Source organism: Aeromonas sp. 604282 (assembly GCF_049170575.1).
Taxonomy (GTDB): Bacteria; Pseudomonadota; Gammaproteobacteria; order Enterobacterales; family Aeromonadaceae; genus Aeromonas; species Aeromonas veronii_A.
In genome coordinates this window covers 1-57671 of sequence record NZ_JAAKMV010000020.1, presented here as the reverse complement: position 1 = coordinate 57671, position 57671 = coordinate 1, and the positions used below count along the sequence as shown (strand labels likewise).

Here is a 57671-nt window from a genome sequence, read left to right as displayed (position 1 = left end):
AGTGGTACTCGCTCAACCCAGCCTGCTGAGCCAGCTCTGCCAGCGTGACCGAGTCGGCCAGATGGGCCTGCAGATACTCCTGCACCCGTTTGATAACCACGGGCGCCAGCCCGCCGCGTAGAGGCGGCAAACCGGGAGCCTCCTCGGTGTGGTGGCGGTAGGCGTGGAGGATCAACATCCAGGCGCCGTGGGAGAGTGCCAGCCGATCGACCCCGTGCTGCCACTCCAGTTGCATCAACTGGCGCTGCACCAGTCTGGCCGCCTGCGGATCGTCGATAAAGGTCTTGTCCACCAGTTGCAGGTGGCGCCCCTCCTTGTCACACGCCTCCTCGGCAATACGGGTGAGGTGAGCCGGGGTGAAGTAGAGATGAAAGAAGCGAAACTCTTCGCGCACCAGCCACTCGGATCTGTGGTGATCCGGCATGATGCACACCTTGCCGGTGCCGCCGTGGCCACCCGGCCCATCGAGTCGCTCGGTCTGCTCGCCTCCTTGCAGATACACGCTCAGGGTGTGGTGGCCCGGCTTGTGATAGCGGGTCTGGTCATAGCAGTTGCGCCAACTGGCGACGCCAAGCCCGGGTTCAAGCCAGCAGGCGTCCTCCAGCCGGGCGCCGGTGCTGACCAGTGCGTCAAATACCCCTGCTGTTTTCATTCGCCCCTGCCAACTGTTCTGGAAATGTGTACGGGTTATCCCGCAGCCATCCATCTTACCGACCACGCCCGCAGATGACAGCGTGTGACGATGAAAAACCGCAAGATGGTGCAATCCAGCCATCAGGACCCGCCCCATAGTGGGTCATACCTCTCACTGACTCACCGGAACTGTGATGAACCTGATGCTCTATCTCGCCACCGTGCTTATCTGGGGCAGCACCTGGATTGCCATCGCCTGGCAACTTGGCCCCATCCCCATCGAGGTGTCGGTGCTCTACCGCTTCCTGCTGGCAGCGGTGGCACTGTTTGCCCTGCTCACCGCCAGCGGCCGCTTTCCACGCCTCCCCTTGCACGGCCAGCGTTACGCCGCGTTGCTCGGAGCCCTGCTCTTTTCCACCAACTTTCTCTGCTTCTACCACGCCACCCGTTACATCCCGAGCGGCATGTCGGCGGTGATCTTCGCCAGTGCCAGCATCTTCAACGGTCTCAACCTCTGGCTGTTCGAGCGCAAGCGCCCCACCCTGCGCTGGCTGCAAGGCTCCTTGCTGGGGCTCTTTGGCACCCTGTTACTGTTCTGGCCGGTGCTGGCAAATGCGCAACTGGGTACAAACGGCTGGAAGGGGCTGCTGCTCGCCTGTTGCGGCACCCTCTGCTTTTCGCTGGGCAATCTGGTCTCGGCCCGGGGCCAGCGCCACGGCTACCACGTACTGCAACTGGTGCCCTGGGGCATGGTTTACGGCGTGGTGCTGTTGCTGGGCTGGGTCACATTGCTCGGGCAGCAACTGATGGTGCCAACCGATGGCCACTATCTGGCGGCCATGGTCTACCTCGCCCTGTTTGGCTCGGTGATCGCCTTTACCGCCTATCTGACGCTGGTGGGGCGCATCGGTGCCAGCAAGGCCTCCTACGCCACCGTGCTCTTTCCGCTGGTGGCGCTTACCCTCTCCACCTTCTATGAAGGCTTTGTCTGGCAGCCGGTCTCGGTGGCTGGAGTAGTGATCAGCCTCATCGGCAATCTGGTGATCTTCGCGCCGCCCTTGAGCGAGTGGCGCATTCGACCGGCCAAGGCAGCAAACGACCCTTGCTCCTGAGCCAGTCAGCCCCTAAGGTAGCGCTGATCAATCTGTGACGATCCTGATGGCGATAAACAAGGGGGCGAGATGTTACTGGAAGGGCTGGAGACGCTGAGCCTGCTGGCGAGTGAAGGGACCATGGCCAAGGTGGCCAGTCGCCTCTATATCAGCCAGTCGGCGGTGAGCAAGCGGATTGCCCAGCTGGAGCTGCGCCTTGGCAAGAAGCTGATCGAGCCGGAGGGGCGCCAGATCCGCCTCACCCCGCAGGCAAAGGAGCTGCTGGAACGAGTGGCCCCGAGTCTGGCCGAGATGAAAGGAGTGCTGGCCGATAGCCAGGATCTGGCGGATCAGAGCCCCCTCCCCATCGCCTGCTCCGAAACCCTGCTGGCAGGCTACCTCGCCCACTTTATGCGCGACTATCTGGAGCGCGATCCCCACCTTGCCCTCTCCACCCACCATACGCCGGTCATTCTGGCGCGGGTGCGCAGCGGTGATGCCCTGCTCGGCATCTGCGCCGGTCGGCTCCCTCCCGGCCATGGCCTCGGCGCAGATCTGCTACTGGAAGAGCCCTTCTATCTGGTTGGCGAGGAGCAGCAGAGCCTGCCGCCAGCCAGCGCAGAAAGCAGGTGCAAGATCCTCACTATGGATCTGGAGAACCCCTCCAACCGCTACCTGCGCGAACCGCTGGCTGATTTGGGGCTGGAACCCGCCATGGAGCTCGACTCCTATCTGGCGCTCATCGAACTCGCCAAGGCAGGTATTGGCCCTGTGCTGCTCCCCGCTGGCCTGCTGGGACTGGTGGGAAAACAGGGGGAGATGGCACGCCAACTGCTCGGGCTGGGCCGTCCCCTGCATCTGGTCTACCGGCCAAACAGCCTAAAGCGCGAGCGGATCGCCAGGCTGGTTAGCGCCCTGCACCAACACTTTCGCCACCGCAGCGACTTACCACGTTAGCTCTGTAAAACACCAGATATGACAACGGGGCCCGAGGGCCCCGTAAACATCTGATTTGTCACACAGTCGCCACAACTCAGATCCAGGCAAACAGCTCGGGATACTGGCTCCACACCAGCTTGGCGGACATCAGCAGGGAGACGGTCACCAGCAGCGGCTTGATCAGCTTCACACCTTTTTTCAGCACCATTTTGGAGCCGAAGCGGGCGCCGATAAACTGCCCCAGCGCCATGCAGAAGCCGACACTCCACACCACCTTGCCACCGAGCGCAAAGAACAGCAGGGAGGCGATATTCGAGGTGAAGTTGAGCAGCTTGGTATGGGCGGTGGCGCGCGCCATGCCAAAGCCCGCCAGCGCCACGAAACCAATGGCAAAAAACGAACCTGTGCCGGGCCCGAAGAAGCCGTCATAAAAGCCGACACCGCCCCCTACCAGCAGCGCAAACAGCATGGGGGTGAGACGACGGGAGCTCTCGGCATCGCTTACCCGCGGCGAGAAGTAGAAGTAGCAGGCAAAGGCCATCAGCAGGAAAGGGAGCAGACGCTCGAGAATGGCAGCGTCTATGGTCTGCACCGCCAGCGTGCCGATAGCCGCACCGATAAAGGTGCAGATCACCGCAGGCCAGATCATGGCCCACTCCAGCAACCCCTTGCGGGCATAGAACCAGGTGGCGGAGAAGGAGCCAAAACTGCTCTGCAGCTTGTTGGTGCCGAGCACCAGCGCGGGGGGCATGCCGGTGGCCAGCAGAGCAGGCACCGTCAGCAGACCACCGCCACCGGCGATGGCATCGATAAAGCCGGCAACAAGCGCCACACCGAACAGGGCAAACAGGGTAACCAGTTCCAATTCCATCCATAGACCTCTCGAGAGTGGGTTGCCCGAAGGATCGAGCAACCGGAGCTAACCAAAGCGACGTTGTGCGGGGGGCTGCACAGGCTGTTCGCTATCCTAGCGGGCCACTGACCATGAATCTAACGAAACAGTGGCAGACAATTGATTCCTGATTTTCATTAATTAGAACGGGCACGCCCCTGGCCCAACCCTCAAAGTGTCCGTTAGCAAGCCGGTGAAGCGACGTTCGCTTCCTTGATGGCCGACAGCGCTTCACAGAGATGATCCTCATCGGCACCGGGGAAACGGCTGACCCGACCGGCCATGTAGCGGCTGCTGAACAAGTTGAACCAGTGCTGCAAGGCCTGCCCCGCCTTGAGCTCTCCCGCCACTTCCAGCACACAGGCCGCCACTTCGGCGGTGCAGAGGTGCTCGTCGCAGTTGGCGACCCGCATGCCGTAGGTGGAGAGCGCATCGGGTTTGATGGCGAGCACCGGAAAACCGTCCAGATAGGGGCTCTTGTTGAACATCTTGCGCGCCTCCGGCCAGGTGCCGTCGAGCAGGATAAAGAGCGGCTTTTTGCCGGGTGCCAGCGTCACCTCGCCGGTCAGGCGGGCAGGCTCCTTCTCGCAAGCGGGAAAGACTACATAGGGCTGCCAGACAGGATCGGCCAGCAGTGCCAGCAGCTCGGAATGGGGCTGGGTACGTGACCAGAGAAACGCCCAGGTAGTGTCCGGCAACACATCGGCAATGAGGCGACCGGTGTTGGAGGGTTTCATCGGCTCACTGTCATACATCAGCAGGCAGAAACCTGCCTCTGCTTTGAGTTCGGGGCGCCACTCGCAGGCACACCAATCCTCGCGCAGCTGACAGGCCGGACAGCGGGCCAGAGTGCCGCCACGGGCAAGAAACGGTCGGGTAGAGATACTCTTGCGCCAGGCCCGCAGGCGGTTGACGGCGTGATCAGGAACAGGCTTCATCTAGGTTCACAACTGGAGTCAAAACAGGAACGGCAGCGGTGCCAACATGTCACGGCGCCACAGGGCGCGATAACAGGGGGACTGCCGGAAAAGCGCAAGATTGTACCGAGTTACGCGCTGGCGGAACAGCAATCCCTGCCCTTTTCGCCAGACACTGCGCCAACTCCTCTTGTCTTACGACTCCTGACAGCTGCGCAGCAGCTCCAGCAACAGGCTGCCATCGCGCAGCGCCTTGTGCACCTGCACCGAGGTGGGCTTGGTGGGATCTTCGTAGAAGTGGGTGGATTCAATCTGCAGCCGCACCAGATATTCGGCGGGCAACTGGCTCGCCAGCGACTGGTGCAGCATGGGGAACAGCAGCCGATCGGCACGGGTGATCTCGCCCCCCAGCAGCAGCTTGCCCGGATTAAGCAGGCAGATGAGGTTGGATAGCACCTTGGAGAGGCGGCCCGCCGCCTGATGGAGAATATCCTGACAGAGGCTGTTGCCCGCCAGCGCCAGCTCGCACAGCTCGCGGATGGTAACGCTCTCGGGCAAGTCTTGCTCCTGCATCCGCTCGCGCAGATCCCGGTATTGCGCCTCCAGCGCCTGATTGGTCACCAGGGTACAGGCGCAGCCAAAGCCGCCGCAGTAGCAGCGCTGGCCATAGGGCTCGAGCTGCAGGTGGCTAAGATCACCGAGCAGCGCATTCTCGCTCTCGATAAGCTGGCCATTGACCACCATGCCAACCCCGATGTCGTTGTGGACAAACACCAGCACCGCATCGGCGCAATTTTTGGCGGCCCCCCACTCCCGCTCTGCCTGGATCCAGGTGCGTACATCACCACTCACCAGCACAGGTACCGAGAACACCTCCTGCAAGGTCGGCCCCAACGGCCAGTTGCGCAGATCATAGAAGGGGAAATGTTTGACCATACCGGAGTGACGCTCTACCTGTCCGGGTAGACAGAGAGCGATACAGGCCAGACTGAGGGACTTTCTCGGCAAAAATACCTTGATGGCGTGTACCAGACTGCCCAGCAGATCGGCGCGCTCCTCCTCGGTAAAGAGGTGGCGATGGCGAGCCAGCGAGCGACCGGAGAAGTCAAAAAGCGCCATATCCACGTAGCCACGGCCAAGACGCATGGAGAGAAACTGGAAGCGGCGCTCGTTAATACGCAGCAGGGTCTGACGACGGCCGCGCCCCACCGAACTTTCACCACAGGTGACCACCAGACCCCCATCGAGCAGTTCCCTGGTGATCTTGGTGATACTGGCAGGCGAGAGGCCGGTCAGGCGGGAGAGATCGGTGCGCGACAGCTCCTTGTGCTCTTCCAGGCTGGCATAGACCAGGCCGTAGTTGAGCTGCCGGATCAAATCGATACTACCTTTCACGATCTCATTCATAGGGTATGGGGCAAAGGCTGAAAAAAAGAGGCTGGCAATTTTCACACATTATTGGTCAATCCCCAAATAAAGTGCGGCCTGAACAAGGGGTCAGGCCGCATCTTGTGGTTACCGTCACGGACCATTGCAAGATCAATATCGGAATTGCGAGACCAGTTTGCGCAATTTGTCGCCGGTATTGGCCAGATCGCGGGTGGTGCTGTTGGACTCCTCCGCCGCGCTGGTCAACTCGCTGACAATCTGCTGAATGGCCACCAGATTCTTGTTGATCTCCTCCGACACCGCGTGCTGCTCTTCGGCAGCAGTAGCGATCTGAATATTCATGTCGTTGATGGTACTGACCGCCATCACCATGCTGTCGAGGGAGCTGGCAATATGGCTCGCCTCCTGCACTGTCTCCTGACTGCGATCCTCGCTCGCCTGCATCACATCCACCGCCTGCTTCACCCCCCCTTGCAAGCGCTGGAGCATCTCATTGATCTCCTTGGTGCTCTGCTGGGTACGACCGGCCAGCGAACGCACCTCGTCCGCCACCACCGCAAAACCGCGGCCCTGCTCACCGGCGCGGGCAGCCTCGATCGCCGCATTCAGCGCCAACAGGTTGGTCTGTTCGGCAATGCCGCGAATAACCTCGACCACAGAACCAATCTTGGCGGTCTCTTGGGCCAACTGTGCGATGACGCCAGCCGCGGTATGCACCTCCCCCACCAGTCGGTTGATGCTGTTGATAGCCGTGCTGACCACACCACGAGCGGCGTCCGATTCACGGGCTGCATCACTGGTTGCCGTCGCCGCGTTGGAGGCACTGGCAGCCACCTCTTGGGCGGTGGAGCTCATCTCGGTCACCGCAGTCACCACCTGATCGGTCTCCCGGCTATGACTATGCATCTGCTTGTCGTAGTGCTCACTCAGATGGTGCAGCTTGTCAACGGCGGTGAAGAGATGGTTACTGGTCTCGCCAACCTGACTCACTACCGACTGGATCCGCTCGACAAAGCGGTTGAAGGCGCTAGCCAGTTGCCCGATCTCATCGTCACTCTGCACCTTGAGCCGCTGGGTCAGATCCCCGTCTCCATTGGCAATATCGTTCAATGCCAACACGGCATCTGCCAGCGGCTTGGTGACTCGATTTCCCACGATCACAGTCGCCGCCAGTGTAATACCGAGGATCAGCAAGATCACCAGCACACTGCTCTGCAGCGACGCGTGCATATTGCTCTCGCGCTCTGCCCGCAGGGCGGCCAGATCGTTGTCGATATCATCGATATAGAAACCGGTACCGATGACCCACTGATACTTGTCCAGCACCATGTTGAAGGCCAGCTTGGGGGCATCGCGACCGATAGAGGGTTTGGCCGTCCAGTACTCGGAGAAGCCATCCCCCTGACGGGCCACCTTGATGATGTCCTGGATCAGCAACTTGCCCTTGGCATCCTTGTCGTTCCAGCGGTTTTTCCCTTCCAGCTCGGCACGCACCGGAAGCAATACAGTGTTCCCCTCAAAGTCATAGACAAAGAAGTAGCCATCGCTGCTGTAACGCAGTGGCCTGAGCAACTCTTTGACCTTCTGCCGATTCTCCGGTGAATCCGGCAGTGCATAAACGGCATCAATGGCGGTTTTGGCCATCATGATGTAACTGCTGAGCAGCGCCTTGCGCTCCTTGATGGCATCTTCCCTCGCCACCACCAGCTCAGACTCCAGAGCGCTTTTGGAGACCATGTAGTTACTTAGGTTGACCACCAGGGCCATCAGCAGTACGGGGACTGCACCCAGTAACAGGATTTTCTGTTTTAGCGTCATCTTTCACATCCTTGCAGCTGTTTTTATTGGAATTCCTAGCCTACTCATCAGTATAGGTGCTGGTAGGGCTAGCCCAGCTTTCGTTACAATTCCCTTAAACAAATCGGCCAGAACATGAAAATCATGAATCTTTGTCCTTGCGGCTCAACCCTTTCTCTCGAACTGTGCTGCGGTTCACTTCACCGCGGCGCGCCCGCCCAAACTCCCGAGCAGCTGATGCGCTCGCGCTACAGCGCTTTTGTGCTCGGTCTGGGGGAGTATCTGGTCCATAGCTGGCACCCGGCCCACCTTGGCGGCCTCACCGGCGAAGAGCTCTCTCGCATCGACACCCGCTGGGACGGTCTCGAGATCATCGCCAGCCAGGGCGACCCGGAGGATGAATCCGGAATGGTGGAGTTCAAAGCCTGGTTTCTGGAGGGGAATGAGCGCCACTGCCTCCATGAGCGCTCCCGCTTCGTGCGTTATCAGGGGCGCTGGGTCTACACCGAAGGGGAGATCGATCCCCTTCCGCCCAAAACCGGCCGCAACGATCCCTGCCCCTGTGGCAGCGGCAAAAAGCACAAGAAGTGCTGCGGCTGACCCATAACACACCCACCAGACTCGTCAAACAGTGACAAGGGGCATCCGATGCCCCTTTTTTGTGCCTGTTATTCGCCAGCTGCCCATAAACCGATGCGATAACAAGCGTGACAAATGTCACACAATGCTCATTAACGCGCGGGGAAATGAGCGTTTGCGAACGCAAACTTGGCCCATATCAAACATTTCCACTCAGAAGTAGGCCACACTGGCCTCATCTGGAAGAGATGAGACGGGCAACAATGAAAAGAATAACTACACAAGTCGTCATCATAGGCGGCGGTGCCACAGGGGCCGGCATCATGCGCGATTGCGCACTGCGCGGTATCGACTGCATCCTGCTCGAGCGCGATGATATCGCCGCCGGCACCACCGGCCGCAACCACGGCCTGCTCCACTCCGGTGCCCGCTACGCGGTGACGGATCAGGAGTCAGCTCGCGAATGCATCCAGGAAAACCGCATCCTCAAGCGGATTGCCAGCCACTGTGTCGAAGACACCGGCGGCCTCTTCCTCACCCTGCCGGAAGATGACATCAATTTCCAAACCACCTTTATGGATGCCTGCGCCCTGGCCGGGATCGAAACCCGTCAGCTCGATCCCCGCGAAGCCTTGTGTATGGAGCCCAACGCCAACCCGGCAATGATCGGCGCCATCCACGTCCCGGATGGCACGGTCGATCCATTCCGCCTCGCCGCGGCCAACGTGCTGGACGCCAAAGAGCACGGCGCGCGCATCTTTACCCACTGCAAGGTGCTGGGGCTGTTGCGCACGCAAGATCGGGTGCACGGGGTCAAGGCGATCAATACCCGCACCGGCGAAGCGTTCGAGGTGGAGTGTCAGGAGGTGATCAACGCCGCCGGCATCTGGGGCCAGCAAATTTGCGAATACGCCGATCTCGGCATCCGCATGTTCCCGGCCAAGGGCTCCCTGCTCATCATGGATTACCGCATCAACCAGCTGGTGCTCAACCGTGCTCGCAAACCGGCGGATGCGGACATTCTGGTGCCGGGCGACACCATCTCCCTCATCGGCACCACCTCGAGTCGCATCGATTACAACAAGATTGACCAGCTCACCGTCGAACCCGAAGAGGTCGAAGTGTTGCTGCGCGAAGGTATCAAGCTTGCTCCCATCATGGCCCGCACCCGTCTGCTGCGCGCCTACGCCGGGGTACGCCCGCTGGTGGCGGTGGACGGTGACGACACCGGCCGCAACATCAGCCGCGGTATCGTGCTGCTGGATCACGCCGAGCGTGACGGCCTCAAGGGCTTCAACACCATCACCGGCGGCAAGCTGATGACCTACCGCCTGATGGCCGAATGGGCCACCGATCTGCTGGCCAAGAAGCTCGGTAACAGCAAACCCTGCCAGACCGCCGAGCTGAGCCTGCCCGGCTCGCGGGATCCGGAAAAGGTCTCCGCTCCCGGTCTCTCGGTGCCGGTCGAAGGCTCCGCCCAGTACCGCCACGGCGAGCGGGTCATCGCCTTCTTCCGTGACAATCCCAAGGCCAACGCCCTGATCTGCGAGTGCGAAATGGTCACCGCGGGCGAAATCGAATACGCCCTGCGCGAGCTGGATGTGGACAACCTCATCGATCTGCGCCGCCGCACCCGTCTGGGGATGGGGCCCTGTCAGGGCGAGCTCTGTGCCTATCGCGCCGCCGGCCTGATGCAGGAGTATGGCAAGGCGGACGGTCGTCAGGCCTGCGTCATGCTGCGCCAGTTCCTCGAGGAGCGTTACAAGGGAACCCGCCCCGTCCTGTGGGGTGATGCCCTGCGCGAGGCCGAGTTCACCTACTGGATCTACGAAGGGCTGTTTGGCCTGGGGGAATGGACGGCGCCACAGCTGGTCGCCGATACCCCACGCGACCCAACCAGCGAGACCACTCACAAGGAGAGCCGTCATGAAGTTTGACAATATCGTTATCGGCGGTGGCATGGCGGGACTCTCAGCTGCCCTGCGGCTGGTGGAGGCAGGACAGAAGACCCTGCTGATGGCCTCAGGCCAGAGTGCCCTGCACTTCTCCTCTGGCTCGGTCGACCTGCTGGAGAGCGAGGGGGATCCCCGCGCCGCCCTGCCCGCCTTTATGGCGGCCCATCCGGATCACCCCTACTGCAAAGTCGGAATGCAGAATATCGAAGCGAGCCTGGCCGATCTGCAGCGCCACTGCGCCGAGCAGGGATTGCCGCTGGTTCGCCACGACACCAATCACCAGCGCCTGACCCCCATCGGTACCCTCAAACGTACCTGGCTCTCCCCCGATACTTGTGCCTGTGTCACCGATGCGCCGATCCCGGACATGCTGCTGCTGGCCACCCTCGAGGGCTTTCGCGACTTTCATCCGGCACTGGCGGCCGCCAATCTGGCGACCCATCCCCGCTTTGCCCACTGCCGCATTCTGACCGGCGAAATCCGCCTGCCCCAGCTGGCGGAATTCAGCCGCAATCCCCACGAGTTTCGCTCCGCCGATATCGCGCGCCTCTGTGACAAACACCATCTGGTAGCGGACCTGGCCCGCGAGATCAGCCGCATGGTGCAGGAGAGTGGCGAACCGGGCTGCAGCCATATCGTGCTGCCCGCCTGCCTGTCGCTGGGGCTGGTTGGCCCGCGTCTGGCGGAGCTGGAGCAGCGTACCGGCTGCACCATCAAGGAGGTGGCGACCATGCCGCCATCACTGATCGGGATGCGGATGCAGGAAGCCCTCAAGCGCCGCTTTATGGCCCTTGGCGGCACCTTCCTCACCAGCGAGCGGGTGCTGGGCGCCCGTTACGAGGGTGATCGGGTGGTCGGCGTACATACCCAGAATGGCGATGATCAACTGTTCGAGGCGGACAACTTCGTGCTCGCCTCCGGCAGCTTCTTTAGTCGCGGGCTGGAGTCCCGTCTGCGTGGCATTCGCGAGCCCATCTTCGATGCCGATGTGCTGAGTCTGGAGGAGCGCGATGCCTGGGCCGGTCGTCGCCTGTTTGACCATCACCCCTTTATGGGATTCGGGGTCAAGACCGACGACCAGCTCAGAGTGCTGCGCGGCGGCAAGCCGCTCACCAACCTCTATGGCGCGGGCAGTGTCTTGGCCCATTACGACCCCATTAAAGAGGGCTCAGGCTCTGGCGTTGCCGTTGCTACCGGCTGGCAGGCTGCCGGCCATATTCTGGGCGCGGCCCAATGATTACTTTGTCCCATATCCCGTGCCTTCACACCCTACGGGAGGAGAACTGACATGCTACTGGATCACGCCAACCAAACTTTCGATCAGTGCATCAAATGCACCGTCTGTACCGCCTACTGCCCGGTGGCCAAGGCCAACCCCGCCTACCCCGGCCCGAAACAGGCGGGCCCGGATGGCGAGCGCCTGCGGATCAAGAGCCCGGAGCTGTTTGACAGCGCTCTCAAGCACTGCACCAACTGCAAGCGCTGCGAAGTAGCCTGCCCGAGCGGGGTGCGCATCGGTGACATCATTGCCAAAGCCAAACACCAGTACAGCGGTTTCAAACCGGGGATCCGCGAGTTCGTGCTCTCCCACACCGATCTGATGGGTAGCATGTCTACCCTGATGGCGCCGGTGGTCAACTTCGCCACCGGCCTCAAGCCGATGAAACTGGTGCTGGACAAGGCGCTGGGGGTCTCCTCCCACCGCGATCTGCCCAAATACTCCCAGGGCACCTTCCGCGGCTGGTACAAGAAGCAAAAAGAATCTCAGGCCCGCTTTGCGCGCCAGATAGCCTACTTCCACGGCTGCTACGTCAACTACAACCACCCGCAGCTTGGCAAGGAGCTGGTGCAGGTGCTCAACGCCATGAACATCGGCGTGCAGTTGCTGGAGCGGGAGAAGTGCTGCGGCGTACCGCTCATTGCCAACGGCTTCATGGACAAGGCCAAGCAGCAGGCGGCCTTTAATATCAAGCAGATGGAGAACTCCCTGCTGGGCAATGAGATGCCGCTGCTGGCCACCTCCTCCACCTGTGGCTTCACCCTGCGGGACGAATACCCCCACCTGCTGGAGCAGGACAACCACAAGGTGCGGGATCGCATCTCCCTGGTAACCCGCTTCCTGTGGAACGAGTTCTACAAGGGCAACAAACCGGCGATGAAGCCGCTCAATCTGCACATCGCCTACCACACCCCCTGCCACATGGAGAAGATGGGCGGCGTCATCTATACCCTTGAGCTGCTGCGCGCCATCCCCGGAGTCAAGGTGACCGTGCTGGACTCCCAGTGCTGCGGTATCGCCGGCACCTACGGCTTCAAGTCGGAGAACTACCAGACCAGCCAGACCATCGGCGAAGGGCTGTTTGATCAAATCAACCGCCTGGCCCCCGATCTGGTGATCACCGATTGCGAGACCTGTAAATGGCAGATCGAGATGAGCACAAGCTTCCGCTGTGAACATCCAATCCACCTGCTGGCTCGGGCTCTGGCATAAGATGAGCGTGACCATATCCGCTGGTGTAAACCCCGAAGCCGGGGTGTTCGTTGGTTAAGCCCCATGCCTTGGGGCTGCAACCCAAACAGTATCTGATCACGATAAGAGCTGAGAGGAGCCGGCATTGCCGGCTTCTCTCATTGATGTTGCCGACCATCTCGCCCATCGGCGGAACGCCCGGCCCGTACAGACTGTAACCGACAGCCCTCTCAAAAAGAATATTTATTCACTTATTATTTTTATACCCATAAATAGATAATTGATATGACAGATAACTATGAATGCCTTGCCAGATAACGCAGGCATACCTCAGGTGTCGCTCCGTCCCGCCACAGAGACTCATTGCACTTCCAATATTCTGACTTTCTTAATAATTTAACCGGGATCTCATTTCTATCTGTTGGCGCTCTCGGTAATTGATCTAGCGCAAGCCCCCCTCTGATAAATCATCATTCTTTTTACCCATTTGGTAATATCAAGCTTGAGCAATCGCATAAAAACATGGGTTTTATTCACTAATAACAATGAAGCGGCCTGCCTGCTCCTGCTTGGCGGGGGCGAACCAATGCCCACATCCAGGATGGAACGGTCAGGTCTGGCAATGAGATCGATTAGGGAGTGATGATCGTGAGTTCACGCAACAGACAGATCAAGCTGGGCCTCGCCGCCCTGCTGCTGACCACCTGCCTTGGCACCAGCGGCTGGGTACAGGCGACCGACGAGGCACAACCCAAGGGCAAGATTGAGGCGCGCAGCGAGCTGTTCGCCAAGGATCACGCCGATCAGTTCAGCAGCTGGAAGGCGACCGGCGAGAGCCGCGAGCGCACCGATGCCCTGGCCGAGGACCCCAACATGGTGGTGCTCTGGGCCGGCTACCCCTTCTCCAAGGATTACAACAAGCCGCGCGGCCACTTCTATGCGCTGACCGACGTGCGGGAAACCCTGCGCACCGGCGCCCCCAAGACTGCCGAAGACGGTCCGCTGCCCATGGCCTGCTGGAGCTGCAAAGGCCCGGACGTGGCCCGCGTCATCGACGAGAAGGGTGAGGATGGCTACTTCAAGGGGATGTGGGCAAAAGGCGGACCGGAAATCGTCAACACCATCGGCTGCGCCGACTGCCACGACACCGCCTCGAAAGAGTTCAAGGAGGGCAAGCCCGCCCTGCACCTCTCCCGTCCCTATGCCGACCGGGCCATGACCGCCATCGGCAAGCCGTTCAAGGAGCAGGGGCGCTTCGATCAGCAGTCTCAGGTGTGCGGCCAGTGCCACGTGGAGTACTACTTCAGCGGCCCCACCAAGGCGGTGAAATTCCCCTGGGACAAGGGCACCACGGTGGAGCAGATGGAGGCCTATTACGATGAAATCGGCTTTGCCGACTGGACCCATGCCCTCTCCAAAACCCCCATGCTCAAAGCCCAGCACCCCGAGTACGAGACCTGGCGCGCCGGCATTCACGGCCAGAACAACGTCGCCTGCGTCGACTGCCACATGCCCAAGGTGCAGAACGAGCAGGGCAAGGTCTATACCGATCACAAGGTAGGCAACCCCTTCGATCGCTTCGACCAGACCTGCCGCAACTGCCACACCCAGAGCAAAGAGATGCTGCAAGGGGTGGTCAAGCAGCGCAAGGATGCCATTCACGATCTCAAGCTCAGAGTCGAGAAGCAGCTGGTGCACGCCCACTTTGAAGCCAAGGCCGCCTGGGATGCCGGCGCCACCGAGGCCGAGATGAAGGATATCCTGCAAGACATCCGTCACGCCCAGTGGCGCTGGGACTACGCCATCGCCTCCCACGGGGTGCAGATGCACGCCCCGGAAGTGGCGCTCAAGGTGCTTGGCACTGCGTTGGACAAGGCTGCCGACGCCCGCACCAAGCTGGCGCGTCTGCTGGCTGCCAAGGGAATAACCCACGAGATCGCCATTCCCGACATCTCCACCAAGGAGAAAGCGCAAGCCGCCCTTGGCATGAATATGAAGCAGTTCAACAGCGACAAGGCCCAGTTCCTCAAGACCACAGTCCCCGCCTGGGATGCCGAGGCCAAAGCGGCCGGACGGCTCGCACAATGACGAGGCATGCGGGCCCGGCCAGACCAGGCCCGCAGCGGATGGAGGCTTCCTATGGGTGATTTAACGATGGATTTCTTACGACTGATGCTGATGGCAGCCATGCTGCTCACCAGCCTGCAGGGTCAGGCGGCCGAATCGGTTTCCGCCCCTGTTCCAGCGACACATGAGGTGGAATTTTTACGCAATCCCGACAAGGCCTGCACCGACTGTCACAAGGAGCAGAGCGAGGGGATGCACGGCAAGCATGGTCAGGCGACCAATCCCAACAACCTGGCACCTGTCACCTGCACCAACTGCCACGGCCAGCCCTCCCCCCAGCACCGGGAAGGGGTCAAGGATGTGATGCGCTTTAGCCACAGCCTGAAGGATAAAGAGAGCATCAAGCTTTATCCCATCAGCGAGCAGAATGGAGTCTGCATGAGCTGCCACGAGCCCAAAGTGCTGCGCGAGGCGCTCTGGGCCCACGACGTGCACGCCACCAAGCTCACCTGCACCAGCTGTCACCAGTTGCATCCGGCCAAGGAGCCCATGGTGGGGATCCCGGAAAAATCCCGCATCAAGCTCTGCGTCGACTGCCACAGCAAGCAGCATGAGGCCGTCAAGGCCAAGGCGAACACCACCTCGGGCAAGGAGGCACAATGAGCTGCTCTCGCCGTCACTTCATGGCGGGGATGAGCGCGGGGGCCCTCATCATGATGACGGGGGCTGCTCGTGCCAACACCCGATCCCTTGCCACCACCCTCGCCCACAGCCAGACCATCGATGGGATCCGCTACGGCATGATCCACGACGAGACGGCCTGCATCGGCTGTACCGCCTGCATGGATGCCTGCCGGGAGGTGAATCAGGTGCCAGAGGGGGTCTCGCGCCTCGAGATCATCCGCTCCGGCCCCATCGGCACCTTCCCCGATGCCGAGTACCACTTCTTTCGCAAGTCCTGCCAGCACTGTGACAACGCCCCCTGCGTACACGTCTGCCCCACCGGTGCCTCCCATATCCGCAAGGAGGATGGCATCGTCGACGTCAACCCGGATCTCTGCGTCGGCTGCATGTACTGTCTGGCCGCCTGCCCCTATCAGGTGCGCTTTATCAACCCTGTGACCAAGGTTGCCGATAAGTGCGACTTTTGCCGCAAGACCAACCTGGCGGCGGGCAAGGAGCCGGCGTGCGTGGAATCCTGCCCCACCAAGGCGCTGGTGTTCGGCAATCTGGATGACCCGGACAGCCCCATCGCCAAACGGCTGGTGAAGGAGACCACCTATCGCTACAAGCAGGCACTCGGCACCTCGCCCAAGATGTACCGTGTGCCCAAAGGGGAGATAAAGTCATGACCATGCAAGAGGCGTTTCACTTCCCCTCCCTTGTCTGGGGATTTGTCCGATCGCCATCTACCGCAGTCACAGAAGGAGGAATGGATCATGTTGCATGACGCATTTCACTTCTCCTCGCTGGTGTGGGACTGGCCAATCGCCATCTATCTCTTTCTGCTCGGCATCTCCGCCGGGGCCACCACCCTCTCGGTGCTGCTGCGCCGCAAGGGGGCCGGCAGCGAGAGCGGCATCATCAAGGCGACAGCCATTCTGGCGCCGTTGAGCGTGGTGCTGGGGTTACTGATCCTCATCTTCCACCTTGCCCGCCCCTGGACCTTCTGGAAGCTGATGTTCCACTACCAGTTCGACTCCGTGATGTCCATGGGGGTCATGCTGTTTCAGGTCTACATGGCGGTGCTGTTCGCCTGGCTGGCGGTGGTGTTTCGGACCGAGATCGAGACCTTGCGCCGTCACCTGCTGCAAGAGAAGCTCGCCTTTGTGGATGGGCTGATCGCCCTGTTGGCACGCTTTGAGCGGCTGCTGGCGCCGCTGTTGCTGCTGCTTGCCGTGCTATTGGGGGCCTACACCGGCTTTCTGTTGTCGGCGCTCAAGACCTATCCGCTCTTGAACAACCCGGTGCTGCCGGTGCTGTTCCTCATCTCCGGCGTCAGCTCCGGCATCGCCTCCACCATCTTGCTGGCGGTCACTCTGTTCAAGGAGAACCATCACAGCCAGGGGGTGAGCTTCGTTCACCGCTTCGAGCGGCCGGTGCTGGCGGTGGAGGTGTTGCTGCTGGTCTGCTTCTTTACCGGCCTCTACTTCGGTGGCGGCCAGAAGGAGGCAGCCATGTGGGCCGCCATCGGCAGCGGCTTCTGGGCTCAGGTGTTCTGGCTCGGGGTGGTGGGCATCGGTATGCTGCTGCCCCAGTTGCTGGCTCTGTTGGCCCCCGCGCCGCTGCGGGCCAAAAACGGCTATCTGGTGCTGGTCTGCAGCCTGACCCTGGTGGGGATCCTGCTGCTGCGCTACTTCGTGCTTTATGCCGGTCAAATGACAGTCGTATAACGGTATGATCACCAGCGCCAGCCACCCTCGGGTGACTGGCGCTTATTTGTTGCGATGAGTTGTTGCGATTGGTTGTTGCCAGAAATGTGGATGTTATTCCCCAGCGCCGGTACGGTGCAGACGCTGCGGCATAACATAGACAAATGATTGACTGGAGGTTGTGTGCTGGCGGAGCTCGGCTATCTCTCACTGTTGCTGGCGACCGGACTCGCCCTGCTGCAAGGGCTGCTGCCCTGGCTGGGATTGCGGCTCGCCTCACGCCCGCTGCTGGGCTGCGCAACACCGCTGGCCCTCCTGGTCGCCCTCCTGCTCGGGGCCGCCCTGCTGCTGCTCGCCAGCTGTTTTGGCCAGGATGACTTCACCCTGGTCTATGTGGCCCAGCACGCCAACAGCGCCCTGCCTCTTGGCTTCAAGCTGGCGGCCGTGTGGGGCGGCCACGAGGGCTCCATGCTGTTCTTCGTCTTTGCGCTGGGGCTGTGGGGCGCCCTGGTGGCCCTTTGCTCCAGACGGGTCGATCCGCTGATTACAACTCGGGTATTGGCCATCATGGGACTGATCGTCGGGCTGTTCGGCCTCTATACCCTGATCTTCTCCAGCCCGTTTGACCGCCAGTTCCCAGGGCCGCTGGAGGGGCGCGATCTCAACCCAATGCTGCAGGATATCGGCCTCATCATCCACCCGCCCCTGCTCTATCTCGGTTATGTCGGCTTTGCGGTCAACTTCGCCTTCGCCATGGCGGCGCTGCACTCGGGTCGGCTCGATGGCGCCGTGGCCCACTGGAGCCGCCCCTGGGCGCTCGGCTCCTGGGTCTTTCTCACCGCCGGCATCGTGCTGGGCTCCTGGTGGGCCTATTACGAACTCGGCTGGGGCGGCTGGTGGTTCTGGGATCCGGTAGAAAACGCCTCTCTCTTACCCTGGCTGCTCGGCACTGCCCTGCTGCATGCCTTGGTGGTGTGCGAGAAACGCGGCGCTTACGGCCACGCCGTGCTGCTGCTCTCCATCTTTACCTTTTCGCTGAGCCTGCTCGGCACCTTCGTGGTGCGCTCCGGGGTGCTCACCTCGGTGCACGCCTTTGCGGTCGATCCCAGCCGCGGCCTCACCCTGTTGTTGCTGCTCGGCTTGCTATTGACCTGCGCCCTCACCCTGTTTGCCCTGCGCGCAGACATTCGCGCCCCCTATGCCCGCTTTGGCTTGCTGTCAAAAGAGGGGCTGCTCGGCGCCGCCATCCTGCTGCTTTGCGTGGCCTGCGCCAGTGTGCTGCTCGGCACCTTCTACCCCATGGTGTTCCAGTCGCTCCATCTGGGTTCGCTCTCGGTGGGCGCCCCCTATTTCAATACCATCTTCGTACCGCTGGCCCTCTGCCTGATGGCGCTGATGACCCAGCTGCCGCGCCTGCGCTGGCAGCATCTGGCAGCCCAGCGCCGCATCAAGGTGCTGCTCCCATGCTTGTTCGGCCTGCTGGGGGGCACCTTGCTGAGCCTCGCCTATCCCGAGCCGCTGCGGGGCGGCTGGCTGGGGCTTGCGGCCAACGTGCTGAGTCTCTGGCTGCTTGCCAGCCTGCTGCTCCCGCTCTTGCAACCGACGTCGCTGCGCGAGCTCACCCTCAATCGGCTCGGCAGCCTGCTGGCCCACCTCGGGGTGGCGGTGTGCGCCCTCGGCATCGCGCAGGTGAGTCACCACAGTCAGGAGGGGGGCGCAGTGCTCGCCGAAGGCCAGCCCTATCGGCTCGGCGCCTTCGAGTTTCGCTATGAGGGGAGCGAGCCGATCATCGGCCCCAACTACACCGCCGAGCGAATCACTCTCAGCGTGCATAAGAACGGTAAAGAGGAGGCGCGGCTGACGCCGGAGCGGCGCCACTACAGCGTGCGCACCATGAATATGAACGAGCCCGGGATCAAGTGGGGAATGCTCGGCGATCTCTACGTGGTGCTTGGCGAGAAGATGGGGCCCGGCGCCTATGCCATGCGGCTGCACTACAAGCCGCTGGTGCGCTGGATCTGGCTCGGTGGCCTGTTGATGATGGCGGGTGGCACCCTGCGCCTGCTTGCCCGCCGGCCGCTGCTGGCTAACCATCCTGCGCCAGCTGCCGCCCCCTATCCCCAGCTTGAACAGGAGACCTTATGAACGCCCGTCTGCGCCTGTTCGTGCCACTCCTGCTCACCCTGGGGCTCGGTGCCCTGCTCTGGCTCGGCCTTGGCAACAACCCCTACAGCCAGGATGAGGCCGTCGCCGGGCGCACCCTGCCTGCCTGGCAGAGTGACGATCTGTTTGGTGGCGCCCCCATCCACACCGCGGCGCTCAAGGGCGAACCCTTCGTGCTCAACGTCTGGGCCAGCTGGTGCCCCAACTGCCGCGCCGAGCATCCGCTGCTGGGTGAGCTTGCGGGCTCCGTGCCCCTTTACGGCCTCAACTACCGGGACAAGGGGGACCCCGCCCGCGCCTGGCTTATCCAGGCGGGCAACCCCTATCGCGCCGTGCTGGCCGACCCCGACGGCCGACTCGCACTGGAGCTCGGCGTCTACGGCACGCCGGAGACCTATCTCTTCGCCGGCGACGGCACCCTGCTGACCCGCCACACGGGTGAGCTCACCCGGGAGATCTGGCAACGCCAGTTTGCCCCCCTGCTTGCAAAGGCCCGCAGCAACAGCGCCAGCCAGCCCGAAGTGGAAAGAGCAGTGGAGAGAGAAGTAAAGAGACAAGTGCAGGAGAGCAAGCCATGAGCCGCCTCGGCCACGCCCTGATCGCGCCGCTCTTGCTGGCCTTGAGCTTCGGGGCCCTTGCCAGCGGGGTCGATACCTATCAGTTTCGCCACCCCGAGCTGCAAAATCGGGCGCAAGAGCTGGCCCGCGCCCTGCGCTGCCCCCAGTGCCAGAACCAGAATCTGGTGGAATCCAACTCCCCCATCGCCCGGGATCTGCGGCTCGAGGTCTACCGCTGGGTGGACGAGGGGCAGTCTGATGAGCAGGTGATCGCCCGCATGACGGAGCGCTTCGGCGATTTCGTCCGCTACGATCCCCCCTTCAAGCGCAACACGGCGCTGCTGTGGGGCGGCCCCGCCCTCTTGCTGTTGCTGGCGCTCCATCGCCTGCGCAGAAGCCTGCATCGCCAGCAACCGGCGCGGGTACCGCTTATTGGCGACAGAGCCGAGGGGATGCTCGCCCACGACCCCAGGGCCGAGCTGAACCGGCTGATCATGGCCGAGCAGCAGGCGGGGCTTGCACCCCACAGTCGCCTCTACCGGGAGCTGGAGCTGGCCCGCCTCGCCAACACCACCCCAACCGCCGAGCAGGCCCTGCGCGAGCGACTGGCCAAGGATCGCACCGCCCGTCCGCTGCCCTGGCTGCGGTCATGGATACTGCTTGGAGCCCTGTTGCTGGCGCTGATGGCGGGCATTTATGCCGGCACCGGCCGCTATCAGGCGTGGCAGGCTTATCAGTCGCGCCCCGATCCGCTGGCGGGATTGAGCCCGCGGGATCTGCAGGACAAGGAGCTGGGCGCCCTGCACCAGCGCCTGCAAACCAACCCCGCCGATCTCGACAGCTGGGCGGCGCTCGGCCAGCTCTATCTCTATCGGGGCGAATATGACAACGCTCTGCTCGCCTACCAGCGCCTTGCTCTGCTGGAGGGGGGCGCCAGCGCGGCGACCCAGGCCGCGCAAGCCACCGTGCTCTACTATCAGGCTGGCCAGCAGCTGACTCCCGAGGCAACCCGCCTGCTGGAGAGCGCCCTCAAGCAGGACGCGGGAGAAGTGAGCGCCCTGATGCTGCTCGCCTCCGATCACTTCCTGCATGGTCGCTACAGTCAGGCCATTGCGCTGTGGCAGCAACTGCTCGATGGCGAGCGCCCTCGCATCAACCGGGCTGCACTGATCGAGGCGATCCAGACGGCAAGCATAATGAGCGGGTAACCCCTTGATTGAAGGAGGGTAATCGTGGTGATATGGCGCCGCGACCACGCAAGTGGCTCAGCACTCTCTTTCAATAGACAAGGATGTCTGGATGCAACTCACCCTGTTAAACGACTCGGGCAAATTCGATGGGCTCGATGACACCATTAGGCACGTTTTTGCCGAGACGGCGCACAAATTGAATGCCTTGTTCGATCTCTCCCAACTGGATGTCACCTTCAGCCCTTTTGCCGAGGGGGATGCTCCCGATTCGGGTATCGGTGGCTGGGCCATCAACATGTATCGGATAGAACTCCAACTAGATCTGGAACGGCCTGATATCAAAGAGGTGATCATCACCGAATTGCCTGCCGTGCTGGCCCACGAAGTCCACCATATCGTGCAAAAGAAGAACAAGGTGGAAGCAGAAACACTGGCCGAAAACCTGATTTTTGAAGGGCTGGCCTGCTACTTTGAGCAGAGGTTCAATGGCGGCACACTCCCCTCGCTGTTCAAGGAGTCTCATCACCATGACTGGCAATCGCTCCTGGCAGAGATGACGCCCCATCTATCCAGCAAGCAGTTCAACTTTTTAGACTTTTTCTACTGCCGTGATAACCGGCCATTTCCCAAATATGCCGGTTACTGGGTGGGGTTCAATCTGGTGGCCAACTATCTGGCCAAAAATGGACTGAATGAAATAGAGGTCATGGGCCTACCCACCGAGGCGTATTTCAATTAACACGCCTTCACACTGTTCATGGCTATCACAGAGCCCAAATCCGGAGAGAAGATCATGATCCCCATTCGCTGCAAGGCCGTCTCTGGCGTTGCCCTCACCACTGTCGATGGCGAAACAAAATTGCTGGTGATGAAGCGGGTCAAGGGAGGCTTCTGGTGCCATGTGGCGGGCACGGTGGAGGCGGGTGAAACCGGCTGGCAGACCATTATTCGGGAGTTTGGCGAAGAGACGGGGATCCGGGTCACCGAGCTCTACAACGGCCAGTATCTGGAGCAGTTTTACGAGGCGAGCCTGAATACGGTGGAGGTGGTACCGGTCTTTGTGGTCTATTGTCCGCCCAATCAGGCGGTGACCCTCAACGACGAGCACACCGAATATCGCTGGTGTTCCCTGGCCGAAGCCAAGGCGCTGGTGAGTTTCCCGGGTCAGAAGGCGCTCTACGGCCATATCTGGCACCACTTTGTCGACAACGCCCCCTCTCCCCTGATGCGGGTCGCGCTCGGCTGATGCATGCCGGGGCTGCGCGGCATGGTGGATGCTTGCAGTATTACTCGTTGGTCCCAACCAGCAGCGCAGGCATTCCCTGCCACACCCGTTCGGGGTCGGGCTCGGCAATAGCGGCGGCGATCAGCTGCTCGCTCCAGTGACGATGCAGCAACCACATCCGCTGGCCCACCTCGCCATCGGCCTTGGTACACTGCTTGGTGACATCGGCGGTGCGATAGAAGTAGCGCACCAGACTCGTGAGCTCGGCCTCCGGCCAGCGGCAGCCAAAGTCGCGCAGCAGGGATGACCAGAAGTCAATCTGGCGCCGCTCGTGCTCCTGCTCGACCACGTGCAGTTCGGGGATGAGATCCATGGCGTGCCACAAGGCACCATAGCCGACAAAGCGACGATCAAGCTCTTCAAGCGCCAGATCCAGCAGCACCAGCACGTGCGGCCAACTGGTCGCCTGGGTTCGGATCTGCTCTTGCGCCTCACAGATAGCTGCCAGCCACCCCATAGCGAGACGGCAAATGATCGCCTCCTTGTTGGGATAGAGGTGGTAGAGCGATTTGATCCCGACACCGGCCCGATCAGCAATGGCATTGGTGTTGAGGGCGGCAAAACCTCGCTCCTGCAGCAACAGCAGGGTGGCCTGTTCAATGCGACTTGCCACCTCCTGACTGCGCTGCTGCCGGGGCTGACGCCGCATATGCAGGGCGGCAGGCACTCGTTGTTCTGACATCTTCTCTCCTTCGAACCACTGAGGTCCCCTCTTTGCCCGGGTCACGACCGGTAGTGGCTCATTGACATCCATGAGACAAGGTAAACAAAAAGTTAAATAAATGCAGTAATTACTGGATTTTTTCAGAATAGCTGCAATAAACATATCTGCTCAGATCTGCAGTAATTACTGCATTTAACCCAAGGAGAGCAGTGCAATGGATAGCAAACATACCTCAACCCGATTTGGCATCACCCTCCTGTTGGCCGCAGGCCTGCTCGGTGGCTGCCGAAGTGACACCAATGATACGAATGGGGCAACGACCCTCTATCTCAACGGCAAGATCCACACCCAGGATGGGCAGCGTCAGGTAGCCGAGGCCATGATGGTCAGTGACGGCCAGTTTATCTATGTGGGCAACCAGGAGGGGGCCGAAGCGCTCAAGCACCCCACCACCCGGGTGGTGGATCTGCAAGGCCGAATGGTACTGCCCGGCCTGCATGACAACCATATCCATCTGCTCGGTACGGTGGCGCTGGACATGTGCGATCTCGATGGCAAACCCGTCACTCTGGATCAGCTGGCCGCCAAGATCAGCACATGCCTGCCCCGCTATGCGGCCAAACCGGGGGAGTGGCTGGTAGTCAACCAGTGGTCTCCCTACGAGGGCAATACGGCAACCGCCAGCCATGCCACCCTGCTGGCAGCCCTCGATGCCGCCGCCCCCGACAATCCGGTGGTGCTGGCCGGGGTCGATGGCCATGCCAGTGCCTACAACTCCCGCGCCCTTGCCATGGCGCAGGATAACGACGGCAACACAATCGGCTTCAATGGAACTACGCTGGCCCCCGGCGGGGTCTTCGAGCCCTTTATCCCCTATGTCGACCTGACCAGCGGAGTGGTGCGTGACACGGCCCGCAGCGCCATTCCAGTGCCCGATAGTGGCGTTCTGAGCGCCAGTGATGAGCAGGCAGCCAGCCAATACGACCAGACCCTGCCCGCCATTGCCGAGCTGATGGCCTCTCGCGGTATCACCAGCATTCAGGATGCCTGCGCCACCGACTTTATCCGCCAGCGACTACTCACCATGCAGTCACGGGACCTGCTGCATATGCGTGTCACGGCCGCCACCTGCTTTAGCGATGATGATTATCAGGGCAAACTCGATATAGAGGGGCATCTTGCCAAGGCCAGCCAGGTGAGAGAATCCTTTGCCAACAACCCGCTGATCAAGGCCGATGCGGTCAAGATCTTCCTCGACGGTGTGCTGGAAGGGGATCCCTTCACAACCCCCCCCTTCCTGCCCAATGCCGGCATGCTGGCAAACTACCACACCCCCCATCTGGCCAGAGACCCGGCTACCGATGAAGTGACCATCACAGCCGACAGCGAGGAGTCCGGCAACAACGGGATCGTCAACTACCGGGAGGCCGACCTCACCCGCTATATAGGGGCGCTGGACAAGGCAGGCTTCAGCATCCATATGCACAGCATCGGTGATCGCACCACCCGCACGGCGCTGGATGCCCTCACCGCCGCCCGCGCCAGCAACGGTGATAGCGGCATTCCCCACACCCTGGCCCACCTACAGGTGGTCCATCCCGATGATCAAAAACGGCTCGGCGAGCTTGGGCTCTACCTCACCTTTACCTATGCCTGGACCTCCCCCCAACTGGCCTACGACATGCTGGTTGCCTCCTTTATCCAGCCGACCCGGGTGGGCCAATCCCTGAGCGATGCCCTCTATGATCCCCTCGGCTATCTGCACGGAGCCCTCTACCCGGTCGAGAGTTCGCGCAAGGCGGGCGCCATACTGGTCGCTGGCAGCGATGCCCCGGTCGACAGCCGGGATCCCCGCCCCTTCGAAAATATGGCGACCGGGATCATCAAGGCTCCCCAAAGCGGCGATGATTATCGCGCCAGCCAGCGCATCACCCTTGACGAAATGCTGGCGGCCTACACCATCAATGGCGCCCGCGCGGTACGCCAGCAGGCTATCAGCGGCTCGATCGAGGCGGGCAAATCGGCCGACTTTATCGTGCTGGATCGGGATCTCTACCAGCTGGTCGCCGCCGGCAAGCCGGAGCAGATCGCCGATACCCAGGTAGTCCAGACCGTCTTTCGCGGGCAGACGGTCTTTAGCCAATAGGGTTCATGCGATAAGACGAGTGTGAGGATCTCGGCGACAGGGAGCTAAGCACATATACCGCCAGACCCGCGCCTTGTAACAGCAAAATGCCGACCTCCGGGTCGGCATTTTTAGTTCGGGGAGTCATAGCCAGCCTTGATGGCAAGGTGCGCGGTGCAAGGGTCGATAAGCGGGAGCTAACCCATGTTCGGCTTGGTACTTTGCCTCAAATCGGAGGGGCATTGGCAACCAGCGTGGCCAGCTGGCTTTCCCAAACGGTGGCAAGATTGATTCACCAGCGCAACAGCATCCGCCAACTTGGTTGCAACAGCGTAACAATCTTGGGCTGTTGGATTCTGCCTGTAGACAAAGGCTGTGGCATACTAAGCCCCCCGATCGTCTGAATACGCTTCGCTATTCGGCCCCACGGGTTGCCACTCAGGGCGATACGTGATTTGTAGGTTGGCGCAGAGCGTAGCGAAGCCCAACAGGCGAGTATGATTACGCCAACCAGAGCGGGATAAACAAGGATGTGGCTAAGCCGTGAACAGATTGACAGGCATATTTCACGGTAAACGTTGGGCTTCACTTCGTTCAGCACCAACCTACCATTTTGAGCCCAACATACGACCTGATCACCAACTGCTAATTGCGTAACCACATGCCTTGAGCTCTTTAGATACTGCAAGTTTCCAGCCACCAGCGGCATCTAAGTCCACATATACTACGCCACTGATGTCATTTGGAGTTTCAATTTTTCCCTTAACCAAGGCACAAACATTTTCCCTACCGAATTTTGCCATCAGGTAGCCATGTTCAAAAACAACATTTTGTCGAGCTCGGCTTTGAGGCGGAGTTTTTGATTCATGCACACCTCTACCAAGATCACAGGGCGTATATAAAATGAGAGCAAAGTCAGCATCGTTTGAATAATGCTCAATCTTCTCAATGATTGTCATCCCTGAACTAGCTTGCTCATGAAGTATGATTGCTTTAAGGCCTAGACTTTCTATGAAACGGCTAACTTCATATTTAGCTTCATTATCCCTGCCATGAACAATAAATACATTTCTTTTATTTCTAGCTATAGGTTCATTTATTCCGCCTAAGACCTTGCCTTGATTTTGTAATGGCACTGACACACCGATATTACCAAACCCGTAAGGTCAAACTGTAAAGCATATTCTAACTTACAGAAATAAAGATGACGGCTTCAAATCGTGAGTAATAAAAAAGCCGCCCATTGGACGGCTTTTTATTAGAGATAACGGGCTAACAGAAATTACCAGCCGGTGACTTCGCGCAGGGCCTTGCCGATATCGGCCAGGGAGCGGACGGTTTTCACGCCAGCATCTTCCAGCGCGGCAAACTTCTCGGCGGCGGTACCCTTGCCACCGGAGATGATGGCACCAGCGTGGCCCATCCGCTTGCCGGGAGGCGCGGTAACACCGGCGATATAGGAGACCACCGGCTTGGTGACGTGGGCCTTGATATAGGCGGCCGCGTCTTCTTCGGCGTTGCCGCCGATCTCGCCGATCATCACGATCGCTTCGGTCTGCGGGTCGTTCTGGAACATCTCCAGAATGTCGATAAAGTTGGAGCCCGGGATGGGGTCGCCACCGATACCGACGCAGGTGGACTGGCCAAAGCCCTCGTCAGTGGTCTGCTTGACCGCTTCGTAGGTCAGGGTGCCGGAGCGGGAGACGATGCCCACCTTGCCCGGCTTGTGAATGTGGCCCGGCATGATGCCGATCTTGCACTCACCCGGAGTGATCACGCCCGGGCAGTTGGGGCCGATCATCCGCACGCCGGTCTCTTGCAGCTTCACTTTGACGTCCAGCATATCCAGCGTCGGGATGCCTTCGGTGATGGTGACAATCAGCTTGATGCCCGCGTCGATCGCTTCCAGGATCGCATCCTTGCAAAACGGTGCCGGCACATAGATGACGGTGGCGGTGGCGCCGGTCGCTTCGACGGCGTCACGGACGGTGTTGAACACCGGCAGGCCCAGATGGGTGGTGCCGCCCTTGCCCGGGGAGACGCCGCCGACCAGTTGGGTGCCGTAAGAGAGCGCCTGCTCGGAGTGGAAAGTCCCCTGACCGCCGGTAAAGCCCTGGCAGATGACTCGGGTGTCCTTGTTGATCAGTACGCTCATCAGTTGGCCTCCGCTGCTTTGACGACTTGCTGCGCGGCATCGGTCAGACTCTTGGCCGCAATGATGTTGAGGCCGCTCTCGGCCAGCTTGATACCACCCAGCTCGGCGTTGTTGCCTTCCAGACGGACCACGACGGGCACCTTGACCCCCACTTCCTTGACCGCACCGATGATGCCTTCCGCGATCATGTCGCAGCGCACGATGCCGCCAAAGATGTTGACCAGCACCGCTTTGACGTTGCTGTCGGAGAGGATGATCTTGAACGCCTCGGTCACGCGCTCCTTGGTGGCGCCGCCGCCGACGTCAAGGAAGTTGGCCGGCTTGCCGCCGTGCAGGTTGACGATATCCATGGTGCCCATGGCCAGACCCGCGCCGTTGACCATGCAGCCGATGTTGCCATCGAGGGCCACATAGTTGAGCTCCCACTGGGCAGCGTGCGCTTCGCGGGGGTCATCTTGCGACGGGTCGTGCATCTCGCGCAGCTTGGGCTGACGATAGAGGGCGTTGGCGTCGATGTTGATCTTGCCATCCAGGCAGTGCAGGTTGCCCTGCGCGGTGATCACCAGCGGGTTGATCTCCAGCAGCGCGAAATCGCAGTCGAGGAACATCTGACCCAGACCCATGAAGATCTTGGTGAACTGTTTGATCTGATCGCCGACCAGACCCAGTTTGAAGGCCAGCTCGCGCGCCTGATAGGGCTGCGGGCCAACCAGCGGGTCCAGGGTGGCCTTGTGGATCAGATGGGGGGTTTCGTGGGCGATCTTCTCGATGTCCACGCCACCTTCGGTAGAGGCCATGAAGACCACGCGACGGGAGCCACGGTCAACCACGGCGCCCAGGTAGAGCTCTTTGGCGATGTCGGTGCAGGATTCAACCAGGATCTTGGTGACCGGCTGGCCGTTGGCGTCAGTCTGGTAGGTCACCAGATTCTTGCCCAGCCAGTTCTGGGCGAAGGCACGGATCTCGTCCTTGCTCTTGGCCACTTTCACACCGCCCGCCTTGCCGCGACCACCGGCGTGTACCTGGCATTTGACGACCCAGGTATTGCCGCCAATCTTGTCGGCCGCTTCGGCCGCTTCCTGCGGGGTAGCACAGGCATAACCTTCGGAGACCGGCAGGCCATACTCGGCAAACAGCTGTTTTGCCTGATATTCATGCAGATTCATAGATGCTCTATCCGTGTTGTAGGTATTTCCGTCCGGGGCTCGTGTTTCTCAATCCCCTGTGAGTGGGGGCCTCGGGGGCCCCTCGTTATCTTTCAGTTGGTTGCTCAGACGTCCAGCAGCAGGCGGGTCGGATCTTCCAGCAGCTCCTTGACGGAGACCAGGAAGCCTACCGATTCGCGCCCGTCGATGAGACGGTGATCGTAGGAGAGGGCCAGGTACATCATCGGCAGGATCTCGACCTTGCCGTCAACGGCCATCGGGCGATCCTGGATCTTGTGCATGCCCAGAATGGCGCTCTGGGGCGGGTTGATGATCGGGGTGGACATCAGGGAGCCGAACACACCACCGTTGGTAATGGTGAAGTTGCCACCAGTCAGCTCATCCACGGTCAGTTTGCCGTCGCGGCCCTTGCCCGCCAGATCCTTGATGGCCTTCTCGATGTCGGCAAGGCTCATGTTGTCGCAGTCGCGCAGTACCGGCGTCACCAGACCACGAGGGGTGGAGACGGCGATGCTGACGTCGAAGTAGTTGTGGTAGACGATGTCGTCACCATCCAGCCCGGCGTTCACTTCCGGATAGCGCTTGAGGGACTCCACTACCGCCTTCACGTAGAAGGACATGAAGCCGAGCTTGATGCCGTGCTTCTTCTCGAAGATCTCGCCGTACTGCTTGCGCAGATCCATGATGGGCTTCATGTTGACCTCGTTGAAGGTGGTCAGCATGGCGGTGGTGTTTTTCGCTTCCAGCAGACGCTCGGCAATGCGCTTGCGCAGACGGGTCATCGGCACCCGCTTCTCGCTGCGACCGGCCAGTGCGGCAACCGGCGCGGCCTGAGCGGCAGCAACCGGAGCAACAGCGGCAGGCTTGCTCAGCGCCTTGATGTAGGCTTCCACATCATCCTTGGTGATGCGACCGCCCTTGCCGGTACCGGTCAACTTGGCAACGTCGATGTCATGCTCGCCAATCAGGCGACGCACCGAGGGGCTCAGGCCATCGGCGCCATCATCAGCAACAGCTTCAACCGGTTTCTCTTTGGTCTCTTCACCCGCTACCGGGGCGGCGGTGAGGATGGCAATCAGTTGACGGGACAACACGGTCGCCCCTTCCCCTTGCAGAATATCCCCCAGCACACCCGCTTGCGGGGCCGGCACTTCCAGCACCACCTTGTCGGTCTCGATGTCGACCAGTACTTCGTCACGGGCGACCAGATCGCCCGGTTTTTTGTGCCAGGTGGCGATAGTGGCATCGGCCACTGATTCCGGCAGATCCGGTACCTTGATTTCGATAGTCATCAAATCAGTTCCTTGTTACTTCTTGTTCAGGGCTTAGGCCAAAGTAAGAGCATCTTCCACCAAGGCTTTCTGCTGCTTGGCATGGACGGACATGTAACCAACCGCTGGCGAGGCGGACGCAGGGCGACCGGCATAACGCAGGGTGGCACCGGCTGGCAACACGCCATCATAGTGGTGACGGGTGCAGTACCAGGCGCCCTGGTTCTGCGGCTCTTCCTGACACCAGACAAAGTCGGTGACATGGCTGTAATCGGCCAGAATGGCGCGCACTTCCTCTTCCGGGAAGGGGTAGAGCTGCTCGATCCGCACCAGTGCCACATCTTGCTGCTCCGCCTTGCGACGGGCATCGAGCAGGTCGTAGTAGACCTTGCCGGAGCAGAACACCACACGCTTGACTGCTTTCGGATCCAGCGCATCGATCTCGCCAATGGCATTCTGGAAAGTACCTTCCGCCAGCTCTTCAAGCTTGCTCACCGCCAGCGGGTGGCGCAGCAGGGATTTGGGCGTCATCACGATGAGCGGACGGCGCATCGGGCGCACTACCTGACGACGCAGCATATGGAATACCTGTGCCGGGGTAGAGGGCACGCACACCTGCATGTTGTGCTGGGCACACATCTGCAGATAACGCTCCAGACGGGCGGAGGAGTGCTCCGGCCCCTGCCCTTCGTAACCGTGCGGCAGCAACATGGTCAGGCCGCACATCCGCCCCCACTTCTGCTCACCGGAGGAGAGGAACTGATCCACCACGACCTGGGCGCAGTTGGCGAAGTCGCCGAACTGGGCTTCCCAGATGGTGAGGCCGGCCGGCTCGGCGCTGGCGTAGCCATATTCAAAGGCCAGAACCGCGTTCTCGGTCAGTACCGAGTCGTAAATCTCGAACGGCCCCTGCTCGTCGTGCAGGTTGCACAGCGGGGTGTAGGTGCTGGCGTCGGTCTGGTTGTGCAGCACGGCGTGGCGATGGAAGAAGGTGCCACGGCCGGAGTCTTCACCGGTAAAACGGATGCGGGACCCCTTGTCCACCAGAGTGGCGTAGGCCAAGGTCTCAGCAAAGCCCCAATCCACCAGCTTCTCGCCGGCGGCCATCAGACGACGGTCTTCGTAAATCTTCTCGACCTGACGCTGCAGCACGTGGGTCGCCGGATACTGGCTCACCCGCTCGCCGAGGGCTTTGAGGTGATCCATCGGCACTGTGCTGTCATAGGCCATGTTCCAGTCGTGACCGAGATAAGGGGTCCAGTCGACAGAGTGCAGCTCCATCGGCCGCCACTCCTTGCTCACCCGCTCGCCGCGATCCAGCGCTTCGCGATACTCGTTGACCAGTTCGGTCGCCCGCTCCTGAGCGAGGCTCCCCTCTGCCACCAGCTGATCGGCGTAGATCTTGCGTGGAGTCGGGTGCTGCTTGATCTTCTGGTACATCAGCGGCTGGGTCGCGCTCGGCTCATCCGCTTCGTTGTGACCGTGACGACGGTAGCAGACCAGCTCGATCACCACGTCGCGTTTGAAGGTGTTGCGGTAATCCAGCGCAATCTGGGTCACCAGCACCACGGCTTCCGGATCATCGCCGTTGACGTGCAGCACCGGCGCCTGCACCGCCTTGGCGATGTCGGTGCAATATTCGGTGGAGCGCAGGTCACGGATATAGGAGGTGGTGAAACCAACCTGGTTGTTGATGACGATGCGCACCGTCCCGCCGACGCCATAGGCACGGGTCTGGGACATGTTGAAGGTCTCGGCCACCACACCCTGACCGGCCATGGCCGAGTCACCGTGAATGGTGATGGGCAGCACGCTGGAGCCATCCTTGTCACCGCGACGATCCATCCGGGCACGAACCGATCCGATGACCACAGGGTTGACGATCTCGAGATGAGAGGGGTTGAACGCCAGCGCCAGGTGCACGTTGCCACCTGGGGTGGCGAAGTCGGAGGAGAAGCCCATGTGGTACTTCACGTCACCCGTGCCCCAGGATTCGCCGTGCTTGCCGGCAAACTCGTCGAACAGATCCTGCGCCCGTTTACCGAGCACGTTGATCAGCACGTTGAGGCGACCACGGTGGGCCATGCCGATAACGGCCTCTTTGCAGCCCTGCTCACCGGCGCGACGGATCAGCTCCTTGAGCATGGGGATCATGGCGTCGCCACCTTCCAGGGAGAAGCGCTTGGCTCCCGGGAACTTGGCACCCAGATATTTCTCCAGCCCTTCGGCGGCGGTCAGGCTCTCGAGGAAACGGGTCTTCTCTTCGAGGGTGTAGCTCCCCTTCCCTTCAATGGATTCGAGACGCTGTTGCAGCCAGCGCTTCTCTTCCGTGGAGGTGAGGTGCATGTAGTCGGCGCCGATGGAGCCGCAATAGGTCTTCTTCAGCGAGGCGTAGAGGTCGGAGAGCACCATGGTCTCGCGACCGATGGCGTAGGAGCCCACATTGAAGGTGGCCTCCATATCTGCGCCCTGCAGGTTGTGGAACGCGGGATCCAGTTCGGCAACGGTTTCACGCTGCCACAGGCCCAGCGGGTCCAGATTGGCATTCTGGTGACCACGGAAACGGAAGGCGTTGATCAGCTGCAATACCCGCACCTGCTTGGCATCCACTTGCGGATCGGAGACGGGGGCACTGTAGCGAGAGGGATCCTTGGCCAGACGACGGAAATAATCGCGGACCTGGGAGTGGGGTTGTTCAACCGCATGGCCATTGACCTGGGGCAGCTCGCTAAACAGGCTGCGCCACTCGTCGGACACGGAGTCAGGATTTTCCAGAAAGGATTCGTACAAATCCTCAATATAGCTTGCATTCGCACCAGCCAGGTGAGATGACTCCAACCAGGCCTTCATCACGCCGTTATGCATTTCTATCCCTTGTACTTCTTGTTACTGCTGCGCAGCTTATAGGGGTCAAATAGCCATCCTGCCACGGGTGGGATGGCTATCCAGAGGTCGGGCCAGCACCTGGCCGGCCCTGATACTAAACAGCCCGATTGAGCAACATCGACTTGATCTGGCCAATCGCCTTGGTCGGGTTCAAGCCTTTCGGACAGACGTTCACGCAGTTCATGATGCCATGGCAGCGGAACACGCTGAAGGCGTCGTCCAGATTCCCCAGTCGTTCGGTGGTCGCGGTGTCGCGGCTGTCAGCCAGCCAGCGGTAGGCGGCGAGCAGCCCGGCCGGACCGATGAACTTGTCGGGATTCCACCAGAAGGAGGGGCACGAAGTGGAGCAGCAGGCACAGAGAATGCACTCGTACAGGCCGTCAAGCTTGGCGCGCTCTTCGGGGGATTGCAGGTGCTCACGCACCGGCGGCAACTTGTCATCATTGATGAGGAAGGGTTTGACCTTCTCCCACTGGGTGTAGAACTGGGTCATGTCGATCACCAGATCACGGATCACCGGCAGGCCGGGCAAGGGGCGGATAACGACGTTATTGCCCTTCTTCAGCAGGTCGGAGAGCGGGGTGATACAGGCAAGACCGTTCTTGCCATTCATGTTGAGACCGTCTGATCCACAGACCCCTTCGCGGCAAGAGCGGCGGAAGGCGAGCGTGGGATCCAGCTCTTTCAACTGGATCAGTGCGTCGAGCACCATCATGTCGGAACCTTCAGGAATATCAAGACGATATTCCTTCATATGGGGGACGTTATCAACATCCGGATTGTATCTGTAGACAGAGAATGTGACGTTCATAGGGCTGGCTCCGCAATCAGTAAGTCCGGACCTTGGGCGGAAACGCCTCACGGGTCTTGGGTGACATGTTGACAGCGCGACGGGTCATGGACTCGGTGTCCGGATGATAGAGGCTGTGGCACAGCCAGTTCTCATCGTCGCGATCCGGGAAGTCGAAGCGGCAGTGAGCACCGCGACTCTCGGTACGGAAGTTGGCGGCAACCGCCGTGGCAAACGCCGTCTCCATCAGGTTGTCCAGCTCCAGGCACTCGATGCGCTGGGTGTTGAACTCTTTGGAGGTGTCATCCAGACGGGCTGACTTGAGGCGCTCGCGGATAACCTTGAGCTCGGCCAGCCCTTCTGCCATCGCCGCACCTTCGCGGAATACGGAGAAGTTGTTCTGCATGCAGCGCTGCAGGTCTTTGCGGATCTGCACCGGGTCTTCCCCGTCACGGCAATTTTCCCAGCGGTTGAAGCGGGACAATGCGGCATCCAGATCCGACTCGGAAGCATCACGGCCGTGCTCCATCTCGCCCAAGGTGTTGACCAGATGCATGCCGGCAGCGCGGCCGAAGACCACCAGATCCAGCAGGGAGTTGCCACCCAGACGGTTGGCACCGTGTACGGAGACGCAGGCAATCTCGCCCACCGCAAACAGACCGACCACCGGCACGTCGTTGCCGTTCTTGTCCTGAGTCAGGCATTGGCCATTCACGTTGGTCGGTACGCCGCCCATCATGTAGTGGCAGGTCGGGATGATCGGAATCGGCTCTTTGACCGGATCCACGTGGGCGAAGGTGCGAGAGAGCTCGCAGATGCCCGGCAGACGGGATTCCAGCACCTCTTTGCCGAGGTGATCCAGCTTGAGCTTGATGTGCGGGCCCCAGGGGCCGTCGCAGCCACGGCCTTCACGGATCTCGATCATGATGGAGCGGGCCACCACGTCGCGACCGGCCAAGTCCTTGGCGTTCGGGGCGTAACGCTCCATGAAGCGCTCGCCATCTTTATTGAGCAGATAGCCGCCTTCACCACGGCAGCCTTCAGTTACCAGCACCCCGGCCCCGGCGATGCCGGTCGGGTGGAACTGCCACATCTCCATGTCCTGCACGCCGACGCCGGCACGCAGCGCCATGCCGACGCCGTCACCTGTGTTGATGTGGGCGTTGGTGGTGGACTGGTAGATACGACCGGCACCGCCAGTCGCCAGCACGGTGGCCTTGGCCTTGAAGTAGACCACTTCACCGCTCTCCATATCGATGGCGGTACAACCCACCACATGGCCATCCTGGTTTTTCACCAGATCCAGCGCATACCACTCGGAGAAGACGGTGGTCTTGTTCTTGACGTTCTGCTGATAGAGGGTGTGCAGCAGGGCGTGACCGGTACGGTCGGCGGCCGCTGCGGTACGAGCAGCCTGCTCGCCACCGAAATTCTTGGACTGACCACCAAACGGACGCTGGTAGACAGACCCGTTGTCGAAACGGGAGAAGGGCAAGCCCATGTTCTCCAGCTCATAGATAGCCTCGGGGCCGGTTTTGCACATGTACTCGATGGCCTCCTGATCACCGATGTAATCGGAACCTTTTACCGTGTCATACATGTGCCACTGCCAGTTGTCATCGTGGGCATTGCCCAGCGCAACCGTGATACCGCCCTGAGCGGAAACAGTGTGAGAACGGGTTGGAAAAACCTTGGACAACAGAGCGCAGCTCTTGCCGGACTGGGCAATCTGCAACGCGGCGCGCATACCGGCACCACCGGCACCAATCACGACCGCATCAAATTCACGAGTTGGAATAGTCACCTTACACACCCCACAGCACGACGAAACCCGTCATCAGATAGACAAACAGCACCACGACCAGGGCAAATTGCAGCGCCCCGCGTAGCCCTACCGGCTTGATATAGTCGGTCAACACCTGCCACAGACCGATCCAGGCATGGATCAGTACGCACAGCAGGGCCAACAGGGTGAACACCTTGGTGAAGGTGTTGGCGAAGAAACCTGTCCACACCTCAAAGGTGATGTCGTTGAACGCGACAAAACTCACCAGATAGAGGACATAGCAGGTCATGATGAGGGCGGTGGCGCGGATCAGGATGTAATCATGAACGCCGCTACGCCCGAATGTTGCAGAATTGGTTACCATACAAGCACTCCCGCCAATACGGCCAGGATCGCGGTGATCACGAAGGCCACACGGGCACTCTGATTACCGGATTCCAGCTCTTCCCAATAGCCCATGTCCATGACCAGATGACGCAAACCGCCCACAATGTGGTAAGCCAGCGCAGTCAGGATCCCCCACAGCACGAATTTGACCAGGAAGTTGTCCATGATGGACACCACTGTCTCAAATCCTTCGGGAGAGGCGAGTGAAGTGCCAAGCATCCACAGCAAGATGCCCAGTGCCACAAAGGTAATGACCCCTGAAACACGGTGCAGGATGGAGGCGATGGCAGTGACAGGAAAGCTGATCGTTTGTAGGTCGAGGTTGACCGGTCTCTGTTTGTTTTTCACGCTTGCCCACTCAGCTCTATTGAGCACGTTAGTTATTGTTTTAACTCACACTTGAGGGCACGGGATGGTGATTGTTGGCTATTTGTTACCAAAACACTCTGAAAAAGCCAAAACGCGAATTTTTGGTTTCACATCAGGCTTTGCCAAAGCGTTTCAAACACCAGCAGCCATGACCCACGTGGCGCAGTATATCCACGCCCTTAAACGAAGACAATCAAACAGCTACAAAGAAAACACAAAACCGCAAACTTGATCGCATATTTAATTTAACATTCCATTAATGCCGTTAATGCCGCCCCAGCAAAATTGACATTGATAGGGAACTCTGTTTCAAATAGGGCGCTCCAGCCACCTCGGTATGGGTAACAACCTTTGCCAGCGTCATAAAAGTCGTAATAGAGTAGGACTGGAACCAAATTATAAAGAGCAAAGGAGACGTGCTATGGCTGATAAGATAGCCACCCTACACCTGCCCGGGAAAGATCCGGTTGAACTGCCGATCCTCTCTGGAACCGTTGGACCTGATGTTGTCGATGTTAGAAAGCTGGGTGGGCAAGGGTATTTCACCTTTGACCCGGGCTTTATGGCGACCGGTTCTTGCAAATCTGCCATCACCTACATTGACGGGGATCAGGGTGTCTTGCTGCACCGTGGTTACCCCATCGCCCAGTTGGCCAAAGAGTCCAACTATCTCGAAGTCTGCTATATCCTGCTCTACGGCGAGGCGCCGACCAAGGCACAGTTTGCCGATTTCCAGCGTACCGTGACCCGCCATACCATGGTGCACGAGCAGATTGCCTTCTTCTTCCGTGGTTTCCGTCGTGACTCCCACCCCATGGCCATCATGTGTGGTGTGGTGGGCGCACTCTCTGCCTTCTATCACGACGCCCTCGACATCAACAACGAACAGCACCGCGAGATCTGCGCCTTCCGCCTCATCTCCAAGATGCCGACCCTGGCGGCCATGTGCTACAAGTACTCTATCGGCCAGCCGTTCATGCATCCGCGCAACGCCCTCTCCTATGCAGGCAACTTCCTGCATATGATGTTTGCGGTACCGACCGAGGAGTACAAGGTCAATCCGGTGGTCGAGCGCGCCATGGACCGCATCTTCACCCTGCACGCTGATCACGAGCAGAACGCCTCCACCTCCACCGTCCGTCTGGCTGGCTCCTCCGGTGCCAACCCGTTTGCCTGTATCGCCGCAGGTATCGCCTCCCTGTGGGGTCCGGCCCATGGTGGTGCCAACGAAGCCTGCCTGCGCATGCTGGAGGAGGTAGGCTCGGTGGATCGCATCCCCGAGTACATCGCCAAGGCCAAGGACAAGAACGATCCGTTCCGTCTGATGGGCTTCGGCCACCGTGTCTACAAGAACCATGACCCCCGTGCCACTGTGATGCGTGAAACCTGTCACGAGGTATTAACCGAGCTACAGATCAAGGATCCGCTGCTGGACGTGGCCATGGAGCTGGAGCGCATCGCGCTCTCCGACCCCTACTTCATCGAGAAGAAACTCTACCCGAACGTGGACTTCTACTCCGGTATCATCATGAAGGCGATCGGTATCCCGATGAACATGTTCACCGTGATCTTCGCCATCTCCCGCACTATCGGCTGGATTGCTCACTGGAACGAGTTCCACTCCGACCCGGATAGCAAGATTGGCCGCCCGCGCCAGCTCTACGTGGGCCACCCGCAACGGGATTTCACGCCGCTTGATCAGCGTTAATGAGCTGAATCAACATGGTTTGTTACAAAGGCGGTCATTGACCGCCTTTTTATTTATCGCTCTAATGCCCCTTTCAATTCGAAGGAGTCCCCCATGAAACCTCTGCTTGCCAGCGCCGCCCTGCTGCTCACCGCCTGTCAGGGCACCGCGGCCCCACAGGGTGAGACCCTCTACATCAACAGCCAGCTGGTCGATTGTGTCGGGGTCGGGCCGATGCAGTGCATGCAGGTGCGCAGCGACGAGCAGCAGCCCTGGACGCTTTTCTATCAGCAGATCGAGGGTTTCCAGTTCGAGCCGGGCTACCAGTATCAGCTCACCGTGAGCAAGGAGCAGCTTACCAATGTGCCGGCCGATGCCTCCTCCCTGCGCTACCAGCTGATCAAGGTGGTCAGCAAGATCGCCAGCAAGTAACGGCAGGATCAAAAACGGGGGATGGCGCAGGCCATCCCCCGTTCATTATCACACTTGAACGACTATCGCGGCAGCAACGCCATATGGAGCAAAGGATAGGGCTTGCCCTGGCCATCCAGCGGCGAGCGGCCCGTCACGACGAACTCCATCTTGTGGTAGAAACCCACCGCCTGCTCATTCTGCTCGTTGACGTCAACCAGCGTCGCGCCACACTGGCTGATGGCATGTTCCACCAACCGGCGACCCACGCCACTGCCGCGCACCGCCGGCGCCACAAACAGCATCTCTATCTTGCCATCACATAGCCCGCAAAAACCGGCAATGCGCCCCTCCTCCATTCGGGCACAGTGCAGTGTCACTGCATCGAAGTAGTGCTCCAGAATAAGCGGTTTGAGCGCGAGGATCTCGGCCTCGGGCAGGAAGTGGTGGGTCGCCCGAACCGAGGCCTCCCACAGCTCGATCAGGGCCGGATAATCGGCCCGCGTTGCAGTATCAATCTTCATCAATGACTCTTTGTTGCAGCCAGCAGGATGGCTGTGGCCTCCCCGCGGGCCAATCTGATTAGCGCGCATGCACCGCCTGCAGCAGCACCGACACATCGGCACCAAAACTGCGGGTACGGATCGCCTCGCGAATATCCGCTTCGCTGTAGCGGCTGCCCGGATAGACCACCACACAGGAGGTGTCGCCAGGCTTGAGGAAGTGGGTCTCGCCAAACGGGGTATAACGGGTGGCACCGATGCTGATGAGCGCGTGGGGAGGATGCCCCGCCTGCGCCAGCAGTCCCTGAATGTGCTCCGCCGGCCCCTCATCCTGTTGATGGTTGAACTTGTCGATGGCCCAGTCGAGCAGCTTGCAATGGAAGTAGCTGTAGTCGATGGCGGCGCTGTCTACCCCGTAGGCGTGCAGCTCACCGTCTCGCTCCAGATAGCAGGCGATGTGATAGTCATCGAGCTCGCAGCCGGCGGCAAAACCGGATAGCGGCAGCAGGTTGGCCGCCAGCCCCTTGCTCTCTTCGCCCCAGTTCTTCTTCTCGCTGATCTTCTTGGCGTTGGGACGACGGATAGAGCAGTCGTTATAGGCGCCAAAGGCGCGGGGATGGATCGCCACCACCTGCTTGCCCGCATACTCCAGCTCGCACCAGAGGGCCACTTCCGGCTCGATCTGCACCTTCTCGTCACCACTGACCGCCGCCTCCGGCAGGAAGATAGCCTTGTCGCTCAACGGGAATACCCCGAGCTGACCCGGATGACCGGGCACGAAGAAGGGGAACAACGCCTTGGGCGCCGTGGTGTCGCGCACCACAACCGCCACGAAATCCGACGCTTCACCCGCCTGCTCCAGATGACCGGCGAAATTGCCCGCTACCCCGAGTCCGATAAACTTGCTCTCTGCTGCTATCTGCATCTTGCTCACCTGCATCTTGCCCACGCAAGGTAGCAGGCCCGTCGCCCACTACCGCTAAAGTGGCAAGATTAAACCACAAGGGCCCCGCCTTCGCCCAGTCCGGCCCTGTCGTGGTGTGCGCCAGTCTACTTTTTTAGGGACGAGAAGGCTGTGGCGAACCAGCTAGTGCGCACTCTTCCAGCTACGCGGTCACCGCGCTGGAAACAGTGCGTTTCCGGCCTCTCCCCTCTTTCTTCTTGGGACTCAACTTCATCTTTGTTAGGCTGCCTGCATGCAAAACAGCGGTGCGCTTGAGTGCGCCCGGCTCATCACGGCAACCCCATCGGAGAGAAAACGGATGATCGACAAACTCGCCTGGCTCACCTTTAAAGATCAGCAACTGCTCTGCGCCCGCTCCCACGGCAAGGACATCTATTACATCCCCGGCGGCAAACGGGAACCGGGTGAGAGCGATGAGGCGGCCCTGATCCGCGAGATTGAGGAGGAGCTGGCCGTCACCCTGCTGCACGACACCCTGCGCTTTGCCTGCGAGTTCAGCGCCCAGGCCGATGGCAAGCCGGCAGGAGTCGAGGTGCGCCTGCGCTGCTACACCGGCGAAGCGAGCGGCACCCCCATCGCTTCGGCCGAAATTGCCGAGCTGCGCTGGCTAGACAGCACTCACCTCGATGAGCTCTCCCCCGTCTCCCGTCTGCTGTTTGCCTGGCTGGCTGAACAGGGGTTGATCCGCTGACCCCATAACCGGGAGCGATACAAACAAAAGAGGTGAGCCAATGGCTCACCTCTTTTGCTTCAGACATGGCAGCAATCAGGGCAGTATCACCGCTCGCACCTCCACCTTCGGCGAATCAAACGCATCTTGCGCGGCGATCAGCTGCAACTCGTAAGCCTGCTGGCGCCATGTCTCCTGCAGCACCGCATCCACCGAGGCGTTGGTGCGCTCGAACGCGCTGACCGCATCGTGACCGGCCAGCAAATTCGCCAGCATCAGGGCGCTGATAAGATCGCCAACCCCCACCGGCTGGCGGGCAAAGTCATAAAGCGGACGGGCAATCAGGTAATCCCCTTGCGGGGTGGCCAGCAGCATCTCGAAGCGGCTGGAGTCCTGCGCCGCACGACCGAGATGCTTGACCAGCACCAGCTTGACGCCGCGGGCCAGCAGCTGATGGGCAGCCGCGCGGGTCTGATCCAGATCTGCCAGATGGGTATCACAGAGGGTCTCCAGCTCCAGCAGGTTGGGGGCCATCATGTCGGCCACCGGCAACGCCTGCTCGGTCAGGAAACGGGTAACGCCGGGAGCGACGATACACCCCTTCTCCGGATGACCCATCACAGGGTCGCAGAAGTAGATGGCATCGGGGTTGGCCGCCTTGACGGCGTTGACCACGGTCAGGATCTCGTCTCCCTGTTCGGCGGAGCCAAGGTAACCGCTCAGCACGGCGTCACACTGGCTCAACACCTCGATATTACCCAATCCTTTCACCAGCGCACTGATATGGCCTGCCGGCATCGCCATCCCCTGCCACCCCTGGGCATATTGGGTGTGGTTGGAAAACTGCACCGTGTTGATGGGCCATACATCCATACCGAGGCGGCGCATGGGGAAGACGGCCGCGCTGTTGCCGGCACAACCAAAGACCACGTGGGACTGAATAGAGAGAACGGATTTCATCGGGAATACCACAGCAAAGGATCAGCAAGGTGGGCAATATATCGGATGAAGATAACGATGCGCCACCTTGGCGCGGGATGAACAGGCAATTTCCTGACTAAAGACAGGTTTTTTACGCCATTTGGCCCGCGTCCACAGGGTGAGCGGCGCCATGATGTGCCGCGTCCCCGTTGTCACATGCCGCTGTGCTCTACAGCATGACGGGCAAAGTGATAGACCCATCCCTCATCACAAGGCATGTCACTGGGTGGCGAAATCAGCTCAGGCAATACCGTCACCTTGCCACCAGCGGCATATTGCAGCGCCATCAGGGCGCAGAGCGCCGCATCGTAGCGATCAGTGCCGACCAGCACATCCGCAGGCAGCTGCGCCGCCAGCTCGGGCCGTGCCGGAGAGGCCTTGCCGCCCACTTTGGCCAATGCCGGATAGACCTCCAGCACGGCGCGACTGGCCTTCGGGGCAACGGTCGGTACCAGTTGCAGATCCGAGAGCCGCGGCAGCATGGAGAGCGCCAGGGTGGCATTGTTACCGAGCCGATCGAAGGTGGCCGAGAGGGGCTTCTTGCCGTACTGCTGATACAACCAGCGCTCGCAGTCGCGATAGGCGTAGGGGTTGTCTATCTCCCGCTCGGGAGCGGCGCAGCTGTGTGGTTGGCCGTTGAGCAGATCCCGCAAGGCGCGGGGAAAGGCGAGCGGCGCATCGATACCGAGCGCCAGTTGCGGGCAGGCTTCTACCTGCATCAGGGTCAGCTCGTTTTGCAGGGCCGGACGCAGCAGAGCGGCCAGATCCGGCGCCACCCGCGAGCTCAGACGAAACAGCGGCGACACCCCGAGCCAGTGCAGGCGGTTGGATTCGGCATGCCAGCCCACCACAGCCACCGCCTGGGCACTGCCCTGCCAACCACGCACATCCCAGCCGATCCCGATTGCACTCATCTGCCCTGCCGTCATCAATTACCTCTGTTCGCCTGTCACAAGTTGCAAGAGGCACAGGGTAATCAGCAGAGGCCTTTAACGCAAAGCGAACTGCCTTGGTCAGAACGATTTCTGGAAGTTCACCAGTGGCAGAATGGGGAACACGCCGTTGGCGGCGTAGTTGGCCAGCCCGATCTGCAAGCCGTCGAGGTGTTTGGTGGCATTGATAAAGCCAATCTGGAAGGTGGTACGCTCGGCATAGTTGACCAGGCCGACGTTGGCCAGCGCATTGCCCTTGGCGATATTGACCGCCCCCCAGTTGAGCCCCTGTACATTGTTGGTCAGGTTGACCAGCCCCAAATTGACGCCGGTATCCTGCCCTTCGTGCCAGTTGATGGCGTTGATGGCGACCCCGCCAAACTGGTGGCGCACCCGACCAGCACCGAGGAAAATCCCGAGCTGCAGGCCGCTGAACTGATCCACATCGGAAAGGGCGAAGATCGGCAGATCAATACCCTTCACCTGACCGGTCCGGCCGTAGAGCAGCGAGGCGCGCGCCCCTTCCACCTGATGGGACGCGGGCAAATTGACCCCAGGCAGCGAGACCTGCACCGGAGTACTGGCCTGCGCGACACCGCACAGAGTAAGGGCGCTGCATGCCAGCAGCAGGCGGGAGATAATCATTGGAGGCTCCTTGCACCATTTACCAAACAAAGGAGGCCATCCTAACAGCCGTAGCAAGCAGAAAGCAGTGCGGCGAACATCTCTTGCGTCATCACTCGTCCCAGCTACTCCACAAATGGGATCAATGGCACAGTTCAGTACAACCCGACATAAAAAGCTGGCGCGAGGAGACCATTTTCACTGCCGTGGTCCAGCTTCCCTTTTCTTGCCGGAATGAACTGCCTAGAATAACCGCCCTGCCAGATCCGGCATTTATCCATCTAGAGGATTTCCCATGGAGACGTTTCTGCTCGAAGGTCACCCCTTCGTTGCCTTGTGTGACCTTATCAAACATCAGGGGTGGGCCGATTGTGGCGGCGCCGCCAAAGCCCTCGTTGCCGAAGGGCTGGTCGAGGTGGACGGTCAGGTTGAGACCCGCAAGCGCTGCAAGATCGTGGCCGAACAGGTGGTCAACTTCAACGGCATGAAGGTCGTGGTGAAAGAGGGCGTCAGCCCGGAGATTGGCTAAACCCGTTTCGGGGAGCCACTCTCCGGCAACCCGCTAGCTGGCCTTGACTGACAGGGTCAACACAAAACGCGCCATCGCCTCATCCCCGTTCAATGACGGGCAGGTGGCCACCACCCGGATGGGGCGATTGATGCGCTGACCGCTTGCCAGCGACTCGTCGATCATGGCGTCAATCTCCTCCCCCGCTGCGCAGTCGAACTGCACATCCCCCTCCGGTCGTTTCAAAAACTCCCCCTGCACATCCTTGAAGGCGAAGTGCACCTTCTTGCGCCGCTGCCGCCCCTTCTCCATCACCAGCAGACCGCCTACCAGATCGGCGCCGGTCGCCAGCGCGCCAAAATACATGCTGCCCAGATGGTTGCGGGTACGCCAGCCAAGGGGAATGCGAATGCGCAGCGCCTTGGCGTTCATCTCTTCGATGATCGGGGCACAAAACCCGATAACGGGAATGTAGCGCCAGGCAAACAGCCGGAGCGCCAGATTGGCTTTGAAGCGTTGCAAATCCATATGCGAACTGATCCGATGAGTTAATGTAAACGACATGTTGCCTGCATCTGCGCCATTCGACAAGCACAGGGTTCACGGTTACGACCTTTTGTCCAACGCAAAAACAGAGGGAACCGCACCGGTTCCCTCTTTGTCGTTCATGTCGCTGTTACAGCAAATGTGCCGCTCAGGCGCGTTTCTCTTCGAGCCAAGCCCCCTGACTCTGCATCTCGAACAGCTGGGCATAGTGACCGCCGAGGGCCATCAACTCACCATGGGTACCCCGCTCATTCACCTGACCGCGGGAGAGCAGCAGGATCTCGTCCGCATCGACGATGGTCGAGAGGCGGTGGGCGATGGCGATGGTGGTGCGGCCACGACGGGCGGCAGAGATCGCCTGCGACAGCGCCAACTCGGTCTGGGAGTCCACGCTGGCCGTCGCTTCATCCAGAATGAGGATACGCGGATCTCCCACCAGTGCACGGGCAAAGGAGAGCAGTTGCCGCTGACCGGCGGAGAGGTTCTTGCCACCCTCCTCCATCAGGGTGTTGATCCCCTGTGGCAAGCTGCGCACAAACTCGGCCAACTGCACCTCGCTCAGCGCCTGCCAGAGCCGCGCGTCATCTATGCCGGCGCGGCCGAGACGCAGATTCTCCGCCAGGGTGCCGACGAAGATAAAGGGATCTTGCTGCACCAGCCCGATGCTGCGGCGCACCGCCGCCAGCGACAGGGTATCCAGTGCGTGATCATCGAAGCGGATCTGCCCCTGATCCAGCGGATAGAAGCCCATCAGCAAGCTGATGATGGTGGACTTGCCGCTGCCGGTATGGCCCACCAGTGCCAGCATCTGGCCCGGTTTTGCGGCAAAACTGACCTCCCGCAGCACCTGTTGCTCACCATCGTAGGAAAAACTCACCCGCTCGAAACTGACCCGTCCTTCCAGCGGGCGCAGCTCGCCCTCGGTGCTCTCGCGGGTTTCATCGAGCAGGGCAAAGACCCGCTCCCCCGCCACCATCGCCTGCTGCAACTGGTTAAGCTGGTTGGTCATCTCGATGAGCGGCTCGATCATCCGGCCCAGATAGCTGATAAAGGCATAGAGCACCCCCACCTGAATAGCACCCGCGTGGCTCCCCCCCTCATGGGCAAACAGCGCCAACAGGCCGATCAGCACCATCATGTAGAAGAGATCGATGAGCGGACGCAGCAAAATGCCGTTGATCTTGAGGCTCTTGATCCGTGCCGACCAGTGCTGCTGGTTCACCTCGGCAAAGGCGTTGGCAAAGTGGCGCTCCTGCACCATCGCCTGGATCACCGGCATCCCCTGCAGCGACTCGTTGAGGCGGCTGTTGATGTCGGAGAGCAGACTGCGGGTCGCTCGCACCACCGGCACGCTCAGTTTCTGGTAGAGCCACATCACCCCGCCCACTGCGGGCAGCAACAGGGAGCAGACCAGCATCAGCCGCAGATCCAGCAGCGCCATGGAGATGAGGATGCCGCACAAGAGCACCACCTTTTGCACCAGCAAGCCGATCACCTGCACATAGAGGTTCATGATCGCCTCGGTGTCGTTGGTGATGCGGGAAATCAGCGAGCCAGAGCGATGCTTGTCAAAGTAGCTGGCTGGCAAGCGGATGGCGGTGGCAAATACCTGCTCGCGCAGGGTTTGCACCACCGCCTGAGCGATGCGATTGAAGCGCAAGGATTGCAAATAGAAACCCGCCGCCGACAGCACCTGCAAACCCAGATAGCCCGCTGCGATCAGGGCAATGGTGGGCAGCACAATATTGCGAGGCGCCAGATAGTCATCGATAAAGAGCTTGATCAGTAGCGGTCCGGCCACTTCGGCGCCGGTTGCGAGCAGCAAACAGATCCCCGCCTGAATAAGCCAGCGAGGATACTGGGCGCAGTAAGCGAGCAGTCGTTTAATGGTCGGATTCACAGGCTCTCCTCCACCGCTTCTTCGAGACGCTGATAACGCACCATATCTGCATACCAGCCATTGTGCGCCATCAGGGCACCGTGATGACCCCGTTCGCTGATGGTCCCCTGCTCCAGCACCAGGATCTCGTCGGCCTGCTCCACCGCCGTCATGCGATGGCTGACCAGGATCAGGGTGCGACGATGGGCCTTGAGGGCGTGCAGAATTTGCTGCTCGGTGTGGGCATCCACCGCCGAGAGCGCATCATCGAGCACCAGAATGGGCGCATCCAGCAGCAGGGCGCGGGCAATGGCCAGCCGCTGTTTCTGGCCGCCGGAGAGGGTCACCCCTTTCTCCCCCACCTCGGTCTCATAGCCCTTGGGGAAACGCACAATATCATCGTGGACACAGGCAATACGCGCCACCCGTTCGACCTCCTCGCGGCTCGCATCGGGTTTGCCCAGGGCGATATTGGCGGCGATAGTGGTGGAAAACAGGAATGGCTCCTGCGGCACATAGGCAAACTGGCTGCGCAGTGTGGCGAGCGGCAGCTGGTCAATCGGAACGACACCCATGACAATCGAACCGTGAGTCGGATTGGCAAGGCGCATCAACAGCTTGAGCAGGGAGCTCTTGCCTGCCCCGGTGCGCCCCACCACCCCGAGCATCCCCCCTTGCTTGAGGGTAACGTCGATATCCGCAAGCAGGGTGCGCTGCTCAAGTTGATAGCTCACCCCTTTGATCTGCAAAGGAAAGGCAGAGGTAAACGCGGCCGGCTGGGCGGGCTCTTCGATATCGCTGCGCTCCCCCAGCAGGCTTTCGATACGGGAGTAGGCGGCGCTGCCCCGCTCGATGATGTTGAACAGCCAGGCGATGGCAAACATCGGCCAGATCAGCTGGCCGAGGTACATGGTGAAACTGGTGAGCTCACCCAGGGTCAACTCATCGCGCAGCACCAGCACACTGCCCCCCGCCACCGCGAGGAAGTAGGAGCAACCGATACAGAGATAGATGACCGGATCGAACTTGGCATCGATGCGGGCCACCGCCATATTACGCTCCCCCGCCTGTCTGGTCAGCTCGGCAAAGCCTTCATCTTCCAGCGATTCAACCGCATAGGATTTCAACACCCGCACGCCGGAAAGGGCCTCCTGGGTCTTGTTGTTGAGCCTAGAGAAGGCCCCTTGCGCCGCCTTGAACTGGGTGTAGATCTGGGTGCCGAAGCGGTTCATGAAATAGGCCATCACCGGCAGCGGCAACAAGGAGACCAGCGTCAACTGCCAGGAGTACTGGCTGCACATGATGGAGAGCACCAATACCCCGACCATGATGGAGTCCACCAGAGTCAGCACCCCTTCGCCAGCGGTCATCTCTACAGCCTGAATGTCATTGGTGGCATGGGCCATCAAATCGCCAGTACGGTGGCGCTGATAAAAATCGGGGCTCATCCGGGTGAAATGGCTGAAAAGGCGATTGCGCAACACATAGGCCAGACGGTAAGAGGCACCAAATAGCATCACCCGCCAAACGTAGCGCAGCAGATAAATCAGCACACCCAGACCAAACAGCCCCGCCAGATAGCGCATCATGGTACCATTGTCGAGACCGCCCCTGGTGATGCCATCCACCACCCAGCCCACCACTTTGGGCGGAATCACTGTCAACAGGGCCACCATCAGCAGCAGGGAGATGGCGGCCAGATAACGGGGCCACTGCTCCTTGAAAAACCAGCTCAATCGTAGAAATACGCTCACACTACCAACCTTTAGCGCTCTCTGCCCGTGACCGCTCCAAGGAGCGGCCATCAGAGAAGCCACGCAGAAATAGAAGAATGAAAACAATCGCCTCCGGCTGGAGGCGATTCGAACGAAAGCTCATCATATCCCGAACCGGAATGGTTGAGAATAATTACTATTTAATTCACTGTGACATGCGATCATCCCCTGATGAATAGGGATTATACGAATTTTCATGCTGCTCACCGGTCAACAGGAAGTGTGACACCTCTTCCCGGGTCTGACTGAACACCTGTTGCAACTGCTCCAGATCCGTCTCGCTCAGTACCTCATTTTGCCGCAGGCGCCACTCCAGCTCGCCAGCCACCAATTGCAGACGGGCCGCCGAAATATTGGCAGACACCCCCTTGAGGGTGTGCAGCAGCTTGCTGGCCACCTCGGGCTGCTGACGGCGCAGGGCAGAGCGGATCTCCCACAGATCGTCCTTGTGCTCCGACATGAACAGCTTGAACAGGATCTGCAATGCCTCCTTGTCCTGCTCCAGCCGCTTGAGAGCATCCTGCAGATCGAGTATCCCGATCATATCCGGTGGTTTCACCTCCATGATCCCCGCCTGCGCCACCCCTTGCGGCTTCACCCACTGCAGCAGGTTGTTGTAGAGATCCAGCTTGCTCACCGGCTTGGTGACATAGCCATTCATCCCCACCCCCAGGCAACGCTCCTTGTCACCGGGCATAGCGCTGGCAGTGAGGGCAATGATGGGCACATCATGCTTGTCGACCATCTTGCGGATCTGGCGGGTGGCATCGAGCCCGTCCAGCACCGGCATCTGCAAATCCATCAGGATCACGTCAAAAGGCTGCTCGGCGACCCGCTCCACTGCCTCCCGACCATTGCTGACCACGCACACCGCCGCATCGACCCGCCGCAGATACTCGATGATGAGCTGCTGATTGACCCGGTTGTCTTCCGCCAACAGCACTCGGGTACCCTGCAACAGGGATTTGAAGTGCTGCTGATCCCCTTGCACTTCGGCCTTGCGCAGGTTGAGCTCGTAGGAGCTGCCGTTGAGCAACTCGTCCACCTTGGCCAGCAGGGCATTCTCGGTCATCGGTTTGGGCAGAAAATGGACCAGTCCCATGCTGTCCATCCGGGCGTGTAGCCCCTCCCTGGCCCAGGCACTGATCATCAGGATTGGGATCCGCCTCCACTGGCTGTGTTGATACATCTCCAGCGCCAGATCGAGTCCATCCTCCTGACCCATGCGCCAGTCGAGAATGGCCAGCCGCAGATTGGGCCCCTCTTCACGGAGCAGCTGACGGGCACGGGAAAGGGAGTTGACCGGCAGCACTCGCACGCCTGCGCGAGTGAGAATATCCCTGGCCAGATCCAGCACCAGTTCGTTGTCGTCCATTACCATCACCAGCGGCTGGTTCTCGAAGAAGACTTTTCGTCCAGCCACCCCATAGACCGCTTGCGCCATCGGTATATCGAACTTGAACAAAGAGCCGACACCGGGCTTGCTCTGTACGGTGATCCGCCCTCCCATCAGTTCAACCAGCCGCTGGGAGATATTGAGCCCCAGACCCGAGCCACCATATTTACGGGTATTTCCCGCCTCCAGCTGGGTAAAGGCCTGAAATAGTTGAGTCTGCTTCTCTTCAGCAATGCCAATACCGGTGTCGCGCACGCTGAAGCGGATCCGCATGGGATTAGTGTTGGCCAGCTCGATGCAGACTTCGACCTCGCCACGTTCGGTGAATTTGATGGCATTATTCACCAGATTGACCAGCACCTGCCCCAGCCGCAGGGGATCACCACGCAAAAAGACCGGCACCTCGGGTGACTTGCGAATGATCACTTCCACATGTTTGCGCTCCGCCAAATCGGCAAACATGCCTGCCAGCGAATCGAGCTGCTCGCTAAGATCGAAGTCGATCTCCTCGAGCGTCAGTTTGCCGGACTCCACCTTGGTCAAATCTAGGATGTCATTGATCAGCAGAAGCAAGGTATCGGATGAGGATTTGATCTTGCCCAGATAGTCCCGCTGTTGCTGATCAAGCTCAGTCTGCAGTGCCAGCGAGCTGAAGCCGATGATGGCGTTCATGGGGGTGCGGATCTCGTGACTCATGTTGGCCAAAAAATCGCTTTTGGCCTGGGCCAGCAAAGTTGTCTGACGGGACAACTCGCTCAATTTCTGATTACGACGCCACAGGGTATAGGCCACCAGCACAAAACTGATCAAGGCACCGCCAAGCACCATTAAATAGAAGCGGTTCAGCAATGATGAAGCCCGCTCCAGTTTATCCATCTTCCAGCGCACCAGGTTATCGCTCACCTGCATATCGATTAGACGATGGCGCAGGGTATGATAAGCCATCACCTGACGACTCAAATCCTTGCTCAGGTTAACCAAGGTGATCACCTCGGGTTGCGAGCCATAATGGGAAGCGAGATCGCGCTGCAACAAGCTCAACTGTTGTTGATACTGGTTATCGGCGCTGTGTTGCAAAAAATGGCTGAGTTGGGCCAACTCATTCAGGTCACGATGCAAAAGGCTCTCTGCCGGCGTGATAGTGCGAACCTTCTCAAGCTGATGCTGAAAGGGTTGCGCGATATATTCTACCGCCTTTTCCATGCTGTACAGTCTGGCCAGCTCCATCTGGTAGAGATCCAAATCCTGCAGCAACCTCCGAGAAAGAGGAGTTTGCTCAACCTCGGCATCACTGCGGATTTTGTGAACAAAGCTATCCAGAATACCGGATAACTGGACGAGCCGTTGCTGGACGTTGCTATCATTGGCACTCTCTCGACCAAGCAGGTAAACACTGTCAGTGTTGATTCTGTTCAGCACAGCCTCCGCAGCCTGATTCAGGCTGTATGCGCGCTGCTGCTGGCTAAGCAACTGCCAGCACATAACCGAGAAGCCAAGCAACAAGGCAGCAACCAGCAGCAGTACCACAGGGCTCTTCCGTGATCCTTTATTCATCCCGTTTTGACTCTCTACTTATAAGGGCCGCTGAATTATCCGGCTTGGGCAGAACCCGGAGTGGAAGTATCCACCCCAGCCGAGCACTGTGTTAACGTTGTTTGACTATTTAACTCTGGCACTATTCTCGTCACAGCCACCAGAGTAGCTCTTCAAGGAGGCTATTATGTCATTTATCACTACTTATTGTAGCCACTGCTTTACCAGAAACCGCCTGCCCTCCACCCACGTAAACCAGTCCGCCAAATGTGGGCACTGCAAGGCGTCTCTGTTCAGCCAGACCCCTTGCCTCGGGAAGGCTGATAACTTCGATACCCTTATCAGCTCTGATATTCCGGTCGTGGTCGATTTTTGGGCCAGCTGGTGCGGACCTTGCCAACAATTCTCTCCCGTCTTTCATGACGTGGCAAACGAACTCGAACCTCGAATGCGCTTTGTAAAGGTCGATACCGAGCAGCAAAGCGCAATTGCAACACGTTATGCCATTCGCAGCATCCCCACTCTGATGGTCTTCAAGCAGGGCAAGCTGGTGGATCAGATAAATGGCTCCTTGCCTAAAACCATGTTCAAGCAGTGGCTGGCACAGCTCATCAATGTTTAACTTATGTTTCAATATTGTTTTATTTGCGTGTGGCAATCCCCTTTTTTATCAATGAGTGTGTGAGTAGAGGCTGATTTTCAATATGTGAGTCTGTTTCAAACAAGTGAATGGATGTAATCTCGGCAACACAAAAACAACCATAAATTAACCGAGAGAACGATATGCACACATCGGCTGTACCCGCAACTCCATCTCGTTGGCTGGATATCAAAACCGGGATCGTTATCCTGGATCTGCTCCTGCTATGCGCCATGCTCGCCTGGCTCCCTTTTGACCCTATGGTCAACAAGGGGCTGGGCATTCTGATCTTTATCGCCATTCTCTGGCTAACCGAAGCGGTGAATATCACTATCACCGCGATCTCCATCCCGGTGCTTGCCACCCTGCTCGGGGTGTTTGATATGAGCAAGTCGTTGACCGACTTCGCTAACCCGGTACTGTTCCTCTTCTTTGGCGGATTTGCCTTGGCGGCTGCACTTTCCAAACAGGGACTAGACACCCAGATTGCCGGTAAGGTGATGCAGCTTGCCAAGGGACACCTCGGCTGGGCTGCTATCGTACTCTTCAGTATTACTGCGGCACTCTCCATGTGGATCAGCAATACCGCCACCGCCGCCATGATGATGCCGCTGGCTCTTGGCATGCTCAAAGGCCTCGACATTCACAAGGAGCGGCGTACTCTGGTCTTCGTCTTGCTTGGTGTTGCCTACAGCGCCAGTATTGGCGGTATCGGCACCCTGGTCGGCAGCCCGCCCAACGCCATCGCAGCAGCCCAAATGGGACTTGGTTTTACTGACTGGCTGAAATTTGGTATCCCTGTAGTCCTCATCTTCATGCCCGTGGGGATCGGTCTGCTCTATCTCGTGACCCGCCCCAACCTCTCGCACCAGGTCAGCACCGAGCAGGTGACCATAGAGTGGACTGGCCAGCGCAAGGTGACTCTGCTGATCTTTCTGACCACAGTGCTGTTGTGGATTGGCTCCCAGCCTATTGCCCAGGCGCTGGGAGGAATACCTCAATTTGATACACTGATCGCCATGGGAGCCATCATCGCCATTGCCGTCAGCCGAGTGGCAAGCTGGGATGACATCAACCAGAACACCGACTGGGGAGTACTGATGCTGTTTGGTGGCGGCTTGACCCTGAGCGCCATCCTTAAGCAGACCGGGGCCAACGCCTTCCTGGCGGAGCACCTATCCAACGGTCTGGCCACCATGCCGATCTTCGTCATCCTGCTCTGTCTTGCCGCCTTCGTGGTGTTCCTGACCGAGCTGGTATCCAACACCGCTACCGCCGCTCTGCTGGTTCCACTGTTTGCCGGAGTCGCAGAGGCACTGGGAGTCTCTCCCATTGTCGTCTCCGTACTGATCGCTGTCGGTGCCTCGTGCGCCTTCATGCTGCCGGTAGCCACCCCGCCCAACGCAATTGTCTTCGCCAGCGGCCATATCCAGCAGCGTGAGATGATGCGGGCGGGTCTGGTGCTGAACCTGGTCTTCACCGTCATTTTGACCCTGCTTGCCTATTTCATGGGCGACATACTGCATTGATGGAAGGTTGCACGCTCACCGCGCTCCTCAATTAACCCCAAGTACCAACAAAGCCCCGTATCGTCGGGGCTTTCTCTTTTTTGGCACACTCACGACCATCTGCCACATCCCTGTACATCCATCAGCTTGTGCTATGCGACAGCCCCGAGAGTACAAATGATGTTGGCTTCCTAAAGTTGCGCAATCCTGAGACCAGGAGATGAGTGTTGTTGCCGGAATAGGGTTAGCAATAACAGAAGAAGTTATAAATCGATGTCTTGTGCATCTGGCTCTGAGCACAATTTTGTCCCGAATGGTGTGCCAATATTCATGCTCGATACCTACAGCCATAAAAAAACCCCGCATAGCGGGGTTCTCATATTAAGAGGTGATCAACCGATGTTGCAGGGTTTCAGCTTCCAGATACGATCCACATAGTCCTGGATGGAACGGTCTGAGTTGAACTTACCCATGGTGGCCGAGTTGATGATAGCCTTCTTCGCCCACAGTGCCGGATCCCGATACCAGGTATCGATCAGCTTGTGTGCATCCGAGTAGGACTGGAAGTCCGCCAGGGTCAGGTAAGGGTCTCCCCCTTCCAGCAAAGAGCGCTTGATGGAGGCCAGCTCACCCGGACGACCAGGCGTGAAGTAGTCGGTATCAAACCAGTCCAGCACGGCCTTGAGCTCTGAGTTGGCATAGTAGAAGTCGTACGGGTTGTAACCGCGCGCCTTCAGCGACTTCACTTCGTCCACGTTCAGACCGAAGATGGCACAGTTTTCGGCACCCGCCTCTTCAGCGATCTCGATGTTGGCTCCATCCAGCGTCCCGATGGTGATTGCACCGTTGAGTGCCATCTTCATGTTGCCGGTACCGGATGCTTCGTAACCAGCAGTAGAGATCTGCTCGGAGACATCTGCCGCCGGGATCAACTTCTCGGCCAGACTCACGCGGTAGTTCGGCATGAACACCACTTTCAGCTTGCCCTGGATACGAGCATCGTTGTTGACCCGATCCGCCAGCTTGTTGATGGCATAGATGATGTCTTTGGCCAGCTTGTAACCGGGCGCCGCTTTGGAGCCGAAGATAAACACGCGTGGATGCATGTCATAGTCCGGGTTGGCCAGCAGACGACGATAGAGTGCCATGATGTGAATAAGGTTCAGCTGCTGGCGCTTGTACTCGTGCAGACGCTTGATCTGAACGTCAAAGATCGCCTCGGCACTGACATCGATACCGGTTTCGTCTTTGATGACCTTGACCAGCTTCTCTTTGTTGTGACGCTTGATGGTCATGAACTGCTGCTGGAACGCCTTGTCGTCGGCAAACTTCACCACGCCACGCAGTTTGTCCAGTTGCAGCGGCCACTCCTTGCCCACTACTTCGTTGTAGAGACCCGCCAGCTCCGGGTTGCAGGCCAGCAGCCAGCGACGCGGGGTCACCCCGTTGGTCACGTTGCACATTTTTTCCGGCCACAGCTCGGCATACTCGGGGAAGAGATCTTCCTTCACCAGCTTGGAGTGGATCTCGGCCACACCGTTCACTTTGGACGAACCGATCACGCACAGGTTGCCCATGCGAACCTTGCGCACATCTCCCTCTTCGATGATGGAGAGCTTGGCTTTGATAGCATCGTTGCCCGGCCACTTGGGCTCCACCAACTCGTTCAGGAAGCGGGCGTTGATCTCGTAAATCACCTCCAGATGGCGAGGCAGTACTTTCTCGAACAGGCTGACCGACCACTTCTCCAGCGCTTCCGGCAGCAGAGTGTGGTTGGTATAAGAGAAGACCTGATAGCAGATAGCCCAAGCGGCATCCCAGTTCAGCCCCTCTTCATCCACCAGCACTCGCATCAGTTCCGGGATGGCGACAGTCGGGTGAGTATCGTTGAGCTGAATGGCAATTTGCGCGGCAAAGTTGCTGAAGTCACTGCCATGGACCCGCTTGTAGCGGCGCATGATGTCCTTGATGGAGCAGGCGCAGAAAAAGTACTGCTGGATCAGGCGCAGCTCTTTACCGGCATCGGTCTCATCGTTCGGATAGAGCACCTTGGAGATGGTTTCGGCCTGTGCTTTCTCGGCCTGAGAGTCGATGTAACCACCGGCGTTGAACACGTCCCAGTCAAAAAACTCGGAGGCTCGGGACTCCCACAGACGCAGGATGTTGACGGTGCTGCCGCCAAAACCGACGACCGGGATATCCCAAGGCACCCCTTTGATCTTGCGACCCGCGTGCCAAACCTTCTTCAGGCCGCCATTGTCACCAAACACGGTCTCGACATAGCCATAGAGGGGGACTTCCTGTACCGACTCCGGACGGCAGATCTCCCAAGGGTTGCCATATTCACGCCAGGAGTCCGGACGCTCAATCTGGCGGCCATCCTGGATCTCCTGACGGAACAGACCGTGTTCGTAGTGGATACCGTAGCCCACAGCCGGGTAGTTCAGGGTTGCCAGCGAGTCGATGAAGCAGGCAGCCAGACGACCCAGGCCACCATTGCCGAGCGCCATATCAGGCTCTTGTTCACACAGGTCGGTCAGATCCAGACCGAGTTCGCTCAGCGCCTCTTCACAAATCTTGTAAAGAGAGAGGTTATGCAGGTTGTTGGAGGTCAGACGCCCCATCAGGAATTCAGCAGAGAGATAGTGAATAGCACGAGTATCTTTCTTGAAGTGAGTCTGCTGAGTGCGGGTCAGGCGCTCGTAAACCTGTTCGTTGACCGCCGCTGCGGTGGCTTTCCACCATGCATCGTGAGAGGCTTTCTGTTCGCTTGTTCCCAAGGTAGAACGCAGGTGACGCACGATACTCGCCTTGAGCTGATCTTTATCCAGTTGGAGATCCTGGTCTGTCTTCTTCTTGGTAGCCATAAACCATATTCCTTCGTTACAAATAAAATTGTTATCCCGAGGATCGGGACCGGCGCTGTTGTTATCTCAAAATATGTACCGGCGTGAGAATACTAACGAAAGCCGCACAATTAAAAGTTAACACAAGTCACACTTTAACCGATAAAAACAGCCCAAAAAGCGTGAAAACCCTTTCCTTAAATTGATCGCACAAAAACAAACATTCCCTTTATTATCATAAGCTTAATGAAAAAATAAAAATATTCTGGCATGAATAGGTTTTCAGAGATTGCCAAGCCTTGAAAATCCCTGAAAATAGGCAGCAAGACGGCACATTGAAACCGGTTTCAATGTGCCTGAAAAATTACCGTATAAATATGAAGCAATCATTGCATCCTTAAAGATGTGCTTTGAACTGATTGCTCAATGGATCGTAATGGTACCCAATCTGATCCAGACGCCCTGCCAACTGCTCTTCACTCATATCGTAATAGGCCAGCAACTCCTCCAACCCGTCACACTCAAGCCTTAGCTTCTCATTGATGATGCCCAGCAAGATGTTGGCATCAAGACGTTGCAAGGTACTGATATCCATGGCGGCACCTCCTGTAAATGACCTGTATAACCATGGGCGGTTACGCAAGGTTTGTCCATAGTACGAAAAAAACCCAGCCAGTTTTATATTAAATAACTTTTAAAAACATAGTCTTACTAACGTCACATGCTAACACCATCACATTTTTCAGCAAAAACACCTTGTCACTGCCACAGGATATAACTACTGTATGCGCATACAGCTTGGATATTCATACAGGAATCCCATATATGAACCAGCCCCTGCACTCACTGCCCTTTGCGATGAATCGTGTCATGAGCAAGCCCTGGCCAACCAGAACCGCCTGCAAAGCGGAGTTGGCTCATGATGGTGTGACTATCCAGTCTGATGATCAGTTTCTGAGCGAACTGAGCAAGTTAGGTGACTCTCATACCGGCTGGATCTTGTTGATCGCCCCGCCGGGACGCCCCACAGTCAGCTGTCTGGAAGAGCGAGGTATCGATCCCAAGAGAGTGCTGGTGGTACATAGCCCCAAAATCAAGAACTGGCAGCAAACCCTGGAGCGCAGTCTGGGCAATGGTCACTGCGCCGCCGTATTTACCTGGCTACCCGAGCAGATCGAGCTGGATCACGTCAAGCTGCAGCGACTGGGACAGCAATCTGGCGTACTCACCCGCTTCTTTGGCGCGAAACGGACTAACCTCGGCACACCTCTGCTGGCTTATTCAGAGCAAGATATCTATCTCAATCATTAAGACAAAAAACGAACGCCTACGCAGGCTCTCCCGCGGGTCGCAGTGACAGAAGGGCGCAAACAATATGTGACCAGCGGCTTTATTTGAAAGACAAGCTTGCAACAGCCTGACGGTAGGCATCGGAGATCATTTGACCCTGCTTGCTGCAAGCAGACAAACATCAAAAGATGTAACGGATAAAGAAGCAGAAAATAAAACCTGAACTGGACAATCATGCAGCCCAAGTATTCAAACCTGCGGGACTTCCTGCCCACCAGCGAACCCGTTTGAGCAATATGATGAGGCTGAAAGTCATTGCATTCATTTGAGCTGATCACGACAATTTGCCCACCGGAGTGACCCTCTCCTTGAAATACCGGGTAACAAGGGGTATAACCACGCGTTTTATCAGGTGTAATAAGTGAGCGGTATGATGCAAGCCCCCTTTTGGCAGACCAAGAGTCTGCAGCAGATGACTGAATCCGAATGGGAATCCCTCTGCGATGGTTGCGGAAAATGCTGCCTCAACAAGCTGATCGATGAAGATACCGACGAACTGGTTTTCACCAATGTCGCCTGCAATTTGCTTAACACCAAGACCTGTCAGTGCTCTGATTACGCCAATCGTTTCAAAAAAGAGCCTGACTGTCTGCAGATCACCCATGACAAGATCACCGAATATGACTGGCTCCCCTCAACCTGCGCATATCGCCTGCTGTCTGAAGGTGACGCTCTTCCAGAATGGCATCCTCTGCTGACCGGCAGTCGTTCCGCGATGCATCAGGCTGGTCAATCCGTCCGTGGCAAAGTCATTCACGAGGATCAGGCGGGTGAATGGATCGATCACATCATCACCTGGGCCAGCTGACACGCTCAACCCGCTATTCTCCAAAGACAAGGGCTGCACAATGTGCAGCCCTTGTTGTTTCTGCAAGCAGGGTTTGTAGCTTCACACATATCTGGCTGGCTAAACCAGACCACCTCCAAGCTGCGCATTGAGAGAGATAGAGGCAGAGGCAGAGGCAGAGGCAGAGGCAGAGGCAGAGGCAGAGGCAGAGGCAGAGGCAGAGGCAGAGGCAGAGG

At 59.2% G+C, this 57671-nt stretch carries 51 protein-coding genes (1 of these 51 running past the window's edge); 25 read left to right on the top strand and 26 right to left on the bottom strand.

The window, feature by feature from the left end; genetic code table 11:
• Positions 1 to 652: the 5' portion of a helix-turn-helix domain-containing protein gene (locus G5367_RS19280; RefSeq protein ID WP_421244989.1), read on the bottom strand. It extends 227 nt beyond the left edge of the window; only the first 652 of its 879 coding nucleotides appear in the window; the start codon lies at positions 650 to 652; its stop codon lies off the left edge, out of view.
• A gap of 175 nt (positions 653 to 827) precedes the next feature.
• Between G5367_RS19280 and G5367_RS19275 the strand changes: the two genes are divergently transcribed.
• Positions 828 to 1745: a DMT family transporter gene (locus tag G5367_RS19275; RefSeq protein ID WP_421244988.1), complete on the top strand. Its 918-nt coding sequence runs from the start codon at positions 828 to 830 to the stop codon at positions 1743 to 1745.
• A gap of 69 nt (positions 1746 to 1814) precedes the next feature.
• The gene (locus G5367_RS19270; RefSeq protein WP_421244987.1) at positions 1815 to 2681 is read left to right on the top strand and encodes a LysR family transcriptional regulator; all 867 of its coding nucleotides are present in this window, start codon (positions 1815 to 1817) and stop codon (positions 2679 to 2681) included.
• A 76-nt stretch (positions 2682 to 2757) separates the two neighbouring features.
• Here G5367_RS19270 and G5367_RS19265 read toward each other — a convergent pair whose 3' ends face one another.
• The 4 genes from G5367_RS19265 to G5367_RS19250 form a co-directional block, all read right to left on the bottom strand.
• Positions 2758 to 3534, bottom strand: coding sequence for a TSUP family transporter (locus G5367_RS19265; RefSeq protein ID WP_005333472.1), 777 nt, complete (start codon positions 3532 to 3534; stop codon positions 2758 to 2760).
• A 203-nt stretch (positions 3535 to 3737) separates the two neighbouring features.
• Complete coding sequence (locus G5367_RS19260; RefSeq protein WP_005346055.1) at positions 3738 to 4493, bottom strand: tRNA-uridine aminocarboxypropyltransferase; 756 nt, start codon at positions 4491 to 4493, stop codon at positions 3738 to 3740.
• A gap of 174 nt (positions 4494 to 4667) precedes the next feature.
• On the bottom strand, positions 4668 to 5879 hold the full coding sequence (locus tag G5367_RS19255; protein WP_421244986.1) for an ROK family protein: 1212 nt from the start codon (positions 5877 to 5879) through the stop codon (positions 4668 to 4670).
• Between the two features lie 132 nt (positions 5880 to 6011).
• The gene (locus G5367_RS19250) at positions 6012 to 7679 is read right to left on the bottom strand and encodes a methyl-accepting chemotaxis protein (RefSeq protein WP_421244985.1); all 1668 of its coding nucleotides are present in this window, start codon (positions 7677 to 7679) and stop codon (positions 6012 to 6014) included.
• Between the two features lie 123 nt (positions 7680 to 7802).
• Between G5367_RS19250 and G5367_RS19245 the strand changes: the two genes are divergently transcribed.
• From G5367_RS19245 to G5367_RS19185, 13 genes are all read left to right on the top strand, one after another.
• Positions 7803 to 8258, top strand: coding sequence for a YchJ family protein (locus G5367_RS19245; RefSeq protein WP_080592824.1), 456 nt, complete (start codon positions 7803 to 7805; stop codon positions 8256 to 8258).
• A 242-nt stretch (positions 8259 to 8500) separates the two neighbouring features.
• The gene (gene glpA, locus G5367_RS19240; RefSeq protein WP_421244984.1) at positions 8501 to 10174 is read left to right on the top strand and encodes an anaerobic glycerol-3-phosphate dehydrogenase subunit A; all 1674 of its coding nucleotides are present in this window, start codon (positions 8501 to 8503) and stop codon (positions 10172 to 10174) included.
• Complete coding sequence (gene glpB, locus G5367_RS19235; protein WP_421244983.1) at positions 10164 to 11429, top strand: glycerol-3-phosphate dehydrogenase subunit GlpB; 1266 nt, start codon at positions 10164 to 10166, stop codon at positions 11427 to 11429. Before glpA ends, glpB begins: the two co-directional genes overlap by 11 nt.
• A gap of 51 nt (positions 11430 to 11480) precedes the next feature.
• On the top strand, positions 11481 to 12683 hold the full coding sequence (gene glpC / locus G5367_RS19230) for an anaerobic glycerol-3-phosphate dehydrogenase subunit GlpC (protein WP_421244982.1): 1203 nt from the start codon (positions 11481 to 11483) through the stop codon (positions 12681 to 12683).
• A gap of 621 nt (positions 12684 to 13304) precedes the next feature.
• Positions 13305 to 14750 (top strand): ammonia-forming nitrite reductase cytochrome c552 subunit, encoded by a 1446-nt coding sequence (nrfA, locus tag G5367_RS19225; protein ID WP_421244981.1) that lies wholly within the window; start codon positions 13305 to 13307, stop codon positions 14748 to 14750.
• A 51-nt stretch (positions 14751 to 14801) separates the two neighbouring features.
• Positions 14802 to 15392 (top strand): cytochrome c nitrite reductase pentaheme subunit, encoded by a 591-nt coding sequence (gene nrfB / locus G5367_RS19220; RefSeq protein ID WP_421244980.1) that lies wholly within the window; start codon positions 14802 to 14804, stop codon positions 15390 to 15392.
• Entirely contained in the window at positions 15389 to 16081 is a 693-nt protein-coding gene (gene nrfC / locus G5367_RS19215; protein WP_130632454.1) for a cytochrome c nitrite reductase Fe-S protein, read from the top strand. Before nrfB ends, nrfC begins: the two co-directional genes overlap by 4 nt.
• A gap of 87 nt (positions 16082 to 16168) precedes the next feature.
• Positions 16169 to 17122, top strand: a complete 954-nt coding sequence (nrfD, locus tag G5367_RS19210) for a cytochrome c nitrite reductase subunit NrfD (RefSeq protein WP_421244979.1) — start codon at positions 16169 to 16171, stop codon at positions 17120 to 17122.
• 162 nt (positions 17123 to 17284) lie between these two features.
• A complete protein-coding gene (gene nrfE / locus G5367_RS19205) occupies positions 17285 to 19246 on the top strand; it encodes a heme lyase NrfEFG subunit NrfE (protein WP_421244978.1) in 1962 nt (653 codons plus the stop codon).
• A complete protein-coding gene (locus tag G5367_RS19200; RefSeq protein WP_421244977.1) occupies positions 19243 to 19842 on the top strand; it encodes a DsbE family thiol:disulfide interchange protein in 600 nt (199 codons plus the stop codon). Before nrfE ends, G5367_RS19200 begins: the two co-directional genes overlap by 4 nt.
• Entirely contained in the window at positions 19839 to 21029 is a 1191-nt protein-coding gene (gene nrfF, locus G5367_RS19195) for a heme lyase NrfEFG subunit NrfF (protein WP_421244976.1), read from the top strand. Before G5367_RS19200 ends, nrfF begins: the two co-directional genes overlap by 4 nt.
• A 91-nt stretch (positions 21030 to 21120) precedes the next feature.
• A complete protein-coding gene (locus tag G5367_RS19190) occupies positions 21121 to 21750 on the top strand; it encodes a DUF2268 domain-containing putative Zn-dependent protease (RefSeq protein ID WP_317113389.1) in 630 nt (209 codons plus the stop codon).
• Between the two features lie 54 nt (positions 21751 to 21804).
• A complete protein-coding gene (locus G5367_RS19185) occupies positions 21805 to 22257 on the top strand; it encodes an NUDIX hydrolase (protein ID WP_421244975.1) in 453 nt (150 codons plus the stop codon).
• A gap of 40 nt (positions 22258 to 22297) precedes the next feature.
• Here the strand turns inward: G5367_RS19185 and G5367_RS19180 are convergent, their stop codons facing one another.
• Complete coding sequence (locus G5367_RS19180; RefSeq protein WP_421244974.1) at positions 22298 to 22978, bottom strand: TetR/AcrR family transcriptional regulator; 681 nt, start codon at positions 22976 to 22978, stop codon at positions 22298 to 22300.
• 196 nt (positions 22979 to 23174) lie between these two features.
• Here G5367_RS19180 and G5367_RS19175 point away from each other — a divergent pair, with 196 nt between their 5' ends.
• Complete coding sequence (locus tag G5367_RS19175) at positions 23175 to 25106, top strand: amidohydrolase (RefSeq protein ID WP_421244973.1); 1932 nt, start codon at positions 23175 to 23177, stop codon at positions 25104 to 25106.
• A gap of 614 nt (positions 25107 to 25720) precedes the next feature.
• Here the strand turns inward: G5367_RS19175 and G5367_RS19170 are convergent.
• From G5367_RS19170 to sdhC, 9 genes are all read right to left on the bottom strand, one after another.
• On the bottom strand, positions 25721 to 26221 hold the full coding sequence (locus tag G5367_RS19170; protein WP_421244972.1) for a TIR domain-containing protein: 501 nt from the start codon (positions 26219 to 26221) through the stop codon (positions 25721 to 25723).
• Between the two features lie 146 nt (positions 26222 to 26367).
• Positions 26368 to 27240: a succinate--CoA ligase subunit alpha gene (gene sucD, locus G5367_RS19165; RefSeq protein WP_005346088.1), complete on the bottom strand. Its 873-nt coding sequence runs from the start codon at positions 27238 to 27240 to the stop codon at positions 26368 to 26370.
• On the bottom strand, positions 27240 to 28406 hold the full coding sequence (gene sucC, locus G5367_RS19160) for an ADP-forming succinate--CoA ligase subunit beta (protein ID WP_005346090.1): 1167 nt from the start codon (positions 28404 to 28406) through the stop codon (positions 27240 to 27242). The genes sucD and sucC overlap by 1 nt, the downstream gene beginning before the upstream one ends.
• 104 nt (positions 28407 to 28510) lie before the next feature.
• A complete protein-coding gene (odhB, locus tag G5367_RS19155) occupies positions 28511 to 29698 on the bottom strand; it encodes a 2-oxoglutarate dehydrogenase complex dihydrolipoyllysine-residue succinyltransferase (RefSeq protein WP_421244971.1) in 1188 nt (395 codons plus the stop codon).
• 33 nt (positions 29699 to 29731) lie between these two features.
• A complete protein-coding gene (gene sucA, locus G5367_RS19150; protein WP_106843815.1) occupies positions 29732 to 32542 on the bottom strand; it encodes a 2-oxoglutarate dehydrogenase E1 component in 2811 nt (936 codons plus the stop codon).
• A gap of 115 nt (positions 32543 to 32657) precedes the next feature.
• Positions 32658 to 33374 carry a succinate dehydrogenase iron-sulfur subunit gene (locus tag G5367_RS19145; protein ID WP_005333549.1) on the bottom strand — a complete coding sequence of 239 codons (717 nt, stop codon included), beginning with the start codon at positions 33372 to 33374 and terminating at the stop codon, positions 32658 to 32660.
• Between the two features lie 16 nt (positions 33375 to 33390).
• Positions 33391 to 35157, bottom strand: coding sequence for a succinate dehydrogenase flavoprotein subunit (sdhA, locus tag G5367_RS19140; RefSeq protein ID WP_139478038.1), 1767 nt, complete (start codon positions 35155 to 35157; stop codon positions 33391 to 33393).
• 1 nt (position 35158) lies between these two features.
• The gene (gene sdhD, locus G5367_RS19135; protein WP_005346100.1) at positions 35159 to 35503 is read right to left on the bottom strand and encodes a succinate dehydrogenase, hydrophobic membrane anchor protein; all 345 of its coding nucleotides are present in this window, start codon (positions 35501 to 35503) and stop codon (positions 35159 to 35161) included.
• Positions 35497 to 35874: a succinate dehydrogenase cytochrome b556 subunit gene (gene sdhC, locus G5367_RS19130; RefSeq protein ID WP_005346101.1), complete on the bottom strand. Its 378-nt coding sequence runs from the start codon at positions 35872 to 35874 to the stop codon at positions 35497 to 35499. Before sdhC ends, sdhD begins: the two co-directional genes overlap by 7 nt.
• A 64-nt stretch (positions 35875 to 35938) precedes the next feature.
• Between sdhC and G5367_RS19125 the strand changes: the two genes are divergently transcribed.
• From G5367_RS19125 to G5367_RS19115, 3 genes are all read left to right on the top strand, one after another.
• The gene (locus G5367_RS19125; protein WP_005346115.1) at positions 35939 to 36127 is read left to right on the top strand and encodes a hypothetical protein; all 189 of its coding nucleotides are present in this window, start codon (positions 35939 to 35941) and stop codon (positions 36125 to 36127) included.
• A 189-nt stretch (positions 36128 to 36316) separates the two neighbouring features.
• The gene (locus G5367_RS19120; RefSeq protein ID WP_005346116.1) at positions 36317 to 37603 is read left to right on the top strand and encodes a citrate synthase; all 1287 of its coding nucleotides are present in this window, start codon (positions 36317 to 36319) and stop codon (positions 37601 to 37603) included.
• Between the two features lie 93 nt (positions 37604 to 37696).
• Complete coding sequence (locus G5367_RS19115; protein ID WP_337072881.1) at positions 37697 to 38014, top strand: DUF4377 domain-containing protein; 318 nt, start codon at positions 37697 to 37699, stop codon at positions 38012 to 38014.
• Positions 38015 to 38076: 62 nt separating this feature from the next.
• On the opposite strand, the gene G5367_RS19110 is transcribed toward G5367_RS19115, so the two are convergent.
• Both G5367_RS19110 and G5367_RS19105 read right to left on the bottom strand, forming a co-directional pair.
• Positions 38077 to 38517, bottom strand: coding sequence for an acetyltransferase (locus tag G5367_RS19110; RefSeq protein ID WP_421244969.1), 441 nt, complete (start codon positions 38515 to 38517; stop codon positions 38077 to 38079).
• 58 nt (positions 38518 to 38575) lie between these two features.
• A complete protein-coding gene (locus tag G5367_RS19105; RefSeq protein ID WP_421294877.1) occupies positions 38576 to 39421 on the bottom strand; it encodes a DUF5718 family protein in 846 nt (281 codons plus the stop codon).
• 337 nt (positions 39422 to 39758) lie between these two features.
• Between G5367_RS19105 and G5367_RS19100 the strand changes: the two genes are divergently transcribed.
• The gene (locus G5367_RS19100) at positions 39759 to 40151 is read left to right on the top strand and encodes an NUDIX hydrolase (protein WP_216978908.1); all 393 of its coding nucleotides are present in this window, start codon (positions 39759 to 39761) and stop codon (positions 40149 to 40151) included.
• Between the two features lie 75 nt (positions 40152 to 40226).
• Here G5367_RS19100 and pdxY read toward each other — a convergent pair whose 3' ends face one another.
• The 3 genes from pdxY to G5367_RS19085 form a co-directional block, all read right to left on the bottom strand.
• Complete coding sequence (pdxY, locus tag G5367_RS19095) at positions 40227 to 41090, bottom strand: pyridoxal kinase PdxY (RefSeq protein ID WP_216953460.1); 864 nt, start codon at positions 41088 to 41090, stop codon at positions 40227 to 40229.
• A 173-nt stretch (positions 41091 to 41263) separates the two neighbouring features.
• Positions 41264 to 42040 carry a DUF429 domain-containing protein gene (locus tag G5367_RS19090; protein WP_421294875.1) on the bottom strand — a complete coding sequence of 259 codons (777 nt, stop codon included), beginning with the start codon at positions 42038 to 42040 and terminating at the stop codon, positions 41264 to 41266.
• An 84-nt stretch (positions 42041 to 42124) separates the two neighbouring features.
• On the bottom strand, positions 42125 to 42688 hold the full coding sequence (locus G5367_RS19085; protein WP_421294873.1) for a VC2662 family protein: 564 nt from the start codon (positions 42686 to 42688) through the stop codon (positions 42125 to 42127).
• Positions 42689 to 42962: 274 nt separating this feature from the next.
• Here G5367_RS19085 and ybcJ point away from each other — a divergent pair, with 274 nt between their 5' ends.
• Entirely contained in the window at positions 42963 to 43196 is a 234-nt protein-coding gene (gene ybcJ, locus G5367_RS19080; protein WP_005361116.1) for a ribosome-associated protein YbcJ, read from the top strand.
• A gap of 33 nt (positions 43197 to 43229) precedes the next feature.
• On the opposite strand, the gene G5367_RS19075 is transcribed toward ybcJ, so the two are convergent.
• The 4 genes from G5367_RS19075 to G5367_RS19060 all read right to left on the bottom strand — a co-directional run bounded on the left by G5367_RS19075 (position 43230) and on the right by G5367_RS19060 (position 50325).
• Positions 43230 to 43703, bottom strand: coding sequence for a DUF4442 domain-containing protein (locus tag G5367_RS19075; RefSeq protein WP_180342937.1), 474 nt, complete (start codon positions 43701 to 43703; stop codon positions 43230 to 43232).
• Positions 43704 to 43869: 166 nt separating this feature from the next.
• Positions 43870 to 45621 (bottom strand): ABC transporter transmembrane domain-containing protein, encoded by a 1752-nt coding sequence (locus tag G5367_RS19070; protein ID WP_421294871.1) that lies wholly within the window; start codon positions 45619 to 45621, stop codon positions 43870 to 43872.
• Complete coding sequence (locus tag G5367_RS19065) at positions 45618 to 47354, bottom strand: ABC transporter transmembrane domain-containing protein (RefSeq protein ID WP_421294869.1); 1737 nt, start codon at positions 47352 to 47354, stop codon at positions 45618 to 45620. The genes G5367_RS19070 and G5367_RS19065 overlap by 4 nt, the downstream gene beginning before the upstream one ends.
• Before the next feature lie 166 nt (positions 47355 to 47520).
• Positions 47521 to 50325 (bottom strand): response regulator, encoded by a 2805-nt coding sequence (locus G5367_RS19060; RefSeq protein WP_421294867.1) that lies wholly within the window; start codon positions 50323 to 50325, stop codon positions 47521 to 47523.
• A gap of 166 nt (positions 50326 to 50491) precedes the next feature.
• On the opposite strand from G5367_RS19060, the gene trxC reads away from it, so the two are divergent.
• Both trxC and G5367_RS19050 read left to right on the top strand, forming a co-directional pair.
• On the top strand, positions 50492 to 50926 hold the full coding sequence (trxC, locus tag G5367_RS19055; protein ID WP_005346144.1) for a thioredoxin TrxC: 435 nt from the start codon (positions 50492 to 50494) through the stop codon (positions 50924 to 50926).
• Between the two features lie 161 nt (positions 50927 to 51087).
• On the top strand, positions 51088 to 52473 hold the full coding sequence (locus G5367_RS19050; RefSeq protein WP_337072889.1) for a DASS family sodium-coupled anion symporter: 1386 nt from the start codon (positions 51088 to 51090) through the stop codon (positions 52471 to 52473).
• A gap of 371 nt (positions 52474 to 52844) precedes the next feature.
• Here G5367_RS19050 and G5367_RS19045 read toward each other — a convergent pair whose 3' ends face one another.
• Together G5367_RS19045 and G5367_RS19040 are read right to left on the bottom strand one after the other, a co-directional pair.
• A complete protein-coding gene (locus G5367_RS19045) occupies positions 52845 to 55319 on the bottom strand; it encodes a glycogen/starch/alpha-glucan phosphorylase (RefSeq protein WP_421244963.1) in 2475 nt (824 codons plus the stop codon).
• A 376-nt stretch (positions 55320 to 55695) separates the two neighbouring features.
• Positions 55696 to 55893, bottom strand: a complete 198-nt coding sequence (locus G5367_RS19040; protein ID WP_005333612.1) for a DUF4250 domain-containing protein — start codon at positions 55891 to 55893, stop codon at positions 55696 to 55698.
• Positions 55894 to 56123: 230 nt separating this feature from the next.
• Between G5367_RS19040 and G5367_RS19035 the strand changes: the two genes are divergently transcribed.
• The gene (locus tag G5367_RS19035) at positions 56124 to 56609 is read left to right on the top strand and encodes a cell division inhibitor (protein WP_421244962.1); all 486 of its coding nucleotides are present in this window, start codon (positions 56124 to 56126) and stop codon (positions 56607 to 56609) included.
• A gap of 412 nt (positions 56610 to 57021) precedes the next feature.
• Complete coding sequence (locus G5367_RS19030; RefSeq protein ID WP_005361134.1) at positions 57022 to 57456, top strand: YcgN family cysteine cluster protein; 435 nt, start codon at positions 57022 to 57024, stop codon at positions 57454 to 57456.
• Positions 57457 to 57671: the final 215 nt, after the last annotated feature.

Coding starts and splice junctions, on each gene's coding strand:
- G5367_RS19275 (WP_421244988.1), top strand. CDS start 828: ATGAACCTGATGCTCTATCTCGCCACCGTGCTTATCTGGGGCAGCACC.
- G5367_RS19270 (WP_421244987.1), top strand. CDS start 1,815: ATGTTACTGGAAGGGCTGGAGACGCTGAGCCTGCTGGCGAGTGAAGGG.
- G5367_RS19265 (WP_005333472.1), bottom strand. CDS start 3,534: ATGGAATTGGAACTGGTTACCCTGTTTGCCCTGTTCGGTGTGGCGCTT.
- G5367_RS19260 (WP_005346055.1), bottom strand. CDS start 4,493: ATGAAGCCTGTTCCTGATCACGCCGTCAACCGCCTGCGGGCCTGGCGC.
- G5367_RS19255 (WP_421244986.1), bottom strand. CDS start 5,879: ATGAATGAGATCGTGAAAGGTAGTATCGATTTGATCCGGCAGCTCAAC.
- G5367_RS19250 (WP_421244985.1), bottom strand. CDS start 7,679: ATGACGCTAAAACAGAAAATCCTGTTACTGGGTGCAGTCCCCGTACTG.
- G5367_RS19245 (WP_080592824.1), top strand. CDS start 7,803: ATGAATCTTTGTCCTTGCGGCTCAACCCTTTCTCTCGAACTGTGCTGC.
- glpA (WP_421244984.1), top strand. CDS start 8,501: ATGAAAAGAATAACTACACAAGTCGTCATCATAGGCGGCGGTGCCACA.
- glpB (WP_421244983.1), top strand. CDS start 10,164: ATGAAGTTTGACAATATCGTTATCGGCGGTGGCATGGCGGGACTCTCA.
- glpC (WP_421244982.1), top strand. CDS start 11,481: ATGCTACTGGATCACGCCAACCAAACTTTCGATCAGTGCATCAAATGC.
- nrfA (WP_421244981.1), top strand. CDS start 13,305: ATGATCGTGAGTTCACGCAACAGACAGATCAAGCTGGGCCTCGCCGCC.
- nrfB (WP_421244980.1), top strand. CDS start 14,802: ATGGGTGATTTAACGATGGATTTCTTACGACTGATGCTGATGGCAGCC.
- nrfC (WP_130632454.1), top strand. CDS start 15,389: ATGAGCTGCTCTCGCCGTCACTTCATGGCGGGGATGAGCGCGGGGGCC.
- nrfD (WP_421244979.1), top strand. CDS start 16,169: ATGTTGCATGACGCATTTCACTTCTCCTCGCTGGTGTGGGACTGGCCA.
- G5367_RS19200 (WP_421244977.1), top strand. CDS start 19,243: ATGAACGCCCGTCTGCGCCTGTTCGTGCCACTCCTGCTCACCCTGGGG.
- nrfF (WP_421244976.1), top strand. CDS start 19,839: ATGAGCCGCCTCGGCCACGCCCTGATCGCGCCGCTCTTGCTGGCCTTG.
- G5367_RS19190 (WP_317113389.1), top strand. CDS start 21,121: ATGCAACTCACCCTGTTAAACGACTCGGGCAAATTCGATGGGCTCGAT.
- G5367_RS19185 (WP_421244975.1), top strand. CDS start 21,805: ATGATCCCCATTCGCTGCAAGGCCGTCTCTGGCGTTGCCCTCACCACT.
- G5367_RS19180 (WP_421244974.1), bottom strand. CDS start 22,978: ATGTCAGAACAACGAGTGCCTGCCGCCCTGCATATGCGGCGTCAGCCC.
- G5367_RS19175 (WP_421244973.1), top strand. CDS start 23,175: ATGGATAGCAAACATACCTCAACCCGATTTGGCATCACCCTCCTGTTG.
- sucD (WP_005346088.1), bottom strand. CDS start 27,240: ATGAGCGTACTGATCAACAAGGACACCCGAGTCATCTGCCAGGGCTTT.
- sucC (WP_005346090.1), bottom strand. CDS start 28,406: ATGAATCTGCATGAATATCAGGCAAAACAGCTGTTTGCCGAGTATGGC.
- odhB (WP_421244971.1), bottom strand. CDS start 29,698: ATGACTATCGAAATCAAGGTACCGGATCTGCCGGAATCAGTGGCCGAT.
- sucA (WP_106843815.1), bottom strand. CDS start 32,542: ATGCATAACGGCGTGATGAAGGCCTGGTTGGAGTCATCTCACCTGGCT.
- G5367_RS19145 (WP_005333549.1), bottom strand. CDS start 33,374: ATGAACGTCACATTCTCTGTCTACAGATACAATCCGGATGTTGATAAC.
- sdhD (WP_005346100.1), bottom strand. CDS start 35,503: ATGGTAACCAATTCTGCAACATTCGGGCGTAGCGGCGTTCATGATTAC.
- G5367_RS19125 (WP_005346115.1), top strand. CDS start 35,939: ATGGTGATTGTTGGCTATTTGTTACCAAAACACTCTGAAAAAGCCAAA.
- G5367_RS19120 (WP_005346116.1), top strand. CDS start 36,317: ATGGCTGATAAGATAGCCACCCTACACCTGCCCGGGAAAGATCCGGTT.
- G5367_RS19115 (WP_337072881.1), top strand. CDS start 37,697: ATGAAACCTCTGCTTGCCAGCGCCGCCCTGCTGCTCACCGCCTGTCAG.
- G5367_RS19110 (WP_421244969.1), bottom strand. CDS start 38,517: ATGAAGATTGATACTGCAACGCGGGCCGATTATCCGGCCCTGATCGAG.
- G5367_RS19105 (WP_421294877.1), bottom strand. CDS start 39,421: ATGCAGATAGCAGCAGAGAGCAAGTTTATCGGACTCGGGGTAGCGGGC.
- G5367_RS19100 (WP_216978908.1), top strand. CDS start 39,759: ATGATCGACAAACTCGCCTGGCTCACCTTTAAAGATCAGCAACTGCTC.
- pdxY (WP_216953460.1), bottom strand. CDS start 41,090: ATGAAATCCGTTCTCTCTATTCAGTCCCACGTGGTCTTTGGTTGTGCC.
- G5367_RS19090 (WP_421294875.1), bottom strand. CDS start 42,040: ATGACGGCAGGGCAGATGAGTGCAATCGGGATCGGCTGGGATGTGCGT.
- G5367_RS19085 (WP_421294873.1), bottom strand. CDS start 42,688: ATGATTATCTCCCGCCTGCTGCTGGCATGCAGCGCCCTTACTCTGTGC.
- ybcJ (WP_005361116.1), top strand. CDS start 42,963: ATGGAGACGTTTCTGCTCGAAGGTCACCCCTTCGTTGCCTTGTGTGAC.
- G5367_RS19075 (WP_180342937.1), bottom strand. CDS start 43,703: ATGGATTTGCAACGCTTCAAAGCCAATCTGGCGCTCCGGCTGTTTGCC.
- G5367_RS19060 (WP_421294867.1), bottom strand. CDS start 50,325: ATGAATAAAGGATCACGGAAGAGCCCTGTGGTACTGCTGCTGGTTGCT.
- trxC (WP_005346144.1), top strand. CDS start 50,492: ATGTCATTTATCACTACTTATTGTAGCCACTGCTTTACCAGAAACCGC.
- G5367_RS19050 (WP_337072889.1), top strand. CDS start 51,088: ATGCACACATCGGCTGTACCCGCAACTCCATCTCGTTGGCTGGATATC.
- G5367_RS19045 (WP_421244963.1), bottom strand. CDS start 55,319: ATGGCTACCAAGAAGAAGACAGACCAGGATCTCCAACTGGATAAAGAT.
- G5367_RS19040 (WP_005333612.1), bottom strand. CDS start 55,893: ATGGATATCAGTACCTTGCAACGTCTTGATGCCAACATCTTGCTGGGC.
- G5367_RS19035 (WP_421244962.1), top strand. CDS start 56,124: ATGAACCAGCCCCTGCACTCACTGCCCTTTGCGATGAATCGTGTCATG.
- G5367_RS19030 (WP_005361134.1), top strand. CDS start 57,022: ATGCAAGCCCCCTTTTGGCAGACCAAGAGTCTGCAGCAGATGACTGAA.